Genomic DNA, 57,671 nt, shown 5'->3' with positions numbered 1-57,671 from the left:
GGGTTACGCAACCAGTTTTCTGGCAATTCAATTTGGTAGCCGTCGATGAATTTCTGCTTGAAGAGCCCATAACGGTAGCGAATACCGCAACCATTGCCCGGCACGCCAGTGGCTGCCATGGAATCCATGAAGCAAGAAGCCAAACGGCCCAAGCCCCCGTTCCCTAAGGCTGGATCGACTTCCGCCGCCGCTACGGCTTCAAAGTCCAAGCCCAATTCTTCTAGGGCAGTCCGCGCCGTGTCTAACAAGTCTAAGTTAAGCAAATAACGCTTGAGCTGGCGACCTGGCAAGAACTCCATGGAGAAGTAGAAGACTTGCTTCTGCTTGCTGTCTAGTTTTCCTTGGTTGTAGTGGACCCATTTGTCAGTATAGATAGAGCGTAATAATTGGCCTAAGGCTTGGAATTGTTCGGTGGTGCTACCAGAGGTATAAGGCACGGCGAACATGTCTTCAAACTTCTTCTTATAGGCGTCTTTGAATGCATCGACCTTCATTGATTTCCTCCTAAATAATTGTGGCATAAGCCCAAGAAAGAGACGCAAGCAAGCGCTTGGTCTCTTCTGAGCTAACTATCCTTGAAGTAGCGAATGGTAGAGGGCTAAGTATTCTTTGGTTGGCCCGGTCCAAGAGAAGTCTCGGGTCATGGCCTGTTCTACCAATTGCTTGTGAGCGCCAGGTCGGTTATAGTAGACATCTAGCGCATAGTAGATGGTTTGGAGCATGGTCCAACCGTCGAAACGATTAAAGGAATAACCTGTCCCCTCCCCGGTATATTGGTTGTAAGGTTGAACGGTGTCACGCAAGCCCCCTGTCTCATGGACAATTGGCAAGGTCCCATAGCGCATGGCCATGAGTTGTGACAGACCGCAAGGCTCGAAGGCACTTGGCATCAAGAAGAAGTCACAGCTAGCATAGATTTGTTGGGCTAGGCCCAAGTCAAAGGTAATGAGACTCTTCATCTTGTCAGGATAACGTGACTCGAAGTAACGGAAGGAGTGCTCGAATTGCGGCTCCCCAGTCCCTAAGAGGACTACCTGAACTTCTGCTTGCAGTAATTCTTCCATGCGTTCTTCCACTAACTGGAAGCCCTTCTGGTCGGTCAAGCGAGAGACCATACCAATAATGGCCACATCTGGATTGACTGGCAAGCCTAAGCGTTCTTGCAAGGCCGCCTTGTTAGCTGCCTTACCACTTAAGTCCGAGACATTAAAGTGATGAGGAATGAGTGGATCTGTCTCAGGATTATTGAGGTCATAGTCAATACCGTTAATAATCCCGCTTAGTTTCCATTCATTGTACTTGAGGACCCCTTCTAGGTTCTCACCAAAGGCTTGGGTAGTAATCTCATGGGCATAGGTTGGACTCACCGTCGTAATACGGTCAGAGAAGTTAATGCCGCCCTTGAGATAGTTGACCCGGTCATAGTACTTGACCCCATCTTCGGTATAGACATTATAGCCAGTCCCGAAGACTTGACCTAGGATGGCTGGATCATAGACCCCTTGGAAACGTAGGTTGTGAATGGTCAAGACCTTGCGGATATGACGCAAGCGGTCTTTCCAGTGATAACGGTCCACCAAGAGCACGGGCACCATAGCGGTGTGCCAGTCATTACAGTGAATAATGTCTGGAATCCAGTCAATGACTTCCAGCATCTCAATAATAGCCGTTGAGAAGTAGCCGAAGCGTTCGCCATCATCCCATTGGCCATAGAGGGCCGGACGGTCAAAGTATGCCAAGTTATCGATGAAGTAGTACTTGACCCCGTCCATTTCCAAATACTTAATACCGCAGTAGACATTCCGGCCTCCTAATTGGAAACGGAAATGGGCAATTTCTTGGATTTGGTCCTTGTATTGCTGAGGCGTTTGGGTGTAGTAAGGCAGGACCACGCGAATGTCTACACCCTGCTTAGCTAATTCCTTAGGCAAGGCATAGGCAACGTCACCTAGCCCGCCCGTCTTGAAAAAGGGTGCCGCTTCTGCGGAAGCAAATAAAACTTTCATGGCGACTCCTTTATTCTGCTGGAATGACGGTGTTCTTGCTAATCACGACCACATTGTCAGGTGTCCCAATGACGTGAGCGCCTGGTTCAACGACACAGCCCTTGTCCAGGATGGCGTATTCAACACGTGCCCCATCGCCAATCTTAGTTCCTTGTAGGATGATGGAATCCTTGACATGAGCCCCTTCCGATACATGTACCTTACGGGAAATGAGTGAGCGTTCCACCTTACCTGCTAGGTAAGAACCAGAGGCCACGACAGATGAACGCACATCAGAACTTGGCGCATAGTAGGACGGTACCCCGTTCTTGGTCTTAGTCAAGATTGGTTGGCTTGAGTAGAACAAGGAAGTGAAGTTTTGACGGTCTAACATGTCCATATTAGCCTTGTAGTAACGTTGAATGGAGTCAATGTTGGCCATATAGCCTGTATACTTGTATGGGTTGACAGTGTAGTCTAAGAGATAGTGTTGAATCAATTCATCCACTTCCATGTAGACTTCTTCGTCCACCGCCCGGTCAATGATATCGTTAAGGGTCTTAACGCTGAGGAAGTACATGCTGAGGGAAGCATCTACCTTCTCTTCCTCCCCTAAATCACCGTACTCAACCAATCCCATGACTTGGCGGTTGGCATCGAATTTAAGGGCACGAGATTTAGGGTTTTGATCGCCTAATTTTTCTTTGTCTAATTGTTTGTAGATAAGGGTAATATCCTTACCTTCAGCCACATGGTGGCGGAAGACGCCGCGGATATCCACGTTGGCAATAATCTTAGAACCGGCTACAAAGACGTACTCAGCCTTAGCCCGAGACATGAAGACCCGATGGTTGTAGTAGTAATCTTCGTAGAGGTTTTCTTGGTGGTGGCGGAGCTTCCAGTTCTGTTGAGAGAAGGTGAAAATCCCACCTGATACTTGAGAATCCAAGTCCCAAGCTGCCCCGGAACGGATGTGGTCATAGATTGAACGACCTGATTCAGCGATGAAGAGGGCTACCGAATCAATTTCCGCATGGCAAATGCTGGATAAGGCGAAGTCAATCACCCGATAGCGGTCAGCAAATGGTAAGGCGGCAATGGGCCGGTTTTGGGTCAATGGTTTTAATAATTGATCATCTTCGGTCAAATTGAGAATCGCACATAACTTATTCTTCACCATCATTTTTTGGTCCTCCTACTACTTCAGCATATCCTACAGTGGCAATTTGGTCTGGGGTCCCGATGACACTTGCCCCGTCCGCAATCACGGCTTGTTCACCGATAATAGCATATTCAACGCGACAGCCTTTACCGATGGTGGCACTGGACATGACCACAGAATGGTCAACCTGGCTATTAGGCCCTACCTTGACATCACGCGACAGGAGTGAGTTGTCCACTTGGCCGGCAATGTAACAGCCATCCACAACTAGCGAGTGCTTAATTTGCGCGTCCTCTGTTAAGAATTGTGGTGGGGTCACAGGGTTGGAGGTATAAATCCGCCAAGTATCCTCACTAATGTTGAGTGGATGTTCTGGGTCCAAGAATTCCATGTTAGCTTCCCAGAGAGATTCGATAGTACCCACGTCTTTCCAGTAGCCTTCAAATGAGTAGGCAAAGCAGTTTTCAGCATTGCTTAGGTAGGCTGGAATCACGTTCTTACCGAAGTCTTCCATCTCGCGGTTCTTAGCTTGGTCTTCCACTAAGTAGCGACGCAAGGTTTCCCAATTGAAGATATAGATCCCCATGGATGCTAGGTTGCTCTTAGGTTGCGCTGGTTTTTCTTCGAACTCGATGATACGACTATTTTGGTCCGTGTTCATAATCCCGAACCGTGAAGCTTCCTTCATCGGCACTGGGATAACCCCAACGGTCAAGCTAGCTTTGTTCTTGATGTGGTCTTCTAACATGGCTGCATAGTCCATCTTGTAGATGTGGTCACCTGATAGAATGAGGACATACTTAGGATCCAAGGAATCAATATAGCTGATGTTTTGGTAGATGGCATTGGCAGTCCCCTTGAACCATTTCTCGCCATCTGAGCTAGAGTAAGGTTGGAGGATGGTAGCCCCACCTGAACGGCTGGTTAAGCCCCAGGCTGCCCCTTTGCCAATGTGTTCGTTAAGCTCTAGAGGTTGATACTGGGTTACTACCCCAATATTCTTAATCCCAGAGTTGGCGCAGTTACTTAAAGCAAAGTCAATAATGCGGTATTTCCCTCCAAAGGGAACGGCTGGCTTAGCCGTTTGTTTGGTTAAGACACCCAGACGGGTCCCTTGACCACCGGCTAAAATCATCGCGATCATATCTTGTTTCATATACACACATGCGAAACTAGCTGACTAACTCGGCGTAAGAAGTCAGTTAATTTCATCTCCTTTCTTAGCTTTTATTTAGCGCCGTAAATACGTTTGGGTTTGATATAGAGCACACCCAGACTAGGAACTGTTGTGACAATGGAGTAAGGTTGTCCATCATGAGGCACTTCTTCTGTCTTCATGACCGGCAGATTCTCGGTCCACCGTCCGCCAAACTCTTGCATTTGCGAGTTGAGCAGGACTTCGTACTCTCCTTTATAAGGCACCCCAATTCGGTATTCCTGACGTTCAACTGGGATAAAGTTCAAGGCAATGATTAAGAAATCACGCTTGGCCTTACCCTGCCGCATCATGGTCAGGACAGCCTGTTCCACATTGTCAGCATCTAAGACGGTCAGACCTGCTGGCTCAGTATCATAATAATGCAGGGCCTTGTAGTCCTTACCGATATGATTGAGGGTCTTCATATAGTGTTGGTACTCGCGGTTGAACTCGAAACTCAAGTCCTTCCATTCCAACTCGGAGTAGTAACGCCATTCCAGGTATTGGCCTAGCTCGTTACCCATAAAGTGCAACTTCTTACCAGGCTGGGCCATCATGTAACCATGCAAGAGACGTAAGGTCTCAAACTGGGTTTCGCGGCTGCCAGGAATCTTATCTAAGAGCGACTTCTTACCGTGGACCACTTCGTCATGAGAAAATGGCAAGACATAACGTTCATTGTATTGGTACATAAAGACGAAGGTTATTAAGCGGAAATTCTGTGGTCGGTAGTAAGGATCGGTCTCGAAGAAACGCAGGGTATCATTCATCCAGCCCATATTCCATTTGTAGTCAAAGCCCAAACCCCCTTCTGAAACAGCATGCGTGATGCCCTTCCAGTCGGTACTTTCTTCCGCAATCATGAGGACATGCGGCAGGTGATCTTTGATTGTGGTATTGAGTTTTTGGAGGAAGGCCACCCCTTGGCGGTTGTGGTTGCTGCCGTCTTCGTTAGGCGTCCAAGGCCCTTGGTCAAAGTCCAAGTAAAGCATGTTGGACACGGCATCCACCCGCAAACCATCCAAGTGACATTCCTTAAGCCAGAACATGGCGTTAGAAATGAGGAAGCTTTGGACTTGGTTCTTACCTAAGTCGAAGTTGAGCGTCCCCCACCCCACATTGTTAGCGCGGTTGACATCTTGATATTCAAAGGTTGGGGTCCCGTCATAGTAAGCCAAGGCATTGGCATTACGGCAGAAGTGACCAGGCACCCAGTCCATGATGACCCCGATGCCTGCTTGGTGGGCTTGGTTAACGAAGTCCTTGAACTCTTCCAAGGTCCCGTAGCGGCCACAAACCGCATAGTAACCGGTAATCTGATAACCCCAAGAAGCATCCAGCGGATGATCCATAAGCGGCATCATTTCAATATGGGTGTAGCCCATTTCCTTAACATAAGGAATCAGGCTGTCTGCCAGTTCCGCAAAGGTATAGGTGCGGCCGTCAGGGTGGCGGCGCCAAGAACTGGCGTGCACTTCATAAATGTTGAGAGGCGAATGAACGCTATTCTTACGCCATTGCTGGTTCATCCAAACCTGGTCAGACCATTCAAAGTCCTCCAAGCCCCAAACCACCGTAGCATCCTTAGGGGCAATCTCAAAGTTAAAACCAAAGGGATCAATCTTATATTCGATATGACCATTGCCATGGTCAATCCCAACCTTGTAACACTGACTTCGCTCAACTCCTTGGATGATGCCAGCCCATACCCCACCTTCAATATGGCTGAGTGGCTCATTCTGCCAGTGATTAAAATCACCTTGAATGTAGACATTGGCGGCATGAGGGGCCCAAATGGCGAAGCGATAACCCGTCACTCCATCTTGGTCCACCTTGTGACAGCCTAAAAATTGGTAGGCTGCTTCATGGTTGCCATGGTTGAAATGATAGATGTGTTCAGAAAGTTGCTCTTGTAATGCTGCGAAAGTCATTCTATCCCTCCCTTTGTTTGTTTATACATTTATTATAGCACTGAAAGCGTTTCATGTAAACGCATACGACTAGACAATTTGCTATTTTATTTACCTGAAAATATCGTACAAAATATTCCCGTCCACATATTGATGGAAATTAAGTTTGAGCGCCGATAAAATGGTTGGCGCATGATCAATCAATCTGCCCGTCTCTACGGCATGCCCCACTTTAACATCTGGCCCGTGGTAAAAGGCCGTTGTCGCATAGTGATTACGCGCTGGATGATAGCCATGGGTGGCATGTAAGAGCTTGGCATCCGAAGTTGGATTATCCACTGATTCTTGGAAATCACCCGCCAAATCATCTAAGAAATAGTAGCCTTTCTTGGCTTCAATCATGAAGAGGCAGTTAGGGTCCGCCCCAAAGTCAGCCGCTTCTTGAGCTGTGTAAACTGTCTCAATCATAGGCATCATAGGCCGTAAAGTGTCCAAAATTTCTTTGACCGTAATCTTAGCGCCCGGCTTGCGATAGATATAGGCACAGCCATCCGCGCCTTTGCAGTAAACCTGCCAAGACTTGATGGTACCGTCACGTCCCAGCGTTTGCCAACCAGGTTGGCGGCTGAGCAGGTGGTTAGGCCGCACCACGGTATGAGTGTTGAGTTGGTAGTGGTCCCCCACCAAGACGAAGAGGCAATCTTCCCATTGGCCCATGTCTTCTAAGAGTCGAATAATACGCCCTAAGCGACCATCGAAGTCGATAATGGCTTGCTTGGCTTGCTCCGAGTTGACCCCGTAGTAGTGGCGCATGCTATCCAGCTGCAGGAAGTGCGCCGTCACGAAATCGGGATTGTAATCACGAATGGTATCCAGCAAGACTCCTTCTAGGAAATAATCTAGAGCCGGTTGCTGAATGCCGTCCCGTTTGTGACCATGGCGGGCTTCCATTTTGAGCAAGAAAGGAATGCTGGAAGCAGCTAGTGAGACCATTGCCTGATTCTGCCAAGGTCGGTTGGGAATAATTTCCGCTAAATTATAGTCGATGGACTTGTTACGCCCCATGACCGGCCAGAGCAAGGAAGCCGTCTTATAGCCGGCCCGCTTGAAAACATCGTAGAGGGTTTCCCCTTGGACTTCCTTAGCATACCAGTGCCAGTCAGGGCTATGACGCTCTGGCTGAATCTTGGTATTATTGACAATTTGGTGATGCAGAGGCAACAAACCTGTCATAATACTGGTGTGGGCCACATAGGTCAGTGAAGGATAGGTCGATTGGACCTTCTTAACCCAAGTCCCCTTATCTAAGAGACGCTTAAAGTTAGGTAATTTACTCGCAAAGGCAACATCCTCATAGCCAAATGCGTCAAAAGAGATTAAATATACTTTTCGTTTTGCCATATAACCAGCTCCAGTTCCTAGTCTTTCGATTATCCTGTGCCTAGTCTAAATTTACTCAATTTTATCAGACTTCCCTAGCTTTTTCCACAAAAAGTCATAAGTTCCACCATCATTTTTGTGTAATCATTCGCCTTTTTTATGAAAAAGCTAAGCTGCACTCATTCTTATTATACACCCAAACAAGAAAAAATACCCTAGAGTATCTGACTTTAAAGAAGAAAATTTAGAACTCTTTAACAAGCAAAATACCCTGACTTTTCAGGCAGAAGTCAGGGTATATCTTACTTAAAATCTGGGCCTACAAGTCATAATGAATGGCCTCTCGGTAGCTCTCATAAATCTGACGGTTCTTGTCATCTCCGCCATCCAAATTAGCTGAGTAAAAGACAGGGACAGGACTCAATCCTGATTGGGCTAAGTTCCGACTCACTTCTACTACTAGATGGTTAAGAATGCAGGCGCCAATCACCGTTGAACTAGGTCCTACCGGCTGCTCGATACCCGGAACCTGACAAGCCCCATCACCTATATGGCCGTGATTATCTAGCACTAAGTCTGCTACCTCACATAAGCGATGGCCACTGGGATGGCGACTCTTAGTTGCTCGAGAATAGGTGAGATTGGTCAATGCCATGACATAAACGCCCTTTTCTTTGGCAGCTAGGGCTAAGTCCACCGCAACCGGATTTCGTCCCGAGACTGAATGGACGATTAGAACATCACCAGCCTTAAAAGGGGTTTTCTCGGCCAATAGCTGGCCATAGCCCACTAGGCGTTCCATCTGGCTAGTGGCGCTAATGGGCCGCGTATCTAGCATTAGTTCCCTCCCAAAGATAGGGTTGATAGATACTAAGCCACCTGCTCGGTAGAACATTTCCTCAGCCAAGATCCCGGCATGGCTGGCACCAAAGATGAAGATTGCTTGCTTCTTCTTAATTGCATCCGACAGAATCTCTACCGCCTGGGCCAGACTAGTAGCCTCCAGCTCCTCAACCTGGCTTAGAATCTCCCTAATTCTTTGGAAATAGGCAAACACTTTCTAAGCACCTCCAAAGAGCATCCCCAGTAACTTACCAATCATAGACATAACGGATAGGTCGTTCCCACCAAAGACGAAGAGCCAGTTTTGAATGGTGGTAGACATCATGGTCCCAGAAATGGCTACCAAGATAACCATGACCGCGGCAGCGACTGCGGTCCCTATGATGGCCCCACGCAGACCACCCTGCCCTTCAGCAATGACGGCCGCCCCACCACATTCAAAGAAGCTGGTGATGACTAGCGGTACTAACAAGACCCCGAAGACATTGGTCGCGTTCACAATCAGAATCATAGCAGTAGAACTAATCATGGCGATAATAAAACCGATTAAAACGGCATTTGGCCGATAGTTGAATAAAATTGGCACATCAAAAGCCATTTTGGCACCAGGTACCACTTTTTCAGCAATCCCTTGGAAGGCTGGCATGATTTGGTTAATCAATAAGCGAACCCCATAGAGTAAGACCAAAAGCCCACCAGCAAATTCTAAGGAAGATTGAATGGAGTAGCTAATGAGGTTGTTCTTAGCTGGTACTAGACTTGGAATGAAGCAACCTACAATCAGGTTCATGACTAACATGACCAAGCCACCGGTGATGGAAATTTCGCGGAAGAAGGATAGCCCAGCAGGGAGATCAAGATCTTCGGTTGATTTTTTCTTGTCCCCTACCACACGGGCTACACTCCCTGCTATGATACAGAGAATACCAGTTGGGTGACCAATTAAGAAGGAATCATCCCCTGTGGCATCCCAGACAAAGCGACGTGTAATCCATGGGCCCAATGACCAGTAGAGAGCAGATAAGACGGCCCCCACAATAATTAATATAGTACCCGATACCTTGGCTTCCACCAGACCAGCCACAATCACGAATGGGAACCACCAGAGCATGTTACCTGTTAAGAAAATGGTCTTAATCGGTGTGAATCTGGCAATCGCAAGGTGCAGCGCAAGCGCTACGAACATAGTGACACCCACGGTCCCACCATACTCAGCCGTAAATGAAGCATCAGACAAGCCTTCTGACACACTGACTCCTAGGCTGGTTTGAACAGCCGTATTGATTGGCGCAATAGAACCCAACAACATGTTGACCCCTGTCGACAAGATAACCATCCCGAAGGCAGCTGTCAAACTCCCCTTGATAACATCAGAGATAGGCTTGTGTTGAACCAAAAGCCCGAACATGGCGATTAAGCCAAGTAATACAGGGGGATTTCGTAATATGTTATCCGTAATAATATCCATGGTTATTCTCCTTTAGATGCTAGGTAGCGTTTAAATTGTTCCCTTACTTCATTGACATCCATGTATTTCTTAATTGGATAGATAGGAGCTTTAATGGTTTTTTCTAATTCTTGTTGTAATTCAAAACTGGTGAAGTAGACATCCGCTGGCGTCGCTTTGGCTGTTGATAAGTCAGTATTTTCGACCTCCGCATCAATTCCCAGTTCCTTGACTACTTTTTCGACGGTCATTCTTAAGACCAAGGAGCTCCCGACACCAAATCCACATACTGCTAGAATTTTCATTTGACTTCCTCCTTTAAGCTGTCTTTGATTTGTGCTAATTGCCCTGACTTAATTAATTGGAATTTGTCCTCATCCATGAACACGGTCATGAGTTCCTGCAAGAGAGCCAGATGACTGGTGTTATCGACGGCTGCTAGAACTAAGAAGACCTTAGCTGGCTTGCCACAGACATCGACTGCTTGCTTAACGATTAATAAGGACACTCCGATTTGCTTCACCCCTTCCCCTGGTCTTGCATGCATTAAGGCAAATTCATCTCCGATCACCATATAAGGACCGTTTTGAATGACTGAATCCATCATGGCGGTCACATAGTCCTTGCTAATATTGCCCTTTAGCAGGAGTGGCTGTGCCGCCAACCTAAGGGCTGACTGCCAATCCTCTACCCGCTCTACCACTTGGGCATTCTCTAGTAGTTCATTCACACATTCCATAGTCGTTCTCCAATTGTTTTAGTAACCAAGGTTTATTGCGGACACCTTCCACAATAAAGTACATGACATCCCCTACCTTTGAGGTTTCTTCTTTTGCTACCAAAAGCAAGACAATCACATCCACCTTGTCGTAACCCCAGGCAATGGCCTTATCTAAGAGTAAGACCGAAATATTGCTAGTCTCGACTAATTGGGGATTAGCGTGAGGGATCGCGATGCCCTTATCCAGATAGGTGGATTGTTGAGCTTCTCTTTCTAGTATGGAGGCTAGCACTTGCGTCTTCTTGGCCTCCTTCAAGTCCTTCTGCTGATCTAACAAGAAGCTGAGCGCCTCTTCTTGCGTCTTGAAATTCCCCTTATAGATGCCATTAATCAGTCCCCTACCATGATTCATCATTTGGTACTGGTTAAGCGTGGACTGCCGGGCCACTACTTCGGCATAGGCCGTCATAATTTGCCGCATGTCTTCTTCCGTACATAAGGGGCTAATGGTAATCACTGGGCGCTTAAGGCCTTCAATAGGAACCGTCGAGATAATGAAGGAAATATCTTCTACCTCTAATTTCTCCAGTTGCTTCAAGGACACAATTTGTATGTCGTGCAAGTTTGGCAAGAACCTTTGTATCTTGGCATTAATATAGGTGCTAACACCAATTCCATTAGGAGAGACAATCACCACCTTTTTCTGGATAAATTTGCGCTCAATGGCCGCCTGGATATGCAAGACTAGAAAGCCAATCTCGTCATCCGATATAAGTGGGCATGTAGCTGGCAAGCCATAGCGACTGCCCTCGTTGGTTAGGAGGTACTTGACATCTTGAAAGAGAGCATGATAGTTACTTTTAATATCGGCTAGAAGTGGATTGACCAGGCTAATCTTAGCTTGAAGACGAGTGAAGAGCTGATTCATATGGATCGCGATGTCTTCCATTAACTTGTGGTCATCCTGCAAATCCAGATTGATAATGAGTGACACATCTTGAATAAGCACACGAATCTGATCTTTTAAGTTTTCTTGAACCTGACCCGCTTCTTGAGAAAAGCCACTTCCTAACAAAATGGTCACTAGATAAACTAATTCGCTGGCACTAAAAACCAGGTCGCAGACTGCTTCTAGCCGGCTAATCAAATCCCACAAACGAGGGTAATAACGTGTAGGCTCCAAGTAATTAGTATCCAACAATTGAATGTGATGGCCTGCCTTAGCCCGACCGATTAGGAGGCAAATGGTCGTGCTGATTTGGACCATATTGTCGCCTGGAATGGGCTGCTGTAAAGAGTCGCTGTATTCCTGTAGTAACAAGATAATCCGATTATATAAAGCGCTGTCAAAACCTTCCAAATAAAATGGCGGATGCTGACTAATCATGAGCCGCTTCAAAATCTGCTGGGCTTGAATCTCGCTACCACTAAAGAAGGTACCTGAGTTATTAAAGGACAAACTGGCGCCATCCTTTTGGAAAAAATGTTTAATGAGGTTGAAGTCATTGGACAAGCTGCTACGCGAGACAAAATATTGATCCGAAAGTTTTTGGTAGCTTAAGGTCTCATAATCTAGTAAACGTAACATAATCTCCTGGCGCCGCAACCTATTATCATTAGCTATCATGTTCATTTATCTCACCCTCACACTTATAGCGTATCAGAAATTCTATCGACTAGGTATACCAAAAAAGCGAAGTCATTTGTAAGTAAAAAGCTGAACACCTCTAAATATAATATAACATAGTAAGAGACCAAACCCAAGCTAGCCATAGGCTTTGAAAAACTCCTATTATCTTGTCTAAAAACGTTTCCTTTTCTGTCCTTTTAGTGTAAAATAGAAAGACACAAGAAAAGTAGGTGACTTTACATGGCAACATATAGCAAAGAAAGCTTGATTGAACGGGCTCGCCAACTCCTGCCCAAGGCTTATGCGCCCTATTCTCATTTTCCGGTGGGGGCGGTCCTTTTAATGGATGATGGCCAAATTATTGAAGGGGTCAATGTCGAGAATGTTTCCTTCGGCGCCACTAACTGCGCGGAGCGGACTGCCATCTTCACGGCTGTCACCCAAGGTTATGGTCCTAAATCCATCCAGGCTATCGCCGTTGCCGGAGATACAGAGGATTTCTTACCGCCTTGCTGCATTTGCCGCCAGGTCCTAGTGGAATTCTGCCGGCCTGATGTGCCCGTCTATCTGACTCGTCGCGATGGCCAGATTTACGAGACCACGGTCAGCCAAATCGTTCCACTCGCTTTCGAGTCCTTAAAAATGTAAACTATAAGTATCAATACTTAGGAGGTATCCCATGGCACAAACTTTACTCCATGCTTGCATCCGCGTCCAAGACTTGGAAGCAACCCTTAAATTCTATACTCAACTCTTCGACTTCACCGTGAGCCGCGAAAGCCGCTATCCTGATCACGGCTTCGACTTGGTTTACTTAACGGTTCCAGGCAGCGACTTCGAATTGGAATTGACCTATAACTACGATCACGGTCCATATACAGTCGGCGATGGCTTCAGCCACTTGGCCTTGGGCGTTGATGACTTGGAAGCTGTTCATGAACGTTGCTTGGCTTCAGGCTATGCCACAACTGAAATGAAGGGCTTGCCTGGCAAACCACCACGCTACTTCTTCGTGACAGACCCAGATGGCTACCGTTTGGAAGTTATGCGTAACAACTAATAGAGTGAGTGAGGCTAGGACTTGTCCCGGCCTTTTTCTTTGGATCCAGGCCTTGCGCTAGCCCCTCCCCTATGTTATACTTAGAGCTCGATGAGCCGATGTGCAACCTGGTAGGTTGCCATCGTCAGCCTATCATAGGTCTCCTTAAGAGGCCGCACCCGGATGGTGGATAGGAAGGTCCCTGCTGTGAACAGTGGCCTTGGCTAGCTAAGCTAGTTCTGACACCCAAAAGACCGCAGTCTAGGCCTAGCCTAAACTGCGGTCTTTTTTTATTTTAGCTCATAGTGAAGGAACTCATACAGCAACACATAGTCTCCTTGACAGGAGTCAAAGGTCTCCTGTCGTTCATAATCATCACCCACACGATTGAGGTAGGTCTTGCCGTCTGGCCCAAGCTCAATTTGACCATCCGCAAACTGCCACTCTTGGCCTCCCATCTCCTGCGGCGCCCAGTGGCCCTGCCTACTTTGGTAGTCTGCCTTGATAAAATTGTCCTGACTTAAGCTTGGGTCTGCCTGAGCCGCCACTTCTTTTAAGGCTGCTAGGTCACTTTGCCAGTCTCTCTCCATTGGACCTGGCTCATAGACCGCCAAGGCTTGCCAGGCTTTTTTATCTAAGCCGGCCGCTAACTGGGGTGATAGATCCAGCCGTACCCGGACCAAGATTCTTTCCCCTTTGTGGGGGCCTTGTGTCAAATCAACCAGGTAATGCGCTCCATCAATTTGCCGCATTGCACCTGGCTCACTTAGACCCAAGACCTGTCCCAGGAGGAAGGGCACCTGGTCTTGGATTTGCACCAGCAAGCCCTTGGCTTGCTCTTCTCTGTCACGTCTAAGTTGGGATTTGACCATAGACCATTGAATATTGGCCTGATAGTAACGACTAACTTCATGTAAATGGGCCGTGTGGCCAGCCAAAAGCCACAGGACACCCATTAAGGTCAGCTGACTAATCAGCATGAAGGCTAGCACCAAGGGAAAGGTAAAGCCCCTAGGGCCCACTTTCATCTTGCCTTGGTCTGAGCCAAAAGTAAGTTTGGTAGACTTGTCCATTGGTGAAGCTCACCTCCACTCGCAAACTCTCTCCAAATTGTGCCAGCCGCCACTCCGCTACTTGATAGAGATAGGGCTGGTAGCCAGCTTGCTTATAGAGGCGTTGCTTGTTCAAGACAATGCGATAAGTCTTCTTGTCATCTTGCCTGTCTACTAGGTCCAGATAGTCCAGCCCTACTTGCTGGACTTGAAAATGATTGAGCTCGGCCTCGAAGACCATGACGAAGTTTTGCCACTCTAAGCCATGGTCGGTCTCGGCTGCCTTAATCCAACGCTGGTAAGACTGCAGGGTCAGGACGGCCGCCTCAAAAAGCAAGGCCAAAATTAAGAGGCTAAAGAGACATTCCACTAAGGTAAAGCCTTGCTTAGTCCGTCGCTTGAACATGGTAATGACTCCCCCGCTCAAACTCAATCCAACAGTTCTTGTCCTGACAAGCAAAATCAAGAATTTGGGGATGGGCTTGTCTGGCCTGGCTTAGCCAGTCTTGGTCTTGTCGCATCCAACCTTCCACCATCAAGGCAAAGAGCCGCCACTCCTGACTAGCCACTTGACTGTCCTCAAGTCGCTGGTAAGCCTGATGCAGGGTTGGAAGGTAGAGGGCCATCATGGCCCCCAAGAGGAGGAAGCCCACCAAAGCTTCCAGGGCAACATGTCCCCTGCTCCCCTTAGGATGGCGGTGACCACTAATCCATTTCAAAGCGTCCACTCCCCAACTGAAAACGAATATGGTGCCTTTGGCCTGTTACCCGATTGACCAAGGTCACGGTCTTGAATTTCTCGGTGCGTCCATCACCAAAATAATGAAATTGCAAGAAAGTAACCAACTGCCAATCTTGGGGCAAGGCATAGACTTGTCGCGCCTGGGCCTGGCCCAAGGGCTCAATTAGCACTTGATTGCCACCCGTCTCGAAGACCACCCGATAGGTCTGGTGGCGACTAATGGCCTGAGTCTGGCTGACCAGTAAGGCCTGGGCTAATTGGTCGCAGAATAGACGGCAGCGCCATTCTGCCAGAAAATTGCCCATGGGCAGACTGGAAAAGCACCACAAGACTAGGCTGAGAATGACCATGACCAAGAGCGACTCCCAGAGGCTAAAGCCAGCCTGGCGAGCTGGTCGACTTGCCATCATGGTTGAGGAATATTAATTGGCAGGGTAATGGTCGTGTTCTCATCCAACTGCAAGAGCTTCTTGGCTTCCTCTACCTGCTTATCAGTCAAGTAGCCAGCAGTCTTCAGTTCTTTGACTGTTACCTCGCTATCATTTTCTGCCAATTTATAGGTATTGACTTGGGTTTCAATGATTTGCGCCATATTCTGACGCGCTTGCTTTTCAATTCTTTCCTTCTGACCGGCCACGTTTGGAATAATAATGGCCATGAGAAGGGCTACGATAATAAGGACGATCAACATTTCGATCAACGTGAAGGCATTCTTCCGCCGACCCTTCAGCACCCTTGCTTTCATGTTATGACCTCCTTTTGTCCTTGCGCAAAACTACAAGCCCTGAATGGTCAACATAGGCAGCATCATGACCAAGTACATAGCCACCACCAGCAAGCCGATAAAGATAAAGAGAATAGGCTGGATAAAGTGGATTTTCTTGGTCATGTCTTCCTGCAAATCCCGACCTAACTTGGCCGCATAGACCAGGCATTTGGCTGATAGCTGGCTAGTCAATTCACCCTGCTCAATAATGAGAGGGAATTGGCGGGTGAAGAGACCTAGCTGGCTCATCTGCTGGGTTAGGGGCCTGCCCTCCAGACAGCCGGCCATCAGATAATGGGCTAGTTCAGCCAGGAAAGGATCGACTGGATAGTCCATCCAGACCTGCAACATTTGTTGGAGGGATAGACCACCTGCCAGAAAGTAGCCCAACTCGTAAGCTACCTGCTGGGTCAGCTGCCAGGACAGCCACTTGCCTAGAAGCGGCATGGGCCTCAGCCAGGCATAGCGCTTGAGGTAAGTGGCTTTTTGCAGAAGCAGTCCCCCTACCCCCAGACCTAGTAAGCCCACTGCCAGTAAGACCAAGGACAGTTGGGGCAAATAGGTGAAAAAGCCAATTAAGAAGCGGACTAGCCATTCCCGCTCATATACCTCCTGGCTAATAAAGCTGGTGACCTGGGGCAAGATAAAGGTCCGCATGCCGAAAAGCATGCCCACTAGACAGAGTCCCATCATGCCCGGATAGGCTAATTGCTTGGCCATTTCCTTACGGAAGAGCCGGGCCTGATGCAGGCGCTGAGCTGCTTGAACTAAGGCTTGCTGCAAGCGATTCTGGCGACTGGCATAGAAGAGTTGAGCCACGATTTTAGTCCCAAAGCCTAATTGGGCCAGGGATTTTTCTAGGCTCTGCCCTTCTACTAATGCCGCATCAACCTTCAGAAGCAAGGCCTGATACTTAGGCATTAAGAGGGCCAGAAATTGCAGGGCCGTACTTAAGGCAAAGCCCTGGCCCAACAAATCCGCCAGGACCGACAAGACATAGGCTTGTTGGACCAGAGGCAGCTTCTTGGGTTGGTTGAGCCGCTCAAACCACTTCAAATTGCAGGTAGGCCTTCCCATCGATGAAGCCATAGGACCACGCCTTTCTCAGCTTGTCGTTTAGGGTCTGATAGGCAGGCTCTGCTAGCTCCTGGGTCAGATGTTGGCGCAAGGCCTGTCCTGACAGAATCTCTAGCAAGGCCAAGCGCTTAGCCCCAACCGGGTGATGTTGACAGGCTAGCTGGCAACTGGTCTGGCAGAGGCTACAGTAGCGCGGAATCAGCCGTTGACTGACAATGCCAATCAAGGTCTGGGTCAGCTGAGCCTGACTAATACTAAGCTCAGCCAAACGCGCCATGACGCCCAAGCTATCCTTGGCATGGACGGTCGCGATCATCAAGTGCCCGGTCAAGGCACCCCGGATGACCATGCGGGCCGTCTCTTCGTCCCGGATTTCGCCAATCATTAAGACATCCGGATGATGACGCAGACTAGCCTTAATCATGACATCATAAGAGATACCAGCCGCTTCATTTATCTGGGTCTGTAGGAAACGGGGCTCGAAGATTTCCACCGGATCTTCCATGGTAATCACCTGAATGAACTCCTCTTGCAGTCGCTCTCTAAGCAGGTGATAGATGGTGGTGGTCTTGCCCGAACCGACTGGCCCCGAGAAGAGGATGAGGCCCGACTTGCGTCGGATTAAGCGCCGCAGAATGTCCAGGTCCTTGGGAAAATAAGTCAGCAAGGGCCCGCCTTGACGCGCTTGCGACTGTATGACCCGAATGACCAGAGACTCTCGCAGGTGGACATCCCCAATGGTCGAAAAACGCAATTCCACAGCCTGTCCATCTAGTTCTAGATGGCTTGCGCCCGACTGGGGCTTGCGCTTCTCTCCTACGTCCATATCCGCCCGATACTTGAAGTAATTGATGAGCCGCTTGCCCCAGTCCAGGTCCTGACGGCCCTCTTCATGCAAGAGGCCATTGAGACGAAAGTAAAGGACATAGTGGTCAGGCTTGGGCATCAGGTGGATGTCGGATACACCTTGGGAGACAGCTTTAACAATGAGATCATGGGCTTGTTCTTCAATTGCTAAGGACATAGAATTTCCCCCTCACTTATAAATACCCAAAAAGGGGCCCTTTTATCCGAAAAAATTCAGGGGATTCGGGATATTGTTTGGCAATATGAGGATGGAACAGCTGATTTTTAGCGGAATTCCTTGAATCCAAAATCAGAGAATACTTAATTTTTCCTATTTAACTAATATACAAATATTATATAAGCAACAAAAAAGGACGGGACCTAAGTCCCATCCTGCTAAAACCAGGTCTCCTTCTGGCTGACCTGCTGGTAGTATTGTAAGGTGTGGTTGTTTTCCAAGAGATAGTAGCCCAAGACCCCGACCGCTAGCCCGGCCAGGCAGCCCCCTAGGCTGAGCCAGGGCAGATAGTTGAAGAGGGTCCAAGAGCGGGCGAACCAGGCGGCTACTGACAACTGGCCCACATTGAAGAGCATGCCTCCCAGTATGGAGAGTCCAACGACCGAAACCCTCTTAGGCCCCAGCTGCTTGACTAAGAGCATGGCCCCGAAGGACAGGTAGGAACCCACCAAGGAATAGAAGAACATGGAGAAGGTCCCCCCTACCAGGAGAGTGACCAGTAAACGCAGGCTAACCACCTGAAAACTCTGGCGCGGCGTCAAGGTGAAAAGTGCCAAGAGCGTCACAATATTAGCCAAACCTAGTTTGGCCCCCGGCGCAAAGACAAAAGGCGACGGCAACATACGTTCAAATATGCTAATGACCACCCCTTGGGCGACCAGAAGCGAGAGATAAACCAACATTCGATGGCCATGGCGCTGCATGGGCACCCTCCTTTCTGAGCCGAGATTAAAATAGAAAAATTGCGCCCTAGTCAGCCTAAGGCGCAAAAGTCAATTAAAGCCAATTAGTTGCTTGAAGACTCGCTGGAAGATTCGCTTGAAGCTTCTGAACTGCTTGATGATACATCATCTGGTTTGTTAGCTAAGTCTACTAACTCTTTGACTGCATCCTTCAAGTCAGCATCGTCAATTTGAACCTTAGCCGCTTCGATTAATTTACCAATAATCTTGTAAGAGAATTTTTGGTCTTTAATCTTGCTGTCTAAGTATTCTTTTTTCACATCGTCTTTGATATCTGCCAATGGCTTCTTCTCACCATTGTTGATGGTCTTGATGATGTGGTAACCGAACTTACTTTTAACAGGTGTCTTGGTGTATTCGCCATTAGCTTGACCCTTAACCCCATCTTCAAATTCCTTGACCATTTGACCTGAAGTAAAGGGTGATAAGAGACCCCCTTGTTGGGCAGACCCGTCTTTAGAGTAGGTCTTAGCTAATTCATCGAAGTTTTCGCCAGCATCTAATTTAGAGATGATGTCTTTTGCTTCTTCTTCAGTGTCAACCAAGATGTGTTGAGCTTCCATCTTAGGTTGGTAAGTGTTGTTGTAGTAGTCTTCGATGGCTGCATCGGATTGGTCGATTTGCTTAGAAACCACTTCGTTGAAGAGGTTACGGATGTAGATTTGGTTCTTGAAGTCTTCAACTGAACCTAATTTTTGGTAGGTTAAGAGTTCTTGGAACTTCTCTTCGCCACCTACTTTTTCGATTTGCTTAGCGACTTCTTCTTCTGCTTGCTTCTTGATGTCTGCAGCGTTAGGCGCGTTCATTTCCAATACCTTTTGCAAGATCATAGAACGCAAGGTTACTAAACCAGCGTCTTTTTTCATTTGGTTGTAGAGATCTTCCTTGGTGATGGTTTGGTCACCTACAGTGGCAACGTTGTCTTGCGCGTAAACCACGCTGGCAGTATTGGCAACTGCACCTGATAAAACTAAGACAGAGGCAAAAGCCATCATACGGTTAAGTGTTGTTCTTTTCATTCAATCAATCCCTTATATAACATTAATTTTTTGATTACTGTACTACTATAACACATTTGCTGTGAAATGAGTATGAAGAAGTCGAAAATCCACGAAAAGGTTACGATTTATTCACATTTTCCTGGGCCAATTCTAAATCTGAGTTGAGTTTTTCAACTTTCTCCTGGGTGCGACGGATGCGGGGCCCATTGGCTTCCTGAAAACGACGGAAGAGCGTCTGCACTTCCCCTACCGTTGACTGTAAAAGCGGCAAGCCCTTGTCAGTTACGTCGTGCAAGGCCCGGCGAATACGGCAAGTATCTTGCCCCAATTGTTGGCTATCCTGACAGAAATCATTGACATAAGACTTAAGCTGGCGACGAGTAGTCGCCCCATCTTGTTTGACATTAAATAGCGTCCAAGCCCCAGCCGCCAAGGCGCCTAAGACGAACCCGCGTGTAAATTTACCCATTATGCTTCCTCCTCTTGTGCTAAGGCGCTGGCAATAGCAGCCGCCCGAGCGCTAAATTCTTCTGATGTGTAAGACTTGCTGTTGTCGGCGAAGGACCAACCAAAGCCATCGCCATCCCCTTGATAGCGGGGAATTAAGTGAATATGGGAGTGGAAAACCGTCTGGCCGGCCGCCTGACCATTGTTATTGAGGATATTAAGCCCCAGCATATCAGGAAAGGCACGGCGCACTGCCCGGCTAATCTTAGGCAACTTAGTCATGACCTTAGCAACCAGGTCCTCATCATATTCAAAAATATTAGCCACATGGGTCTTAGGAATCACCAGGGTATGGCCCGGCGTCACCTGGGTAATATCTAAAAAGGCGTAGACATCCTCATCTTCATAGACCTTGGCACTGGGAATCTGGCCTTCAATTATCTTGCAAAAAATACAATCTGTCATGGCAGTCGCCTCCTCACATTCTATGATGCTAGTCTACCATAAATGTAGGTGAAAGTGTATGGAAAAGGATTGGCATTGACTGTTAAAGCAGTGTGTGGACTTTCTATCCTGAATATTAAAAACCGCCCTAATAAGGGCGGTTTACTCTATCTTAGTTTACTTAACTTATTTCTTTCAGCTAACAACTTTTGATATTCTTCTTCTAACTCTGTATTTGGATTGACTGATAACTGACTCAATAGCGAACTAATTCTGAATTCTAGTATTGTCAGCTCATCTTTACGACCACTTTTCTTATTTCTTGCATCGTGTTCACAACTATCGATCCGACTACTTGATAATACCTGATGATCTAAACTTAGCTCAGAAGTCGCAAGGGATGAGACAAAAGTAGTATCATGACTTACAAAGAGTAGGATACCTGGAAACTTCTTAAGTATGTGTTCTAATGCTTCAAGCGCCTTTATATCTAAAAAGTTTGTTGCTTCATCGACAAGTAGAACATCTAAATCTTGAATCAGTAAGCAGAGTAAGTGACACTTAGCTCTCTCTCCACTACTAAGCTGATTCACCCTAGTCTCAATATTATATGTTTTAAAATTTAACACTGCCATCATAGTTCGCAATTCATGCTGGCTTAATGAAGACACATCACGAACCATTTGGTAGAGGGTAAGATCATCATCTTGACTATCTGAGTTCTGCTGTTGAAAGTAGCCCTTTCGATAGTGGCTAGGGATAATTGAATTAACATAATTAAGATAGCTAGTCTTCCCAGTTCCGTTATTCCCTGTAATAGCAAGTTTTTGCCCACTCATCAAGGTAAGCGCAGGTAAATCCCAAAGTACTTTTCCTTGAACGGTACATCTTTTTGGCGGGATATAAAGCGTTCGATTGATATTCTTTTGCGAATAAGTTAAGAAAGAGACATCATACTGCTCGGTAACAGGCTCTGGCTTATCCATTGCTTGCAATCTATCTACTAATTGTAAACGTGCCTTATGACTTTTCTTATTTTTTACTGCTAGTTTTGTTTTCATACCTGTGATTCGATATTCTGATGGGCTAAGCTTTCTAGGCTTCTTACTTTTACGTTCTTGTTCCTCTTTAAGTTCTCTGTTTTGCTTTTTGAGAATAAAAAAGGAGGACTTCTACACTTTGGCGTAAAAAGTCCTCTTTTAGAAATGTATTCTTTTTCTATTATATTATTTAATAACGCATAAAAATTTTCCTAAACAAAATATCTTACTTTCACACGATAAAAGAAATTCACATACACTTATATTTTCTATTATCATATCATGATATTTCATATTTTTATCTCCTTACATCTTTAAATCTCCTTTATTTTGATTTTTCAAATATGAGTATCTCTATGGATATTTACAAATATATAACATTGTCAGCTATCGAATTTAAAAATTCTTGGTCATGCGAAACAATGAATATTATTTTCTTATCGCTTTTACATTCGTTGACCAGATTGGATATGTTCATCATATTGCAATAATCCATTCCACTGGTAGGCTCATCAAAAAACATAAGTTTAGATTTTTTACATAGTACAGATGCAATTGCTACCCTTTGCTTTTGTCCACCTGACAAGCTCATTGGATGACGATCTTTTGATTCATATAAATCAAGTTTTTTCAGAATATTTTCAACATAACTACTTTCAATATTTTTTATTCCAAGACTTACTTCACTTGCAATAGAATCGGTAAAAAGCTGATGATTAACATCCTGCATTACAAGGGATGATATTTTTAGCCTATCTGATTTTGAAAGTCTTTTGCCGTCCAAATAGATTTCATCCTTCGATTTTCTTTCTAAGCCTATAAGGCATCTGAGCAAAGTGGATTTACCAAGTCCGTTTGTTCCTACTATGCCGTAAATTTTTCCCATTTCAAAAGAGAGGTCTTTTAAATGCAATTTTTTATCTATGCCATTAAACTTAAATTCAATGTTTTTTACTTCTAAATTTCCCTTATTTTGATTTTCGGGTACTGTAAGTTTTACTCTATTCTTATTTCTTAAACCTAACTTCTTTAGCTTTTCAGACGGTATTTTCATAAAATCTATTTGAGTATATTCCTTTTGTATTTCCCCATCTTTAATCAAAAAAACTCTATCTACAATATCCATTAGATAAAATATTCTATGTTCTGAGATTATAAGAGTTTTCCCCTTATCTTTAAGTTTTATAAGCATTTCTTTTATGATTAAAATGTTTTCTTCATCAAGATTTGATGAAGGCTCATCTAAAACAATGATTTCCGTTCCAGATATATAACTTGCAGCAATACATAAAATCTGCTTTTCTCCACCCGAAAGCTTAAAAATATCTCTATTTAAAAGATGTTCTATCGGAAACAAATCCAACATATCATTTAGTCTTTCATCCATTTGTTTTTTTGAAAGTCCTATATTCTCCAAATAGAAAAGTAATTCAAGAGTAGTATTTATATTGAAAAAATGTGTCTTTGGATTTTGAAATACATTTGATACTAAGAGCGATATTTCGTATAATTCGAGGTTTTTAATATCTTTATTATCAATCCTGATGGTTCCACCCATAGAAGCTCCATCATATCGTACAGCTAACCCATTGATAGAATTTATAATTGAAGATTTTCCGCTACCACTTTTCCCGGTAAATAATACACATTCGCCTTTTTTTACATCTAAAGAAATGTTTTTTAACACTTTAGGAGAATTTCCATAAGATAGAGATAAATTTTCAATTTCTACCATAAAGCTCCTCCTATAACCATAATCAGTATTGAAAGCACATAAACAAAATCAACTATTTTCGTTTTGACGGATATGTACCTTGTTTTTTTAACAGGATTTTCAATACATTTTGTTTCTGCTGCCTTTGCAATATCATCAGAAACATTAGAAGATATAACAAGTAAAGGCACAATTACATACTCGATGTATGAAATTGGATTTTTAAATGTAATACCTCTTATCCTCATCGCAAGTTTTATATTCCGGCTTTCTTCTCTAAATGACGGAAAAAATCGAAACATTACAGCAATTGGTATAGAAACAGTACGAGGCAAATTCATTTTATCCATTGAGGATATTACACTTCCTACATCGGAAGTTTTTACAAAAAAACTACCTGCACTGAATGGAAGATAAAACATCTTACATACAGCAAATAGCATAAAAAACATCATTAAAATCGCATTCATATTTCTAATTACATCAAGATTAGGTATCAAAGAAAGAACCCCAAAAAATGATATGTTTTTTAAGGCTTCTTTCTTAAATCCATTCATTAAAAAAAGAAATGAAATAAGAAGCACAATTCCCCATTCAAAATAGGTATTTACTTTAAAAAATACAACAAACCCAAGTAAAAAACTTACTAAAATTTTACTAATTGGATTGGGATTATATGGATTGTCTAAAGAAACGAGCATTATACAATACCCGCTTTTTCGAAATGCTTTTTCAAAAAGACTTTACCGATATATGCGCCGAGTATCCCGCCGACAACAGCACCGATATATACTAATACCATACTGCGATAATTCAAAAGTGCTATGAGCTTCATTATATAATCGTGACCCATACCGCCTGTTTCAGCCAGTTTAATAACCTTGTCTTTAGCCAACAAAACTTGCGTAAGGAAACCACAAATCCAAGTGTTGAATACGGCAAATGAGAGCATATTAAATTTAAATGATTTATATTCTCCTTTTTTTCTTAAAAGTTCCGCAATTGCCATACTGATTACAGCATGTATCAATATTACATATGTATTTCCCATTGCAATTGCTACAAGACTACAAATCAACCCAAGTATAAATAATCCCCATGATTTTTGAACTTTTGCCATAAAGAGCATTATAACTATACCTGTTATAATGCCTGCCAGTGTAGGGTATGCCAAGTATAAAATCGGTACAATACCAATCATTCCCGAAGCAAACATAAGTACAAAATATATTACTGTAAATACACCTATCGTAACTAAATCTTTAATTCTTAATTTTTCCGTTTTCATATTTTCCTCCTAAATAAGTCTTCACTGAATATTTGATTTTCTAAGCATTGCTTTATAAAATTCCGAGCTTTTACAAAGTTCTTCATCTGTCCCTATCGCTTCTATTTTTCCGGCATTTAATAAAACGATTTTGTTTGCATTTCTTATTGTTCTTAATCTATGAGCAATAACAATTGCCGTTTTTTCTTTTATAAGTTCAGATAAAGCCTCTTGAATTAAACTTTCATTTTCAACATCCAGAGATGCTGTAGCCTCATCAAGCAATATGATTGGTGCGTCTTTTAGTATTGCCCTTGCTATTGAGATTCTTTGTCTTTCTCCGCCTGAAAGTCTTTGTCCGTTTTCACCTATTACTGTATCTATTCCGTCCGGCATTTTGTCTATAAATTCATAACATCTTGCTATTTTAGCCGCTCTTATAATCTCTTCATCTGTAGCATCTTTTTTACCGATTTTTATATTATCTTTTATGCTTGAATTAAAAAGAGTAACATCTTGGAAAACGATAGAGAAGTTTTTAAGGAGTGTTTCCGGATCAATTTTACCGATGTCCTCTCCCCCTATCAAAATCTTTCCTTTATCTATATCCCAAAATCTTGCAGCAAGCTTGGTGAGAGTTGTTTTTCCGCTTCCGCTTGAACCGATTAGCGCAGTGATTTCACCCTGTTTTGCAGTAAAGCTCACAGAATTTATTACAGAATAATCATCATATCCAAAATAAACATCCTTGAACTCAATATCGTAATTTTTAATTTCAATATCTTTTTTGCCTTCTTGAACAGGCATGGTCTTTATTTCCTTTATTCTCCCTACAACCGCATCAAGAATAACTATCATTGACATAAAGGTGATTATTCCTTCTATAGTAAGATAAATACTTGCTGTAAGCATTAAAAATGCGATATAAACCAGCACACTTACCTCCCCTGCCATAAGCATGTTGACGCCGATAACGGCAACACTTATAATTCCAAGCTTTAAAATTGCAGCAGCTATTCCTGTAAGTGTTCCGGCAACAACTTCACCTTTCGTTTTCTGTTTTGTGGATGCATTTAATTTTTCAAAAAAATCATTTAACACCCTATCTTCTAAGTTGTAAGATTTTATTTGCTCTATCTGCTCTATATTTTCCTGTAGATTATCGAAAACCTTACGATTATCATCTATCCAGCCCTGTACTATTTTTTTCTGACTTTTCTTTGATAAAAATATAATCAAAATAGAAATGGGAATTACCCAAAGGGCTGCAAGTGCAAGTTTCCAATTATAGAAGATAAGCATTAAAGCAATAATACTTGTGGATATAGCCGTTGAATATATCTGAGGTACAGCATGAGAGAAAATTGTTTCATATAAGTTCATGTCATTCATCATGGTTTCCGCAAGGTCTGCCAAATCTCTTTTACCAAAATAAGAAAGAGGTAATTTCTTTAACCTTTCCGCTAACTCAATTCTTGAATTTGCACTCTCGTTGTACACATTGGTGTAAAGTCTTACATAATCCCACCTCGCTACTAAGAACATCACAATCATCATTACTACAATTAGTGCAATATAATGAACAGAAGTAAAATTGTAGCTCTCAATGCCTGTTAAAATGCCTATATACTGGAATAGAAACACAAAAGCAATGAATGGTGCAAATAATTTTGTTAAATTAACAAGAGTGTGAGAAAGGATGGCTTTTTTTAAGTTAATCGCTCCTTTTTCCGACATAGCATAGCGTTTCATAAAATAAGAAACCATATTTTAACCTCCTATCTTCCAATTTACGGATTTCTGATATTCATCCCAAAGCTTTTTATAATGCCCATTTATATCTATTAAATCTGCATGCTTGCCTTCTTCTACAATTTTCCCTTTATCAATAACGAGAATCTTGTCCGCATCTATTACTGTAGATAATCTATGAGCAATCATCAATGTTGTCTTGCTTTTTGATAGCTTCTTAAAAGACTCTTGAATCAAATGTTCATTTTCAGGATCTGCAAAGGCTGTAGCTTCATCTAAAATGATAATATCTGCATCTTTCAAAAAAGCTCTCGCTATAGAAATCCTTTGAGCTTCTCCTCCTGAAAAATATGTGCCTTTAGTTCCGTAAACAGTATCAAGTCCTTTATCTAAATTTTCAATAATATCTTTAGACCCTGAATTGATTAAGGCATTGTCAATTTCTTCATTAGTTGCATCAGGCTTTCCGATTAAAAGATTATCTCTTAAACTCATTTTAAATAGTTTAGAGTTTTGAAAAACAAAAGCAATTTTTCTCATTAAAGCCTCTTTTTCAAAATCTTTTATATTAATTCCTCCAATATAAATTTCACCTGTTTTAATATCGTAAAATCGTGCAGCAAGCCTTGCTATAGTAGTTTTACCACTGCCTGACGATCCGACTAAAGCAACTCGTTCTCCTTTATTCACCTTAAATGAAATATCGTCTAATACATTTTCATCTTCATAAGAAAAGCTTACATTTTTAAACTCTATCCCAACATCAGAACTTGTTTTATTTCCATAAGCAAAATCATCAAACTCAAGTATATTTTCAATTTTATCTAAAGCAAGTTCCGCAAAATAACTGGATTGTGTAATCGTCGCAGTTCTCATAATAAAAGTAGCAAATGCCGGTCCTATTAGGAAGTAAATAACAGAATCTGCAACTACATTAGATAAGTTTCCATTAAATTTTATTAAGAGTAATGCCACAGGTACCAAGAAAAATGCCGTCGATGTAGAAACAGTTTCAAACCACGACATTTTATTCGTATAACTCATAGTAAGCTTAAGTACATTGTCTTTTACTTTTATGATTAACGAATATAACTTATCAAAGCTCTCAACACTTTGTGCAAATGTTTTAACAACAGGAATTCCTCGAACATATTCAACTGTCTGAGAAGATAAATTGGAAAGTCCTGCATAATACTCATCTTTCATTTTTTTTGTTTCGGCTGTCATCATAGATGACATCAATGTCATACCGATAATCATCGGTATCATACTGGCAAGTCCTAACTTCCAGTTAAACACGAAGAAAAATACAAGCAGGACGATTGGCGATATAATGGTCATCGCCATATCAGGAAGTTGATGTGCTAAAAAAGAATGGGTTTCAGACGCTCCGGACACAATTACATTTCTTATCCTTCCGCTTTCTTTGTCATCGAAATACCCAAGCGGTTTGTTTATTAGTTTTGTTACGGAAGTCTTAATAATGTTATCTTCCACTTCAAATGCAAAAATATGGGATAAAATTAAACCTATTAGGTATATGAATAGCCCCAGACCGGCAAAGACTGCTGCATAAATTGAATTTTCCTTTACATAATCAAAATTCACCATCCCATTTAAAATTAAGTTATTTACAATTCTATGAATATATACCATAGGCATCAAAACCATGACACCTGATACAGCAGACATAACCATAGCAATATAGAGTAAAAAACTCTTTTTACCACCGTAAGGCATTAGTCTTTTCAGTATTGATTTCTTCTTATTCTTCACTGAACAACTCCTCCTTTTTCTTAAAATTAGCAAACCCTATAAATAGCCTTTTCAGACTGATTTTAGAGGCTTGTTTTCAAACTCTTTTGCAATACGCATAGTTTTTTTCTTGTTTTTATCTGTTATTTATTATATAATAAATGAGGATTTAAATCAATTAGATATGGCTAACTAAGTCTATTCGGGATAATGTCTATTCGGGATAAAATATAAAGCACGGAGGTATAATATGAGTGGTTTTTATAACTTTGTTAAAAACTTTTTTTCTACAGATGAATCTATCGATAATACAAAATACTCCACTGTAGGACATGAATTCCGTTTTAGCACGGATAATGCAGAAGGCATATATTGGTTTTACGAGGGCGATAATTTCACTATTGATATTCATGATGCTTTCATAAAAAAAGAAATTATCCATACAGGTTTTTCTGGTTTGGATAATTTCTATTCCCTTTATTCATCTTATTTAGTTACAGCAAACGGTGAATGTTTTAATCCTTATCAAAATCTTTCTTCAAATTCACTTTATATTATAAATACAAAAAATTCTAAAGACTATAGGTTTATACTTCACAAAAACTCTCCTTATTTAGGAATCGGTATAAATTTTAATCAGTCCATGATAGAGGAATGCCTGTCCTCTTATAAGAATAAAGTCTGTAACTATGAAGATTTATTTTTTAATACCAGCACTATAATAAACAAGCCTTTAGAAAGAATCGCAAAAGATATCCTTAATTGCAAGATGGCATCTCCTGCTGCTGAAATCTTTTTTGAGTCAAAGGCAAAGGAATGGTTAAGTATTACAATAGACTCTTTTTTAAATAAGTACAGCAATCCACTATCTATTGCCGATGATGAGGCTTTGAAAAATGTCGCCAATTATATAGACGATCATTATGCAACATCTATCTCACAGGATACTTTAGAAAAAATATCCACTATGAGCGGCACAAAACTAAAAAAATTATTCAAGCAAAAATATCAATGTACAATTACAGAATATACTCAAAGACGGCGAATGAATATGGCGGAATTACTCCTACTGAACTCTACCCTTAAAATTCAAGATATAGCAGAGGCTGTAGGATATTCCTCTCACAGTAAATTTAGTACATGCTTCAAAAAATATAAGGGATTTTATCCCAAAGACATAAAAAAATATGCGAAAAATAATCTTTCTGATTAAATACATAAAGAAGCCTAATTGAGGGCTTCTTTTGTATTTAACTCTTTATACTCACTTAAAGGTATCCCAACCCTTTTCAAAACCTTTATTTTCTCCCTTTTCTTCTGCTCTCTCCTTGCCTTATATTTATCCTCATACTCTTTCTGTTTTCCGCTTTGATATAGCCATAAGGTGGAGAACTTGCCGTATGCTTTCCACTTTCTCCTTTTGATTTGAACGTCGATTGTATTTTTCTTGATGTATCTCTTGCATACCATTCATTCATAATATTTCTAAAAGGGGTAAAATCATCTTCTCTGTAAAAACTGTCTACATTGTCGTTGATAGCAATTAGTCTTACGCCCTTTTGTCTTAATATCTCCATACATTGACCGACTTTTAGATAATCTCTGCCGAGTCTACTCATATCTTTTACAATGATACAACCGATATTGCCTTGATTGACTCCGTTCATCATTGCCATAAATCCCGGTCTGTCAAACTGTGTTCCGCTGATTCCGTCATCTGTAAAGTGAATGATGTTTGACAAATTATTTTTGCTTGCGTATTCTTCCAATATTTTTTTCTGATTGACAATCGAATTGCTCTCGCCTTGTAGTTCATCATCTCGGCTTAACCTTTCATACAAGGCGGTTATTTTCTCGTAGTTTCTCACGATACCCTCCTTTCGCCGGGATTCTTAATACCAAGTATAGGAATAGGTATAGTGATACCATTCTCCATTTTTCAGCCTTGCGCAAACAACTCCTTTTTCCAACCATACCTCTACAATGCTGATCCCATCTTTGTAATCATTACCGACTGCATTTTTATGTGGTTCATTGGTTTTGAATAGGATTTCTTTTTGTCTGTCATTTAGTTTTTCCAAGCCTTTTATCATAAAACACTCCTTTCAAACAATAAACAAAGAATTAAGCAAAACATCTTTCACTCAAATTGTGATGAAGTGTTCTTCTTAATTCTATAACTCCGGGCGCCAGTTAGTACTTCTTGAGCGATAGCGTCTATTGATTTACCACCTACTGAAAGCGGAGCAGGGCTCGCATCGTCCCATTTAGGGCGATCGTATCCTTTGATTTGCCACATATTCCAAGTGTAGGATTGCCGGCGGACAGCACTAGGACTACCGGAGTTACCTTCTATTGTGTAGACTGTATCGCCCGATACGCTTTCTACATATCCGATATGGTCAGCCCAGTAGTTAGCGTCCCAGTCGAAGATGATGATATCGCCTGCTTGTGGGCGTACCTTACCCAACCAGATTCCTTTCTTTTGGAATACATCCCGAACAAAACGCTCGACGCCACATTCACCGCCGGTCAGAGCGTAGTTTCCAGATAAGATAGACATTGCAGTCACGAATGCCGCGCACCAGTCATCGTCAATCTTGAGCTTGTAGCCAACCGGTAACGGATTCTGGCCGTTGTAAGTGTCTACGATACGGCGATGTCCAGAACCATACATTTGCTCATTTAGATATTGTCGAGCAATGCTAAATAATGATTGTAGTCCAGCCATATTACTAGATTCCCCCTTGTCGATTCTATCCAATGAGCCATCTGCATTTAGCGCGTCATGGATAGTTTTCATGCTAGTGTAATAAGAATTGAAGACCTTTTCGGAGTTGCTTCCGTCACCTGCGTAGTCGTACTGTGCGCCACCTAAACGGAACAGCCTACGAGCGTAGTCCCATAGCGTCTTAGCTCCAGATGTCTTGTAGAAGCCACCGTTGCGGAGTAGATAACCGTAGTCCTTAAGGAAATCCTCGACAGTGGCATAATGGATATAATACCCACCTTCTACGGCTGGACGTTTGCGACCTGGTGTAACCTGTACACCGCTCTTGCGAGTCTTAGGGTCAAGATCATCATACCCCCAGGTCATGCCACCCCAGTTATTGTCCTCTCGTGCTGAGATAGAGTTAGGATGTTGGCCCCACGCTGTCTCGTGGCATAATTGACAGATAACGAAGCTAGGCACTAAATCATAGTGCCTAGCTACCGCGGTGATTTTCGTAATGAAATCATCGCTTAACGTATAATCACCATATCGTAACATCTTTACTCGTCCCCTTTTTTACCCAACAGTTGGTTTACAATGGTTTGCAATGGACCGGTCTCGAAGCCGAATTTCTTGTAATTCTCGAATACAGAACGGACTTCCATCCCTAGATACCCAAGGTATAGTGTATAAAGTGTTGCCGCCCCAATTTCAGCCGGAATTAAGGCCGATACAGGGATAAAGAACACCAACAGGACAATGCTCGCAATCTTGCGAATAATGCCGTTAATGCCCATTTTTGATTTGAATTCGATATCTGGATTGACCCATGCGGCCAATGTGCCACTGGCAAAGTCCAGGATCATGGCTCCGATTGATGGTGATTGATAGTACATTACATCGATTGTACGCTCAACCCATTCAGATTGACGCCCACGGCTATCGACAGCGGCCACCTGAATAGTTACCTGTTGGCTTCCTCGGTCCGGGAAGTTGAAAATCGGGAAATAAGGTTTCCATCGGTACTCGTCACAGATATTTCTGGCTTTTCCTTAACTCTAGCAACGAAACTAACGACACCGGCCCCTGGAGCCAACATGATTCCGAGTGGAAACGCTCGGATAATCGACAATCCCTTTAAAAATAATTTGTTATTTAACAAGGCTTTGACTTTCTCATTCGTGTCAATAACCGAAATACCTTGAACAACCGGTTTGTAAGTTTCACCATCACCTTAAGGCTTGCTTTGACTATGCCTTTAGAAATGGGGTCATTCAGAAAGACCCTACCTATTCTGCTAAAGTAGTTGGCAAACAGTCTGAGAAGAAGGTTAAATACCTGTCTGAGGCTGATATGATTAAGTTGATGCACCAGGTATTGGAGACTACCACGATCGATAATACGGTCAACTACATCTTGATACTGGCCAATGCGACCGGTATGCGGATTGGTGAGATTCTGGGTCTTACCTTTGACGATATCGACATTGCCAATCAGGTCATATCGATTAGGCAATCCTATGACTATGTCCTCACCCATAAGGCCAAGGCCACTAAGACGGAGTCCAGTGTTCGCCAAGTCAAAGTCGATAAAGTAACCTGCTCATACCTAGCTGAGATTGTGGATGACCGGCCAAGCTTGTGCAGGACATCTAACAAGAATGAGGATGGATTTATATTCGTCAACAGGAACTCCTTTAAGCCTATCAGTTGGTCTATGGTTAATAAGGTGCTAACTCGTCACTGTGAACGTGCCGGGGTACCACGCATCACCACTCACGCATTCAGGCACACGCATATTAGCTACCTGCTTAACAATGACGTCTATGAGCAGTACGTCTCAGAGCGTGTAGGTCATGCTGATACAACTATGATACGGCGTGTCTATGGACACGTCTTGGATGAACTTAAAGCCAAGTCTGATGACAAAGTCATCCACCTTCTGGAAATACAAAAAAGCTCCGCCAGCCATTAAGGTTAGCGGAGCTTTTGTGTACACTCAGTGTGCACAAAGTGTGCACAGAATTTTAATTACCTATAAGCACCTATAATCAAGAATATCGATTTATCGGTGTTTTTAATTACCTATAAGCGCCTATAATCAAGAAAATACATCGCCGGAGGGAATCGAACCCCCATTACAAGAACCGGAATCTTGTGTGATATCCTTTACACTACGGCGACAGTACTTGATTATCTTACCACAGAAGGTGTTTTTTGGCAAGGTCTTTCCCATGAATTTTGGCATAAGAAGAGCCCGGACGAGGCATGACCTCATCCGGACTGAATCATCTTATTACTTGGTCGTACTGAAGAAAACAGGCTTATCCAAGTCATAGGAAATTGAATAGTCGCCACCTTTAGGAACAGCTACTACCACATACCCTTCATGGTCACTACCTGGATAGAGTTCAATATCGGAGAACTTCTTCTCGTTTGGAACATCGGCATAGAAATCCACCTTAACTTCCTTACCCTTGGCATCAAATACTTTTGGTCGGTAAGGCGTTTTTAAAGGCTCATCTTCGTCGCCCTTTTCATAAACAAATTTGAGTTTAATCAAGTTTAACTCATAATTACTGTCCAATTTTTTGATGGCTTCTTTGTTATAGCTTTCAAACTCTAATAGTTTAGCTTCCGCTTCTTTGCCCTTGAGAACTTCTAAGACGGAAAGCTTAGCCTTTACATCAACCTTTTTACCTCCAATATAGTCTTTATATTGAACTTCCTTTTCTTGGCCTAAAGGGACTGGTGTGCTGCGTTTACCCCAGTTAGCCTTGTCTGCTTCTGAATGAGATTTTTTCTTGCTGGAAGATTCTTCTGAGCTAGAGGAAGCAGCCTCGCTAGAAGCGCTGGAGGAACTTGATGAACTTTCTGCTGTTACCAAGACGGTTGGAGCTAGGGCGCCAACTAAGCTTAAGGCAAAAGCTGCAGATAGAAGAACTTTTTTCATTCAATGACCACCTTTACATATTGATAATTTAATTATATCTTATTGAGAATCATAATACAAGATGAGATTCATACAAAAGGCTAGGGCCCCCGCCCTAGCCTTGTTTTGCTTATTTTTGTCCGTAGTAGGCATTGGCTCCGTGTTTACGGAAATAATGTTTGTCTAGCACATATTGTGGTAGAGGTTGAATGTCTGGGTTAATGTCTTCTGTTTCCAGGGCCATATGGCAGACTTCATCCAATACCAAGCTGTTCTCGATGGCCTTTTGAATACTTGGCCCCCAAGTGAAAGGTCCATGTCCTTGAACCAAGACGCCTGGAACTGCCAATGGATCCAAGTTGCGTTCCTTGAAGGTGTCCGCGATGACTACCCCAGTATTGACTTCGTAGGCTTCCGCCACTTCTGTCTCAGTCAAATGCCGGGTTAATGGCACTGGCCCATAGAAGGTATCCGCATGTGTCGTCCCGTAGCAAGGCAAATCACGCCCTGCTTGAGCCCAACAAACCGCATACTTACTGTGGGTGTGGACCACGGCATTGACGCCAGGAAAGGCCTTATACAGCACCACATGGGTTGGCAGGTCAGATGATGGGCGATAGCCATCAGCCTCCAGTGGCTTACCGTCTAAGTCGGTCACCACCATTTGGTCAGGCGTCATCTGCTTGTAGTCAACACCACTTGGCTTGATGACAATAACGCCTAAGTCGCGGTTAACTTCAGAGGCATTACCCCAAGTTAATTGGACCAAACCCCATTCAGGCAATTGTAAGTTGGCATTGAAGACGCGTTCTTTCATTTTGGCAATGATTTCTTCACGATTCATTAATATCCTGCCTCCTCAAAGATTGGTTTTAGGAAGGCCTGTGCTTCCTTGATACGTTCTGCTGGCTGGTCGTCGGTCTCACTCCACATTTCGAAGAGGAAGGTCCCTTCATAACCTAAGCGCTTAAGGGTCTTAAGGCAGCCTAAGAAGTCGACATCACCCTCACCCCATGGCACACACTTGAATTGGCCTGGGAAGTCTGGCGTCACATTCTTGGTGTCCTTAACATGGACAGCCACAATGTGGTCAATCCCCTTCTCTAGTTCGTAACCTGGATTGTTTTCTGGCCAAGCAGACAAGTTACCCAAGTCAGGATAGGCTTGCAGCCATGGTGACTTGATTTGTTGCTTGATTTCCATGAATTTAGACAGAGAGTTAATGAAGGGATCATCCATAATCTCAATGGACAGCATGACTTGTTTAGCAGCCGCCATCTTAACCGCCTTGTCTAGGTTCTGGATAAAGAGCTCACGCGAGAGCACGGTCTTGTCTTCATAGTAGACATCATAGCCGGCCAATTGGATGTTGCGGACGCCTAACTTAACCGCTAAGTCCACACATTCCTGCATCATTTCCAAGGCCTTTTGGCGCTTAGCGGGATCAGCCGACCCAAATGGATAGCGGCGATGACCGGATAAGCAGATGGAATAGATGCGAACACCTGTTGAGCGTTGAGCTTGGTTGACGGCTTCAATCTCTTGATCGGTCCATTGCAGGCGGGCCAGACGCTCGTCGGTCTCGTCAATGGACATTTCAACGAAGTCGAAGCCCAAGGAGGCCGCTAACTCTAGCCGCTCCTGCCAGGAAATTCCCTTAGGTAGGGCCTTCTCATAAATACCAAATGTTGTCATAGCCTAACCCCAGATCTCGCGGATCTTGTCCTTGAACTCGCGGGCTGCAGCAGCAGGATCTGCTGCTTCCGTAATGCCACGACCGGCAATGAAGGTGTAGACATCGACGCCACGGAAGAGTTCCAAGGTGTCCACGTTGAGGCCACCCGTTACAGAGACACGGAAGCCCATTTCGATTAATTTCTTAACCTTGCTTAGGTCGCGCTCACCCCAGGTTTCACCTGCTAGGAGGGCGTCACGGCTTTGGTGGTAGATGGCTTGGCTGATACCAGCGTCTAACCACTGTTGAGCCTGCTCATAAGTCCAGTCACCATATAGTTCGACTTGGATTTCCTTAACTTCTTTGGCTGCGGCCTTCATGGTTGGAATGGTGGCGCTACAGATACAGGTCATCCAGTCAGCTCCGTACTTAGCCACGTTCTTAGCCACAGTCCCACCCGCATCGGCACACTTGGTGTCAGCGACGATGATTTTGTCAGGGAAGATGTTGCGCAGGGTTTGAACCACTTCGCCCCCTACTTCCAGTAAGAGCACGGTCCCTGCTTCGATAATGTCGACTTCATGGCCAACCGATACGGCAGCCGCTACGGCATCAGGACGATTAGAATGGTCTAAGGCAACTTGTAAATTAGGAATTCCCATGCTTAACCTCCTTAGGCACCAATGCCGTTTTCAGCTAATTTCTCAGTGATTTCTTTTTCAGATAAGAGGTTTTGTAAGCCAATGACTTTAGTGTTTGGTAAGTCTAAGCCATCGAAGACATCGATTAAGGCTTTGGAGCAGATAACCACATCATAGCCCTTAGCCAAGGATTTAGCTTCGGCGATCGCACAGTGGTGGATTTCCAAAGGCACTCCGATTTTGCGGAAGACATTGGTAATCTTCATTTTAATAATTTGGCTTGAACCCATCCCTGAACCACATGCTGCTAATACTTTCATTTTTTATTCGCTCCTTTTTCATTCTTAAATTGGTATGGCTTGACCGGTGTAAGCGCAGTCAAGCCATCCACGTTTTTATTATACTACGATTAAGCTTCTTTTGCTTCTAAATAGGCTTCGTAATCTTCTGCAATAGTGAAGTAGTGTTCCTTGTTCTTGAGGTATTGCAATTGAGGAATTGCCAAGAGGATCACCAATACGACGCCCAAACCTACATAGTGTAAGTTTTGCATTAAGAAACCGAACCCAACCCAGACAGTGTCCCAGTCGAAGTTACCGTGCCAACCGCCGTATTTAGCTAAGCCGAAGGCACCTGCTGCCAAGGCCCCACCCAATACTTGGATGACCCCAGAAGCGAAGGTTAAGATAGAAGCGGCACGCAAGCCACCCTTGTGGTTAGCATAGACAGCGAAGGTCGCGTTGTCGAAGAAGACAGGTACGAACCCAGTGATGATGAAGACAGGGCTCTTGAAGACAATCAAACCGATGATGGCCACTAATTGACCTAATACCCCGAAGAGGAAACCGATGGTCACGGCGTTTGGTGAACCAAAACCGTAGACAGCCGCACAGTCAACCGCTGGCATAGAACCTGGCAAGAGTTTGTTAGAGATCCCTTGGAAGGCTTCAGACAATTCAGCCACGAACATGCGCACCCCAAGTTGCAATACTTGGATGTAAACGGTGAAGGTCAAGGCAACCTTCATGATGTAGAAGAAGAAGTCGTCTGTTTCCTTGAGAGTGGTCATCTTGAGCTTGAGAATTTCTTGCCCATTGACGCTGACTAAGTAGTCTTTACCTAAGATTAAGAGGATGGCACCGAAGAAGACAATCATCAAGATAGAAGTTGCCACGATAGATTCCTTGAAGATAGATAAGAAACCAGGCAATTCCAAATCTTCAATCTTACGGTCATTCTTACCAGAGAGTTTTGGCGCTAACTTGTCAGTTAACCAAATACCAAACATTTGTTGGTGACCGATAGCGAAGCCGCCACCTTCAGTGAGTTCTTGAGTTGCTTCAACCGTAAGGTTAGAAGCCACTGCCCAGTAAACCCCAAGGACAATCCCTAAAACCACCACAAATTGTAATTGGTTGACGTCATTGCCCAAAGCCAAAGCTAAGAGCCAGGTAGCCGTTGCAGATTGTTGGACCATGATGTGACCGGTAATGAAGACGGTACGCACCTTGGTAAAACGACGGAAGATGACCAAGGCTAAGTTAGCCAAGAAGGCTACTAAGAGCACTTGCACGGTCAAACCAGTGGCGTGACCTGCTTCTTTCAAGGCTGCTTCAGCCGCAGCTTGCCCGAAGTAAGGGTCGATAACGGCTGCTTGTAATTGGAAACGGTCAGCCAAAGCGACCAAGATTGGACGGAAGTTTGAAACCAAACCGCCGGCTGCCACGTTCAAGATCATATAACCGACCACGGCTTTGATGAAACCAGCTAGGGCATCATACCATTTGCGGCCCAAGAGTAAATAACCAACTAAGACAATCAGCCCGACAAAGTATTCAGGCTTGGTAAAGATGTTGGCATAGAAAAATTGCCAGAAACCGAATAAAAATTCCATATTATTCACCTAATCCCTCTAAAATAGATTGTAAGTCTTCCTTGCTGCGGGCCTTAACAAAGGCCTCCACCACTTCTTCTGAATCGAGCAAGGTCACGAGTTCAGAGAGGTTTTCCAAGTGCTTGTCATTGTCTGTAGATGCCAAGACGAAGAAAAGGCGAGGTTGGAAATCAGCGCCAGGACCGAAGTCAACTGGCTTGTCTGTGTTCATAAAGGCAACGGCGGTTTCATTCACCCCTCTTCCCTCTTGAGCATGGGGAATGCAGATGTCCGGCGCAATCACGATGTAAGGTCCAAATTCGTGGACATTAGCAATGATGTAACCTGGATATTCTGGCTCAATCACGCCCTGAGCCACTAAGGGCTCACAGGCAGCGCGAATGGCATCTTCCCAAGAATCGTATCCAGCTTGGAAGCTGAAACGATTGCCGTCAATAATTTCTCTTAACATTAGTCAGTCTCCTCTAGCTCAGTCTTATAAGAAGGATGGGAATGGCACGTCGTTTTCCTTGCTGAAGGCATCGTCGAAGCCACGGTAGAAGTTAAATTCTAACTTGTTCAAGTCTTGTGGGTAGTTGTATTGCCCCCCTACTTGCCAGATAAATGGTTGGAAGTCATATTGCAAGCGATCTTTCTTCATGTTCCAGAGGGCTAAGATTTCATCGGTGTCCGCCATGAAGTTAGTCCAGATATCGTGGTGAACTGGGATGACTACGCGGGCATTCAAGCACTCAGCCATACGCAAGATATCAACAGAGGTCATCTTGTCAGTAATCCCACGAGGGTTTTCACCGAAGGCCCCTAAGCAGACATCAATCTTGTGTTCGTTACCGTGTTTAGCGAACATGTTAGAGAAGTGAGAGTCGCCGGCATGGTAGATGTTACCACCTGAAGTTTTGAAGAGGTAGTTGACGGCGATTTGGTCCATGTCTTGTGGCATTTTACCCTTGAGTTCATATTCAGGGTCACCATCCCAAGTCACTAAGGCGGTCCGGTCGAAGGCTTCTAAAGCCACGACTTCGATGTCCTTAATCTTAACGGATTCGTTAGGACGCACTACCACGGTACGTTCTGCTGGGACACCCCATTTGAGCCAAGTATCGACCACGGCTTTAGGCCCCACGAATTTAGCCTCTGGGCAGTTCTTAGCCACAGCCGCTGCCGTATTAATGTCTAAGTGATCTGAGTGGATGTGAGTGACCACTAAAGCGTCCACGCCTTCGATTTCGAATGGATCCAGGACGAATGGTTGGTTACGTAAGTTTGGTTGGAGTTTTTCTACCCCAGACATACGCATCATTTGGTGGCCCTTCTTCATGTTGCCGGCCCCGTGACTGCGTTTACCTGTACCGGTCCAGAGATCGCAAAGGATGTTAGTGCCTTGATCGGATTTGATCCAAATCCCGGTACAGCCTAACCACCACATAGCGAAAGAATTTGGCTCTACTTGTTTGTCACGAATTTCTTCGTTGAGCCAAGTTCCCCACTCTGGGAAGGTCTCGCGCAACCAGGTATCCTTTGTTACATCTTGGATTGTTCTCATCATTATTACCTCCATTAACTTGTGTCTATCGATGTTTACATATCTATGATAACGCAACCAGACACCGCTTACAAGCTAATTTTATGTTCGATTTAACATTTAATGTGCTTTTAGTATGTTTGATGTTTGTTTTATGCTTGTTTTGTGGTAAAATGTCTTTATAGATTACCAGAAAGAAGTGTCCACCATGAAACGTTCCGTCCAAGATGTTCGTCAACGGCGTGATTTGATGATTCAGGCCCTCAACCAATCACCCAGCAAGAGTCTAACCGTCGAAATCCTAGCCCAACTGGCCAAGGTGTCTACTATGACGGTGCGGCGCGATTTGAACCTGCTGGCTAAGATGGGCATTATCGAACGCCACCATGGTTATGCCATCCTCAATGAGGTGCCCTTTTTCGAAGGCGACACCCAAAACCCCCATATCGAACAAATCAAACAGGCTATCGCCGAAAAAGCCGCTACTTATATAGAAGAAAAGATGACCATTTATATGAACACTTCCACCACCGCCATGCATGTCATGGACTATGTCAAGGAGACGCCTGTCACGGTTGTCACCAACAACCTGCGCATGAGCGAACAGGAAATGCACCCAAGTTCGACCATTATCCTGTCAGGGGGGGAGATTCATTTTCCTAAAGCGGCCCTGGTTGGCGAACTGGCGGCTGACTCCCTGCGCCATATCAATGCCAATATCTGCATTATGGGCTGCTCCGGCATTAACGCCCAGGTTGGCATTACCACTGGCGACTTCCGCGAGTCCAAGGTCAACCAACTCATGGTTCAGAACTCCCACGGCCTGGTCATCGTGGTAGCTGACTACCGCAAGATTGGTGTTACCTCCAATTTCCAGGTAGCCGGCATTCAAAAGATTGACATCCTCATTACCGACACCTATGGCGACCCTACCCTCCTCAAGGAAATCGAAGAGGCCGGCGTGACCGTCATCCAAATTGACGAAGCCATCTAAAGCCCAAGCCCCACTTGCCAGTCTTAAGCAAGTGGGGCTTGATTTTTTCTATAACAAAAGGGAGCTAGCTCACAGGCTGGCTCCCTTTTCTTGTCTTATTTCTTGTCTAATGATGGTTTCTAGGCAAGCTGAGAAACGCTCCCGGTCCTGGCGACTAAAGGGCTTAGGCCCCTTGCCTCCGTAGCGTCCCGTCTTGCGCCGGCTGACCTGACCCATATAGCGTTGGGTCAGGAGCTGGTCCATGGCTTCTGGCCGGTAGCGCCAGCCCATGTGATGTAAGACAATGGCCTTGTTAAGGAGAATGGTCGCCAGACCATAATCCTGGGTGACCACAATATCACCTGCTTGGACCAAGGCCACAATCTTATAGTCGGCCTGGTCGGCGCCCCGCTCCACATAAACCGTCTGGACATGGGCCGGATAGTCGGTCTTGCTGACATGGTTATAGGAGGCCACGATAATGACAGGCAAACCCCATTTGGCGGCTAGGCTAATAGCCTCGGCCTTAACAGGACAGGCGTCCCCATCCAGCAGAATCCGCATCTACTTATCCTCCTGGGCCGCCAATTTGGCTTCTACATAGGCATCTTGGAAATGCGTCGTCCAGTAAACCCACATAATCATGGCCATAAAGGCAATGCCCAATCCAGTGAGGACATGGGCCGGGTTGCCCGTCACAAAGCCTACCAGGACGGCCACCAAGGTTGGCCAACCGAAGCAGTTGAGGCAGACCCGGAAGGCCTGGCCATAAGACTTAATGGAGAAGATATCCGTGAATTTCATAAAGGACAGGAAGCCCGCCACACCAAAGAGCATGATTAGGAAGCTGACCGCTAGCAAAAGCCAGGAATTAATGAAGATGGTCAGAATAATGGCTAGGCGATTATTTTGGAACCACTGGCCAGATAGGAGCCGGTTGAGACTGTCGGCGCTAGTAGCCGGTCTAAAGTCAGCTTCTGGGTCATAAGGCTGGGACAAGAAGCGATTGCCTGCCGCCGTGACCACGAAACGTTCAGGTGTGAAGGCTACCCCCGCCTTGCCTGCCAGGCTAGCTTCTAGCTGCTGGCTATCATCTTGAGCCAGGAGTAGGACACGGCCTTGGTCATCGTCACGCAGACTGATGTCTTGGCTAGGCATGACCAGCTGACCTTGGGGACCTGTCGCATAATGAGACAGTTGCTCCGCTACTTGGTCGTCTAGCAGGGCCATAGACTGAGAAGCAAATTGATCTAGGCTGACAATCTTGAGCTGGCCAATTTTAACCGCAATGGGCAGAATCATGACGCTAATAATCAAGAGAATCACAGCTAGGGTCTGTCTGAGTTTGAGGGGTTGCCGCTCCTTGAAGGCCGACACTGGCCCTGCCATGGCGGCAAAGTAATTAAGGGGAAATGCTTTTGTGGACATCCGGGTTCCTACTTTCATTGAATTCTACCTCTCTAGTATACCATAAAGGCACCCGCTGGAAAACCAGGCCGAGAGGTCATGAGGGAAGAATTCCCCCTCTAAACAAAAAGGACAGGAAAAGCTTCCTGCCCCGTAAAGTGCTAATGTTAGCCCTTGGTCCCCCCGTTGACCAAACCGGTCACGAAGTTCTTCTGTAACATGAAGAAGAGGGCTGAGATTGGCACGGCGATTAAGATAGCACCGGCTGCGAAGAGCGCAACCCGTTGGTTACGTTGGTCCGCAATCAGAGTTTGCAGACCGGCTGCGACAGTATAAGACTCTTCCTTACGCAGCAAGAACTTAGCCAAGAGGTAGTCCCCGAATGGTCCCATGAAGGCCCAGAGGGCTTGCACGGCGATCATTGGGCGAACCAATGGCAAGACGATTTGCCAGAAGATCCGGAAGTGACCTGCCCCGTCAAGGTTAGCAGATTCATCCAAGTCGTAAGGTACGGTATCGAAGTAACCCTTCATCAACCAGGTATTCATTGGAATCCCACCCCCGATATAGATCAGAGAGAGGAACCAGAATTGGTTGAGGGCGTTGAGCAAGACGGCCATAACGTAGAAGGCAGTCAAGGCAGCCATGGTTGGCACCATTTGCACGATTAAGAAGAAGAGCAAGGATTTCTTACGGCCCATGAAGTTGTAACGGCTGTAAGCATAACCTGCCAAGGTGACAACGAAGACTTGTACCACCATGGTAGTCGTCGCGACGAACAAGGTGTTACGGTACCAAGATAGGTACTTGGTCTCGTTGAAGAGACGGGTGAAGTTGTCCAAGGACCATTGCATCCCCAAGTCTAGGGAGAAGGCGGTCACGTTCCCTGCCTTAAAGGCCGAACTCACGGTGATTAAGAGCGGGTAAATGATGATGATAGAGAGGACAACCATGTAGAAGTAGGTCAGAAATTGGCCTACATAACGGGAAAATTTCGCTGATTTAGTCAAATTTTTCATGATTAGGCCTCCTCAATGTTAAAGGCGTTGGTCTTCTTGAAGACGAATAAGGATACCGAGATGATGATCAAGGAGATGATCAAGGTCAAGGCCGCGGCAATGGAGAATTGTGGTGATTGGCCGGTGGTAATCTTATAGATCCAAGAAATCAAGATGTCGGTTGACCCGGCACCGCCCCCAACAGAACCCGGACCCCCATCGTTGAAGAGGTAGATCATGGTGAAGTTGTTGAAGTTGAAGGTGTATTGGGTCATGAAGATTGGTGCTGCCACCGACAAGATAACCGGTAAGGTAATGGCGGTGAAGCGTTTGACAGCCCCTGCCCCATCAATTTTCGCTGCCTCATAGAGGGTTTCAGGAATAGATTGTAGGATAGAAGTGGTCATGACATAGACATATGGGAAACCTAACCAAGCTTGAATCATGATGATGGCTACCTTAGTCCAGTTTGGATCGGTCTTCCAAGCCAAGGTTGGCAGATCCACAAATGGAATCAAGTGGTTCAAGAATGGAATAACCTGCGTGTTAATGGCCCCGATGGAGTCATTGAACATGTTAGAGAAGGTCATGATCGTGATGAAGGCTGGTACCGCCCAAGGCAAGAGGAAGATAACCCCGAAGATACGTTTACCCTTGATAAAGGGTTGGTGAGCCACAATGGCAGTGAATACCCCAATCACGATTTGTAAGGTGGTCGCACAGATGGTCCAAATCAGGGTCCAGTTGAAGACCGCCATGAAGGCATCACGGAAGGTTGAGAGGTTGAAGATGTTCCAGAAGTTCTCAATCCCTACCCAGTCTAAGAGTTTAGCAGGCGGCGTGTGTTTGAAGTCATAGTTAATAAAGGCTGTACATACCGTCACCAATACTGGGAAGACAATGGCAAAGGCCATAAAGATATAAGATGGAATAATTAAGAGATAAGGGAAACCATCCGCATAGATGTTGTGAATCATTTCCTTCAAGGTCTTAGAGATTTTCTCGCCCTTGTTGATTTTACGAGCGATGGAACGTGCGTCTAAGATGTTAGCCCCATAGAAGGCCAAGAAGATAATGGTAATGATGATTTGCAAGCTCCCACGAATTAAGAGGAAGAGGGAGTGGTCTTGCTTAGGAACGGAACCCAAGGTCACAAAGCCTACGAGGGCGTCATAACCGAAGGTAAACATTTCAAAGATAAAGAGTGCAGTCAAAGCCAGGAAAATAATCCCTTTGAGGGTTTGGCCATTATAGAATTGTCCCAGACCTGGAATCAGAGACAGGCTCATGGCTTTACGCTCATCTTGACGCGGTGCAACCGTGTCTGCCATAATAATACCTCCATTTCAATATACTAATAGTTGCTCTCCTCTTGCAAAAAGACCTGGTAGCCGAAGGCTACCAGATCATTCAGCTTGAGTGGTTAGTTATCAGCTTATTCGCCGTGTTTTTGTTCGATCGCTTGTTTGATCAATTCTACCGCTGCGTCAGCTGCTTCTTTAGCAGACTTGTTACCTGAAGCTGCGTCGAAGATTAAGTTTTCAGCACCCGGCCATACTTCAGCCATTTGTGGGATGTTTGGCATTGGAACTGCGTTAGCGAAGGTATCGATTACCGCTTTGGTAATTTCGTTACTGTCTTTAGCTGCTGCTTCACGTGCAACGTGGTTAGCAGGAACTTCGCCGAAGCCTTTGTACAATTTGTTTTGTTGTTCTTCAGAAGATGCCCAGTCTAAGAATTTTTGAGCCAATTCTTTGTTTTCTGAGTATTCTGAGATAACCCATGCTTTACCGCCGGCAAATGGTTTGTACTCGTTACCGCCAGGTAATGAAGGTAATTTAGCAGCACCTAAGTTAACTTTAGCATCTTTCAAAGCTTTAGCTTCCCAAGGACCAGTGATGATAGCAGCAGTCTTACCTTCGATGAAGGATTGTTTCATGAAGTCGTAAGAAGACTTAACGTCTAACATCCCTTTTGGCCATACATTCTTGTACCAGTCGCTGATGTAGTTGATGGCTTCAACAGACTTGTCGTTGTTCAAACCGATGTCTTTAGGATCTGTACCGTTTTGGCCAAATACATAACCGCCGTAACCAGCTAAGATACCGTAGCTGAAGTAGAAGTTAGTCAATTGACCGAGGAAGGCAACGTTCTTACCTTCTTCACCTGCGAACTTGTACTTGTCGTCTTTAGATAAAGCCATTAAGTCATCGAAAGATTTTGGAGCTTCTTTCAATAAGTCTTTGTTGTAGTACATGATGATGGTTTCGATAACAGCTGGCGCACCGTATACTTTACCGTCGATGGATACACCTTGTTTGTCTTTGTCATCGTACTTAGCGTCGTCTAATAATTTCACTTCTGATAAGTGACCAGCTTTTGCTAAAGCACCTACACGGTCGTTAGGTGCGACATAAACGTCTGCACCGTTCCCAGCAGGGCCGTCTAAAGCTAAAGCATCTAACATACCGAACATGTCAGTGTTGTCAGAGATTTCAACCTTCACGTTGTTTTTCTCTTCGAAGTCTTTGATGTTTGCTTTGAGGTAGTCAGTTAAGCCCCCACCAGAGATCACCAATTTAGCTTCTTGGGCAGTCGCAACTTTCACTGCGCCGAATGGGAATGCTGCTAAAGCCATAGCTGCAGACATGGTCCCGATTGCAAGTTTTTTCCAGTTAAATTTCATTACGAAATCCTCCTTAAAGATAGTATGTTGACGCTTTCGTCAAACGTTACAAGTTTATTATGCAATAAAACGAAACGGCTTTCAAGTTAAATTTCGGTGTTACCGATAACAACTTATATCATGAAAATATGACCAGTCTTAGCTTGTAAAGGCTCCTAGTTTATGGCTAATTTGATGCCTTAATTCTAGTAAATAAAGAGCCAAGCAAGTCCAACCTCGCTAGGCTCTTTCCTATTATAAGATAATCACAATTGGATCCTGATCCACCGTCAGCTTACCCTCCTTGACGGTCACAGGACTTGAAGTCAAGGCATTGACATAGTCCCCGTCTGGCAGGGCCACGGCTAGCTTGCCTGACTTGCCCTTGAGCGATACCGCCGCTAACAAGGCTAGGTCTTGGGATCCCGGACGCTTGTAGGCGATTTGCACTAAGTCTAAGTCACTGTCTCCTGATAAGTCATAAGCCCCTTGGACTGGCAGGGCCGACTTCTTGATTTCAATCAGGCGACTTAGGCAGTCGCTTAAGTCTTCCTGCCCTCCTTGCCAGTCAATGGGATCCCGATCAAAGAGATTAGGCAGATGGCTGGCGCCAATTTCCTGACCGTTATAGATCAGGCTAGTCCCCCGCTGCATCAAGCTAAAGGTCAACCAGTGGCGCAGCGAAGCGCCCTCTGGCATGACGCTAGCAAAGCGTGGCTGGTCATGATTCTCCAGGTTACGCAACTTAACATAGTTGTCAGGATAAATCATGTCCTGTAGGGACAGACGCTCCAGATACCAGTCCAGCGGAATTTCCCCGCGGACATATCGCTCATAGGCCGTCCAAATATCATAATCATAAGTCAGGTCAAAGACCTCATAGAGTTGGCTGTCGCTAGCCGCCTCTACCCCTTCCTGGCGCAGGGCCTTAACAAATTCTGCATGGACGGACTCTGCCAACCAAAGGAAGTCCTCCTTGACTTGAGCCACCGCCTGGCGGGCTTCCCGCCAAAAGTCAACGGGTACCATGGAGGCCACATCACACCGGTAGCCGTCCACGTAATGGGCCCAGTATTTCAGGCTTTCAATTTGGTAGTCCCAGAGACCCCGGTCCTGGTAGTCCAAGTCCACAATGTCGGTCCACTCTCCTACCCGGTTGCCCCGCTTGCCATCAGGCTTATAGTAAAACCATTCGGGATGAGTCTTGACCAAGACAGAGTCAGGTGATGTGTGGTTATAGACCACGTCAATCATGACCTTCATGCCCCGCTCATGGATGGCTTGGCAGAGGGCCTCGAAGTCAGTCAGAGTCCCATACTCAGGGTTGACTGCTCGATAGTCTTGAATGGCATAAGGCGAGCCTAGCTTGCCCTTGCGCTTATCCACCCCCAGCGGATGAATAGGTAGCAGCCAAATATAGTCCACACCTAGGGCCTTAAGCCGGTCAAGTTGGGGAATCACCCCTGCAAAGGTCCCTTCCTGGCTGAAGTTGCGAACATAGACGCAGTAAATAACGCTGCGACGTAAATCATAAGCTGTATCAAGTGCCATTATACTTCCTCCTCATAGATGATGAGACCATCAGGTCCCAGACAGTTGTCATAGTAACCATTAGCCAGACAGAGCTTAGCCGGCTGGTCGAATTTTACATTTCCCTCATGGTTGAAATAGGCCACCAAACGTGAGCCCTGGTGGGTCAGGCTAATCTTGATCCCATTGTCCAAGGCCTCATAGTCAATTTGTCCTTGAATAATCCAGTCATTGTAGCGGTGACGTAAGGCAATCAGGGCCTTAACAAAGGCATGCATGTCTTGGTCCTGCTGAGCCGGATCCCATGGCATGACCTTGCGGCAGCCTGGATCGTGGTCGCCATCTAAGCCATACTCGGTGCCGTAGTAGAGGCAGGGACTGCCCAACTGCAAGAAGTTGAAGGCCAGGGCCGCCTTGACCCGGTCCTTATTACCCTTGGCTAGGCTGAGAATCCGCCAGGTGTCATGGGAATCCAAGAGATTGAACATGACCTCATTGTGCTGACGACGGTAGAGCATTTGCTGGCTCAAGACCGCGTCCACTAATTTCTGGGAAGACCCACGATGCTCTAGGAAATATCGGGTAGTCTGGGTGGTGCCCAAGTAGTTCATAACCGCATCAAATTGGTCGCCCGCCAACCAAGGTTGGGAGTTATGCCAGATTTCACCCAGGATATAGAGGTCCGGCTTGATGCTTCGAACTTGCTGGGCGAAGGCCCGCCAGAAGTCATGGTCAATTTCATTGGCCACATCCAGACGCCAACCGTCAATGTCGAATTCGCGAATCCAGTAGCTGGCAATATCTAAGAGGTAACGCTGGACTTCTGGATTCTGGGTGTTGAGCTTAGGCATACGTCCTTCAAAGGCAAACATCTCATAGCTCAAGCCCTGGGCCCGGTGAACCTCCTTAGGCGTCAGGGGATCCACCACTGGATACTTGTGGATGTGGAACCAGTCTGTGTAAGGAGAATCCGCCCCTAGCTCCCTGACATCCTGCCATTGCTTGGAGTGGGCCCCGATATGGTTGAAGACAGCGTCTAACATGACCCGAATGCCACGGGCATGGCAGCCTTGGACCAGGCGTTTGAAGGTTTCCTTATCGCCAAAATGCGGGTCCACGCTGAGATAGTCGATGGTGTCATACTTGTGGTTGGTCGGCGCCTCAAAGATAGGACAGAGATAGAGCCCCCTAATGCCCAAGTCTGCCAGATAATCTAGCTCCTGAATAATGCCCTCTAAGTCACCGCCGAAGAAATCCTCAGAGGTCGGCCTAATCTTAGCATCCCAAGGCTGGGTCTGCTCAGGACTGAGTTCAGGTCGGCCATTCTTGAAGCGTTCCGGGAAAATTTGATACCAGACAGTAGACTTGACCCATTCCGGCACCTTAGCCCGCTCGCTCTCATGCAGATAAGCCAAGCGGAAGAAAGAATCAAAGTTAATATCCTGATCAGACTCCGATTCATGGAAGCCATCATCGCCGTAGACCATGGTCTGACCCTGACTGTCCTCCAAGACAAAGTAATACATAAGACGACGGTAAGGCACCGTCACTTGGACCTGCCAGAAATCAATGATCGAAGTCTGAGCCACTCGAGTCATTTGGGCCTCTTCCTGATCGGTTAGGAAGGGATCCTGAAAGACCACTCGCACCTTGCTTAGGTCGCCTCTTTTGCTGCGCAAACGCAGGTGAATCTGTTCCTGGTCGTAGAGATAGGCAAACTCCGACTCAGGACGATGATAAATACTGCTTAATTCCATAAAGTCACTCCTTGTCACTCTCATGCTAGCAGAATTGAGGTTCGATTACAAGAACAAGGAAAGCGGTTACCGGTATCAAGTCGAGCTAGTCCTAAGGGGGGATTTTAGACTGTAGGATTGACTACTGAGGCATACTTAATTTCCTATTCACTATTATTAAACATACAAAGACCCGCCTCTCCTTGGAGGCGGGTTAATTAACTAGTCTATTTATAGCAAATGCTTGATATCTCGTTTAAGATATTGTATGCGATAAGTCTTATTTTCCATCGATCCGCTTTCTTATGTCCGAAAAGACTTGATCATGTTCTAGTCGGGTATCCGTTTGGGCAGCCATTTGATCAGCCATATCAAGAGCTGATTCTACTGACTCAGTTAAACTAGCATAGTGTTCGATACTCATGACGACCATAGAACCATACCCATTCTTAGTCAAGTAGACTGGAGCCTGAGATTCTTGTACGATCGCTTCGATTTCAGGATACTTATTACGTAAATCAGATACTGGTCGAATATTAATCATATCTATCACTCCTTTATCCTAATTTTATCATAATAAACACTTTATCGCAATCTCTTTCTCCCGCTGATTTAAACTAAAATCCAGGCATATCCCTACTTCCTCATGACTTCATCAGAAAACCCTCTCTGCTGCAATGAGCAGAGAGGGTTGATTAGTTTTGATTTTGTCCATCAACTATTTGTAAATTGAAGAGCTAAAATCATCTGTCGCTTTGAGGTAAGCCTTATAGATGGCTTTTTTCAGCTTTTGAACAGGGCTTTCGATAAAGTCATATTTTAGCGCCTTGGTGTGGCCTGCCTTTATCTGCTCTAGTTCTTGCAGAACAGCCTTCTTCATAAAGTCACTGACTTTCTGACTAGTCAAGGCTATCTCCTGACCCTCATATTGGATGGTCACAGGTTTCAATTGGCCAAGTTTAGCGACTCTTTCCTTAATCTGATCCTTTTTGAAATCAGCATAGGTCTTGCCCTTTAAAATCTTATTGAAGATATAAGTATCAGATAAAGGTCTACCCTCAGCTTCAGCTGCCTGCTTGTATTGATTGGATACATAAGGGACAAAACCTTCATAGTAGCCTAAGGCAGCCATCAATTCAAAGGCCTGTTTTCTGAAGCTAATATCACCGCTCATACCCGAATCATTCTGGCTAACGCCATAAATGGTGTCAAACATATCAATCGTATAGTAGCCATTGGCCTCGATCAGGCCTCTATCTCTAAATCCAGCAATAATGTAACGATTGACTAGGATATGGTGGTCAATCAAGCTATCGATATTGGATAGTTGATTAGCCTCTTCCAAGCTAAGCGCTTGAATCTCTTCACTCATATGACTTGGTTTTACTGACGCATTGCGGTAGTCTACCCAGGTTCTAGAACCCTTTGTACCGACCGGAATAATCTTTTTGAAGTATTTGATCTTATCTTGTGGAGACATATCTTTACTTGCCTCCGCCTCTAGGTAATCGAGCGTGTAGAGGACATCAAAACTTCTTTGCATGTAGGTCTTCAAGTCTTCTGGTGATTGGAATCTGTCAGGCTTCTTATTATAAAAGCCGTCTTTGTCACTCTGATCATAGACAAAATTCAAGTTCAAGTAGGTGTCTGATTCTGGTGTATAGGAATTTTCAAACATCCCACGGGCATAGAATTCTGCCCCTGTCCCATCACGACGCCCCTGATTATTGAATAAGACGGTCCAATCCAATAAGTGGGTCATTTCATGAGAGTATGTGGCAGAGCCCCGATCGTCTAATACTCGATCAATGAAATAACGTACGCCTAAACCATTAGCCTCAGCCCCCACTTTACTTACCGGAGAATAGTAATTCATAGGCGTCATAAATTGGGCAACACCCCTATCAGCACTGCTACCAAAAGCTGGCGACCAAGTGGTCTCAATCTGAGCATCTTGCCTACTTGAATATTGCTTCATCGTATCAATAATCAAGCGATTGCTTACTAACTTATCACGATTTTCTGGCTTGGTGATCCGATAGAGAGTATCTACATAGTTAGCCTGCTGTTGGGCGGCCTTGTCAATTAAGGCCTTGACCCTAGCAACTTCTGCCTTGTATTGGCTTGGGTTAGACTGGGCAAGTGAGGCATCCAGATAGGTGCCTACATTCCCATAGCTAATGGTGGCCATGTTGCTTATCACATAGACACTTGGCTCGGTCAGATTCAAGAGCCCCAAAATGGCCGCCATATTGGCATCTTGTTTGCGAGGATCTGGCTCCCCTTCTGTTAACTTACGATAAAGTCCAACAGGGGCAGCAGGATTTTCCTTGGATGGTGTGGCCACAATCATGGCTTTACTTGCTTTCTTAAGCCAAGTCTCGGCATCATCGGATGTAAAGAGCTGGCGGTTGCTATCGAAAAATTCTTTTAGACTGGCCTTACCTGTAAGATCCGCTAGGTACTTCTTATAGGTCTGAGGACTATTGGTCAACTTCATCTCTTCATAAGACATGGAGCCTAATTTCTTCAAGCTATCTAAAGCTGTCACTTTTTTATTAGTGAATGAACTTGGATTAAAGGCCAGAATATCTCGAATATTGGTTTCGCCAAATTGAATATTATAAAAACGTTGAATGTAGGCAAGCCCTAATAGAATCTGCTCTTTATTGGCTTCCAAGTCCTGCTTAACCTTGCGTCTATTCTCGCTTGTATCGCCTAGAATACCTAAGGTATGAGCGGCAATCTTCTTGAAGCTAGCCTCTGCCTGGGCCTTAGTCTGATCAAAAGCCTCTTGAAGCGACAGTTTTTGCAGATACTCTGGACGGAGCAAGTCTTTGACTTCTTGGTCGCTAATATTAGGCCGTGTTTTCTTGAGTAAAATTTTACGCAAGGCAATATCGCGCGGATCATAGTGCGGCTCTAACTGTGCTTGGATCACAGGGCTATTTAAGAAATCCAGTGATTTGAGACTTTCAGCTAGGGCTGACACGTCTACCGCATTTTCTAAGCTAGGATTTGCTGGAAGCAAATGAGGTCTATCCTCCTGGGTGCCCACTAAAATAACTCTTGGTTGCATTTGCTTAGTGATTTGACGGCTTTCTTGAGGATTGAGCAAGTCACCTGTTGCTTCATTGACAGCATAGCTTCTGATTACTGTCTCTTCCCCAGCTTGACCGGCAAATTCTACTTTCTCCGTATTTTTAGCTAGTGATGGATCGTTTCTTCTTTCTTCAGCAATCGGAATGGCTTGGACTACTTTTTCAATGTTACCAACTTTCATCACCTTGTTAAGGGCTGGACTTACTTGTCTACTTGGACTATCTGCCGTCACCTGACCAGTCGTCCCATCTACTTGATAACTTGTAGTAGTGACTAGTTCCCCATCATGGCCAGCTTGCGCTAATACCTTTTGCCCAAAGGCCAAACTCGAATCGGCTTGATAGATTGTTTTGGCTGGGAGTGGAGTGCGTTCAACAGTCGGCTTAGTCCCTACTTCAACTAGCTGATCAACTTTATTGACTAGGACATTGACGGTCCTAGTCTCACTCATACTACCAGTGGCTTGATCAAGACTGTAAGTAGTCGTCACTTGCTCTTGCCCTTCTTGGCCTTGAACTTTTACCCTGCTGATACCCCGTTCCAAGCTGTCATTGGCTTGATAAATGGTCTCATAAGCAAGCCTTCTAGTTTCGACTCTAGGCTGCGGAATTGGCGTGGCTACTTGATAGACAGGAAGTTCCTCTTGAATCTCGGGCTCACCCGCTACCCCGCCTTCAAAGGCTGGAGGCTCTGGTTGAACTACTGCTTGGCCTACTTGCCCTTCATTGCTTGGAGGACTTGCTTGCGCCCCTGTGTCTCCAGTTGGAGTGGATTGATTGGTCGGTGGCGTTGCTGGAACTCCTGTGTCTCCGGCCGGAGCTTCTTGAACCGGCGGTTGGCTTGGCTGAACTCCTGTGTCTCCAGATGGGATTTCTTGAACCGGCGGTTGACTTGGCTGAACTCCTGTATCTGTGGCTGGAGTTTCTTGAACCGGCGGTTGGCTTGGCTGAGCTCCTGTGTCTCCAGATGGGACTTCTTGAACCGGCGGTTGACTTGGCTGAACTCCTGTATCTGCGGCTGGAGTTTCTTGAACCGACGGTTGGCTTGGCTGGGCTCCTGTATCTGCGGCAGGAGTTTCTTGAGCCGTTGGTTGGCTTGCCTGGGCTCCTGTGTCTCCAGTTGGGACTTCTTGAACTGTCGGTGGAACTAGTGGAAGCTCTAAGTCAGGCTTGCTATCTCTAGACGGAACTTCCGCATTTTGAACATCCTGGGCAAAAACTGGAGAGACTAAGGTATTACTAGAATAGGCCTTTGCAGCCTCTCTCTCAAAATAATAGCCGGTAAATTCATAGCCTTGAATTTTTTCCGGACTAGGTAAAAAATCACCCTCTACCCTTTTAATCTGAGCTGCTTGCAATTCAATAATATGCTCTAAAGCCTGGATACTTGCTCCCCCAGCCCCCAAAGCGAAAACCGTCACAAGGAAGTAGGCTGTTTTCTTTTTCTTCTTGATTAAAGTTAAAGACACTAGCAAGAAACTGGCACCCAAAAAGAGCATGCTATCATTGGACAGAGACCCTGTTTCTGGCAATTTGTTAGCAAGCTTTCGATAGACAAAGTAGTATTCTTTTCCCTCTTTTATCTGAACCTTGTTTTCTTCGAACCACTGTAATTCTGTCTTAAGCATATGGCTTAAATCCTGCTCATCGACATAGTGGTTACTTATTTCTTTAATGTTAGCTTCTGCAGCTGCTACTGGCTGAGAACCTAGTCCTACAAAAAATAAACTCGCTCCTATTAATACGGAACAAGTCCCTATGGCATATTTTCGCAAAGAAAAACGTTGCCTTTTTTCGTATTGAATTTGCTTCATTACTTCACCTATCGTTCTATTTTAATGTAGTTTCAGTATATCAGAAACTACTCACATTCACAAAGGTTTTTTGGCGCTTATTATGAGAGTTTTAGCATATCCACATAACTTTATCATAATAATCAAGAAGATGTATATACATATATTCTTTTCCTTTCATGATGTCAACATAAAAAAGAATTTACCCCTCTCACTCACAACAAAAAAGCAGGGACTTAGTCCCTGCTACTTCCGGATGACAGCGTCTAATCATCCAAACGATCATCATCGATACCTACCACTTGACCAGACTGAGCATCTACTTTGACTTCAACATCGATGTCACCTTTCTTGTAAGTCAGGCTCCATACAGTCGCAGCCCCTTCACGGTCTAACTCCCAATGATCTAGCTTCAAGTCCTTAACATCGGCCCCCGCTTCGGCAGCTGCCTTAATGTCCTTGAAGTCCTTCATCTTCTCTAAGTTAAGGCCTTCTTCGCGACGCTCAACGCCCCCTTGTTTAGCCTTAACTAAGCTTTGTTCAGACTTAGCTACTTCGGCATTAGTTGCAGCATTAATCTTAAGTTCGTATTCATTATTATCATCAACTGCATCATATTCTACCACATAGAATCTCAAATCATCGTCAAACTTCAATTCAACATTGGTTAAATCTTGCTTAGGATGAGCATCGCGATAGAATTTGATGAATTCTTCTGCAGTCTTGGTTACTTGATCATAAGTCGTTGCATTTGGCTTATTAGCCTCATTGCTGTTAGCAGTTGCCGCTGTTGAGCTGGCACTTGAGTCTGAGGATTGAGCCAATACGGTCGGTGCTAAGCTAGCAGTTAGGGAGAGGGCCACCAAGGCTATTGTCAATTTTTTCTTCAGTATCATAGTAAAGACCTCCTATACTTTTAACTTGTCTATATGATAGCACGACAATTGTAGAATGTCAACCTATAAACCTATTATTCTTCCGAAACTAACTTCTCAACCCACTCGGCATTGACCATGAGTTGTAGGTTGGACTCATGCTGGGTCATGCGGTCACCCCAGCGCTCTAAGATCAAATCGTAGTGGTCCCGATCAAAGGCAATAAAGGCTACAATGTCATCCTCATGCATGAGAATGAATTGCTTCTGCCCTGTCTCCCCATCCACATAGAACTGGACCCGCTCCACTTGGGCAGTCGGATACTGCTCCAGGAAGGTGGCCTGAAGGTAGTATTTCAAGAGCTCGATTACCCGGTCATCCAGGCCCGCCTCGAAAATAAAAATCTTCTCCCACAAATCACGCAATTCCGGCACAATGCGGAAACGATAGCCCGCCTTACGTTGGACATAACCTTCCTCGCGGAAATAAATGGTCCGTAAGTCATGGGCAATCTGGACATGCTTTTCAGGTTGAGGTTCATAGTAGACCATGAAGACACGCTTAGGGTCATGGTAGAGATAGCCATAGTTGACGAAGGTGTCATAGCCACAATTCTCGCAGTGGAAACTCAAGAGATCAGTCGACATGACTAGGGGCTTGAGTTCAGGGTTGGCACTAATATTAATGCTGTCATAGGCCAGGAAATCTTGTGTATGGTTACAGTTAGGACAAATCATGGGATAGGTATGGTGTCGGGTCATAAGGTCACTCCTTTAATTTTTACTTCCTATATATACCAAAAGATTCAGTTGCGAGCAACTGAATCTTGAAGTTGACTTAACGGGTATTGGCGACATTGCCGTAGGTTTCAGTCAGAACAAACTCAGGGTTGCCTGCCTGATCTTCGACTGCAATGAGGCCTGCTTTTGGTGCGTAGTAGAGGTAGATCGTGCCACTTGGCAATTCACGCGATACCTTGACGGTGTTCTCGTAGCGCTTGCCATTGATGACATAGGTCATAGGATTAGCCACCACTGTGTTCTTAACCGACTTATCATAGCCGGTATAGTAGACCTTACCCACCGTCAAATCCGCTGGCAGAATCAAAGCCTGCTTGTCGTCCTTGGCCGCGTCTGTGGTCCGCTTGTCTTCCACATCACTATAGGTGTCAAAGTGCGCGAGTTCGTAGAGACCGTCCTGTCTAATCTGGTAGATATAACAGTTAGAGCTAGTCCCTTCCAGGACAGAGATTTGGAAAATCCCGTTAGCATCTGGCGAATATTCCATAATGACATCCCGGGCGCCACCCTCTACCCCATTGCCCACATAGTGGTAATTGACGAAATGGATATAGGGAGCACTCTCGGACCAGTCTGGTTTGGCATAGACTGGCTGCCCCATTCCCAATAGGAATACGGCTAGCAGGCCTAAGATGGCCCAGCCACGACGCGCTATTGATTGCTTCTTCCGCATCGTACTTCCCCCTTTTCGACAATGCTACTACTTTACTCTCTTATTCTATCATAAAATCCGCCAAACGGAAGGAGTTTAGCAAGAATAAACTATGAATTTTTAATGAATGACAAAAACAAGAGCTTGGGATTAAATCCCAAGCTCTTGTTAGGCTGTCACCAGGACAGTTTTTAGGTTTCTTAGCCTTGATGAGATTAGCTCACTTGCTCTTCTTCATCCTTGCGTTTGCCAGCTGCGACTAGACCTAGACCTGCTAATACAGCAAGTGCTGCTGCAGAGAAGAAGGTCTGGTTGCTGGTTTCCCCGGTCGCTGGTAAGAGACCTTGTTTCTTAGCATCGCAATCTGGACATGGCGCTTGAGTTTGGCAATCTGGACATGGCACTTGACTTGGCGCTGGGTTAAGCGCAGCAATGTCTGCTAGTGCTTGGTCTAAGATGGCTTTGACTTGGTCTTGACTGCTTGCTTGGTCAATCGCGTCCTTAGCTTTTTGAGCTAGGTCTTGGACTTGAGCAATAGCCTTAGCCTTGTCCGCGTCATTCAGATCCTTACGAGCCTTGAGGGCGTCAATCTTAGCTTGGCCTGCCTGATCGATTGCTAGCTTACTATCCGACTTACTGTCAGAACTTGGGCTGAAATCTTTGAGGCTAGCTTGGGCCTGCTTAACAACTGCAGCCACATCAGCGTTGGTGGTCGCAGCATCGATTGCTGCCTTAGCCTTGTTAGCTGCGTCTGCCAACTTAGCCTTAGCTGCGTCCTTCTCTTCTTGCGTCAAGTCGGTACGGGCGTCGATTTCCTTGGCCTTGTCTACCACTGCTTGATCGATGGCTGCCTTAGCTGCTGTCTTAGCATCAGCGCTTGGGCTTTGGTCCGCAATGGACTTAGTACCTGCTGCTAGAGCTGCGTCTACTTCTGCATTGGTGCTTGCTGCATCGATCGCTGCCTTAGCCTTGTTAGCTACGTCTGCCAACTTAGCCTTAGCTGCGTCCTTCTCTTCTTGCGTCAAGTCGGTACGGGCATCGATTTCCTTAGCCTTGTCTGCTACTGCTTGGTCGATGGCTGCTTTGGCTGCATTCTTAGCATCGGCTGTTGGGCTTTGATTCGCAATAGACTTAGTACCTGCTGCTAGAGCTGCGTCTACTTCTGCGTTGGTGGTTGCTGCATCAATCGCTGCTTTAGCTTGCTTAGCTGCGTCTGCCAACTTAGCCTTAGCTGCGTCCTTCTCTTCTTGCGTTAAGTCAGTACGTGCGTCGATTTCCTTGGCCTTATCAGCGACTGCTTGGTCGATAGCTGCCTTAGCTGCTGTCTTAGCGTCAGCTGTTGGGCTTTGGTCCTTGATGGACTTAGTGCCTGCTGCTACCGCTGCGTCTACTTCTGCATTGGTGGTTGCCGCATCGATGGCTGCTTTTGCCTTGTTAGCTGTATCAGCTAACTTAGCCTTAGCTGCATCCTTCTCTTCTTGCGTTAAGTCGGTGCGTGCGTCGATTTCCTTAGCCTTATCAGCTACCGCTTGATCAATGGCTGCCTTAGCTGCTGTCTTAGCATCA

Annotated in this window: 57 protein-coding genes, 1 tRNA gene and 1 pseudogene (1 of these 59 running past the window's edge); 5 read left to right on the top strand and 54 right to left on the bottom strand. The window is 44.9% G+C overall.

Translation table 11 applies throughout. The annotated features are described in order from the left end of the window. The 11 genes from HMPREF3093_RS06110 to HMPREF3093_RS06060 all read right to left on the bottom strand — a co-directional run. A protein-coding gene (locus tag HMPREF3093_RS06110; RefSeq protein ID WP_070756157.1) for a glycogen/starch/alpha-glucan phosphorylase crosses the window boundary here: on the bottom strand, positions 1-494 show its start. The gene continues 1,930 nt to the left of window position 1, outside the view; the window shows 494 of its 2,424 coding nt (coding positions 1-494); the start codon lies at positions 492-494; its stop codon lies beyond the left edge, outside the window. 75 nt (positions 495-569) lie between these two features. Continuing rightward, on the bottom strand, positions 570-2,006 hold the full coding sequence (gene glgA, locus HMPREF3093_RS06105; protein WP_070756156.1) for a glycogen synthase GlgA: 1,437 nt from the start codon (positions 2,004-2,006) through the stop codon (positions 570-572). Between the two features lie 10 nt (positions 2,007-2,016). Then, entirely contained in the window at positions 2,017-3,168 is a 1,152-nt protein-coding gene (glgD, locus tag HMPREF3093_RS06100) for a glucose-1-phosphate adenylyltransferase subunit GlgD (RefSeq protein WP_257244543.1), read from the bottom strand. Continuing rightward, positions 3,152-4,303 carry a glucose-1-phosphate adenylyltransferase gene (locus HMPREF3093_RS06095; protein ID WP_023391882.1) on the bottom strand — a complete coding sequence of 384 codons (1,152 nt, stop codon included), beginning with the start codon at positions 4,301-4,303 and terminating at the stop codon, positions 3,152-3,154. Before HMPREF3093_RS06095 ends, glgD begins: the two co-directional genes overlap by 17 nt. 71 nt (positions 4,304-4,374) lie before the next feature. Beyond that, complete coding sequence (glgB, locus tag HMPREF3093_RS06090) at positions 4,375-6,276, bottom strand: 1,4-alpha-glucan branching protein GlgB (protein ID WP_070756155.1); 1,902 nt, start codon at positions 6,274-6,276, stop codon at positions 4,375-4,377. Between the two features lie 90 nt (positions 6,277-6,366). Then, positions 6,367-7,656, bottom strand: a complete 1,290-nt coding sequence (locus tag HMPREF3093_RS06085; protein ID WP_070756154.1) for an alkaline phosphatase family protein — start codon at positions 7,654-7,656, stop codon at positions 6,367-6,369. Between the two features lie 298 nt (positions 7,657-7,954). Next, positions 7,955-8,692 carry an SIS domain-containing protein gene (locus HMPREF3093_RS06080; RefSeq protein WP_070756153.1) on the bottom strand — a complete coding sequence of 246 codons (738 nt, stop codon included), beginning with the start codon at positions 8,690-8,692 and terminating at the stop codon, positions 7,955-7,957. 3 nt (positions 8,693-8,695) lie between these two features. Beyond that, entirely contained in the window at positions 8,696-9,946 is a 1,251-nt protein-coding gene (locus HMPREF3093_RS06075) for a PTS ascorbate transporter subunit IIC (protein WP_070756152.1), read from the bottom strand. Between the two features lie 2 nt (positions 9,947-9,948). Next, the gene (locus HMPREF3093_RS06070; RefSeq protein WP_070756151.1) at positions 9,949-10,230 is read right to left on the bottom strand and encodes a PTS sugar transporter subunit IIB; all 282 of its coding nucleotides are present in this window, start codon (positions 10,228-10,230) and stop codon (positions 9,949-9,951) included. Beyond that, positions 10,227-10,664, bottom strand: coding sequence for a PTS sugar transporter subunit IIA (locus tag HMPREF3093_RS06065; RefSeq protein WP_070756150.1), 438 nt, complete (start codon positions 10,662-10,664; stop codon positions 10,227-10,229). The genes HMPREF3093_RS06070 and HMPREF3093_RS06065 overlap by 4 nt, the downstream gene beginning before the upstream one ends. Next, positions 10,648-12,234 carry a BglG family transcription antiterminator gene (locus HMPREF3093_RS06060; protein WP_180363281.1) on the bottom strand — a complete coding sequence of 529 codons (1,587 nt, stop codon included), beginning with the start codon at positions 12,232-12,234 and terminating at the stop codon, positions 10,648-10,650. Before HMPREF3093_RS06060 ends, HMPREF3093_RS06065 begins: the two co-directional genes overlap by 17 nt. A 282-nt stretch (positions 12,235-12,516) precedes the next feature. On the opposite strand from HMPREF3093_RS06060, the gene HMPREF3093_RS06055 reads away from it, so the two are divergent. Both HMPREF3093_RS06055 and HMPREF3093_RS06050 read left to right on the top strand, forming a co-directional pair. Further along, positions 12,517-12,924, top strand: coding sequence for a cytidine deaminase (locus HMPREF3093_RS06055; protein ID WP_023391879.1), 408 nt, complete (start codon positions 12,517-12,519; stop codon positions 12,922-12,924). Between the two features lie 31 nt (positions 12,925-12,955). Next, positions 12,956-13,336, top strand: coding sequence for a lactoylglutathione lyase (locus HMPREF3093_RS06050; protein ID WP_070756148.1), 381 nt, complete (start codon positions 12,956-12,958; stop codon positions 13,334-13,336). A gap of 269 nt (positions 13,337-13,605) precedes the next feature. Here HMPREF3093_RS06050 and HMPREF3093_RS06045 read toward each other — a convergent pair whose 3' ends face one another. From HMPREF3093_RS06045 to HMPREF3093_RS05965, 17 genes are all read right to left on the bottom strand, one after another. Beyond that, positions 13,606-14,343 (bottom strand): hypothetical protein, encoded by a 738-nt coding sequence (locus HMPREF3093_RS06045; protein WP_180363280.1) that lies wholly within the window; start codon positions 14,341-14,343, stop codon positions 13,606-13,608. Next, on the bottom strand, positions 14,327-14,773 hold the full coding sequence (gene comGF, locus HMPREF3093_RS06040; RefSeq protein ID WP_070756146.1) for a competence type IV pilus minor pilin ComGF: 447 nt from the start codon (positions 14,771-14,773) through the stop codon (positions 14,327-14,329). Before comGF ends, HMPREF3093_RS06045 begins: the two co-directional genes overlap by 17 nt. Further along, positions 14,754-15,086: a hypothetical protein gene (locus tag HMPREF3093_RS06035; protein ID WP_070756145.1), complete on the bottom strand. Its 333-nt coding sequence runs from the start codon at positions 15,084-15,086 to the stop codon at positions 14,754-14,756. The genes comGF and HMPREF3093_RS06035 overlap by 20 nt, the downstream gene beginning before the upstream one ends. Then, complete coding sequence (gene comGD / locus HMPREF3093_RS06030; RefSeq protein WP_070756144.1) at positions 15,073-15,519, bottom strand: competence type IV pilus minor pilin ComGD; 447 nt, start codon at positions 15,517-15,519, stop codon at positions 15,073-15,075. The genes HMPREF3093_RS06035 and comGD overlap by 14 nt, the downstream gene beginning before the upstream one ends. After that, positions 15,516-15,854, bottom strand: coding sequence for a competence type IV pilus major pilin ComGC (gene comGC / locus HMPREF3093_RS06025; protein WP_023391873.1), 339 nt, complete (start codon positions 15,852-15,854; stop codon positions 15,516-15,518). Before comGC ends, comGD begins: the two co-directional genes overlap by 4 nt. Positions 15,855-15,884: 30 nt before the next feature. Beyond that, positions 15,885-16,931 carry a competence type IV pilus assembly protein ComGB gene (gene comGB, locus HMPREF3093_RS06020; protein WP_180363279.1) on the bottom strand — a complete coding sequence of 349 codons (1,047 nt, stop codon included), beginning with the start codon at positions 16,929-16,931 and terminating at the stop codon, positions 15,885-15,887. Further along, a complete protein-coding gene (gene comGA, locus HMPREF3093_RS06015) occupies positions 16,918-17,976 on the bottom strand; it encodes a competence type IV pilus ATPase ComGA (protein ID WP_070756142.1) in 1,059 nt (352 codons plus the stop codon). Before comGA ends, comGB begins: the two co-directional genes overlap by 14 nt. Before the next feature lie 218 nt (positions 17,977-18,194). Beyond that, positions 18,195-18,740 (bottom strand): Gx transporter family protein, encoded by a 546-nt coding sequence (locus tag HMPREF3093_RS06010; protein ID WP_070756141.1) that lies wholly within the window; start codon positions 18,738-18,740, stop codon positions 18,195-18,197. Between the two features lie 83 nt (positions 18,741-18,823). Beyond that, positions 18,824-19,798, bottom strand: coding sequence for a peptidylprolyl isomerase (locus HMPREF3093_RS06005; protein ID WP_070756140.1), 975 nt, complete (start codon positions 19,796-19,798; stop codon positions 18,824-18,826). A 100-nt stretch (positions 19,799-19,898) separates the two neighbouring features. After that, complete coding sequence (locus tag HMPREF3093_RS06000; RefSeq protein ID WP_070756139.1) at positions 19,899-20,249, bottom strand: YtxH domain-containing protein; 351 nt, start codon at positions 20,247-20,249, stop codon at positions 19,899-19,901. After that, positions 20,249-20,692, bottom strand: a complete 444-nt coding sequence (locus tag HMPREF3093_RS05995; RefSeq protein WP_070756138.1) for an HIT family protein — start codon at positions 20,690-20,692, stop codon at positions 20,249-20,251. Before HMPREF3093_RS05995 ends, HMPREF3093_RS06000 begins: the two co-directional genes overlap by 1 nt. 146 nt (positions 20,693-20,838) lie before the next feature. Beyond that, positions 20,839-21,732, bottom strand: coding sequence for an ATP-binding cassette domain-containing protein (locus HMPREF3093_RS05990; RefSeq protein ID WP_070756137.1), 894 nt, complete (start codon positions 21,730-21,732; stop codon positions 20,839-20,841). A gap of 343 nt (positions 21,733-22,075) precedes the next feature. Further along, complete coding sequence (locus HMPREF3093_RS05985) at positions 22,076-23,446, bottom strand: ABC transporter ATP-binding protein (protein WP_070756136.1); 1,371 nt, start codon at positions 23,444-23,446, stop codon at positions 22,076-22,078. Continuing rightward, the gene (locus HMPREF3093_RS05980; protein WP_218970167.1) at positions 23,440-24,129 is read right to left on the bottom strand and encodes an energy-coupling factor transporter transmembrane component T; all 690 of its coding nucleotides are present in this window, start codon (positions 24,127-24,129) and stop codon (positions 23,440-23,442) included. The genes HMPREF3093_RS05985 and HMPREF3093_RS05980 overlap by 7 nt, the downstream gene beginning before the upstream one ends. Next, complete coding sequence (locus HMPREF3093_RS05975) at positions 24,126-24,713, bottom strand: MptD family putative ECF transporter S component (protein WP_070756134.1); 588 nt, start codon at positions 24,711-24,713, stop codon at positions 24,126-24,128. Before HMPREF3093_RS05975 ends, HMPREF3093_RS05980 begins: the two co-directional genes overlap by 4 nt. Before the next feature lie 21 nt (positions 24,714-24,734). Further along, the gene (locus tag HMPREF3093_RS05970; RefSeq protein WP_257244542.1) at positions 24,735-26,444 is read right to left on the bottom strand and encodes an ABC transporter ATP-binding protein; all 1,710 of its coding nucleotides are present in this window, start codon (positions 26,442-26,444) and stop codon (positions 24,735-24,737) included. A gap of 18 nt (positions 26,445-26,462) precedes the next feature. Further along, positions 26,463-28,220 carry an ABC transporter ATP-binding protein gene (locus tag HMPREF3093_RS05965; protein ID WP_070756132.1) on the bottom strand — a complete coding sequence of 586 codons (1,758 nt, stop codon included), beginning with the start codon at positions 28,218-28,220 and terminating at the stop codon, positions 26,463-26,465. Positions 28,221-28,449: 229 nt separating this feature from the next. Here HMPREF3093_RS05965 and HMPREF3093_RS05960 point away from each other — a divergent pair, with 229 nt between their 5' ends. Then, a complete protein-coding gene (locus HMPREF3093_RS05960; protein ID WP_070756131.1) occupies positions 28,450-29,412 on the top strand; it encodes a helix-turn-helix domain-containing protein in 963 nt (320 codons plus the stop codon). A 136-nt stretch (positions 29,413-29,548) separates the two neighbouring features. Here the strand turns inward: HMPREF3093_RS05960 and HMPREF3093_RS05955 are convergent. The 4 genes and pseudogenes from HMPREF3093_RS05955 to HMPREF3093_RS05940 form a co-directional block, all read right to left on the bottom strand. Next, positions 29,549-30,067 (bottom strand): annotated as a pseudogene (locus tag HMPREF3093_RS05955) (recombinase family protein); the annotation flags it as partial. A gap of 24 nt (positions 30,068-30,091) precedes the next feature. After that, positions 30,092-30,292, bottom strand: coding sequence for a hypothetical protein (locus HMPREF3093_RS05950; RefSeq protein WP_070756129.1), 201 nt, complete (start codon positions 30,290-30,292; stop codon positions 30,092-30,094). Between the two features lie 47 nt (positions 30,293-30,339). Continuing rightward, positions 30,340-31,470 (bottom strand): CHAP domain-containing protein, encoded by a 1,131-nt coding sequence (locus HMPREF3093_RS09820; RefSeq protein ID WP_070756128.1) that lies wholly within the window; start codon positions 31,468-31,470, stop codon positions 30,340-30,342. Positions 31,471-31,472: 2 nt separating this feature from the next. Then, positions 31,473-31,868 (bottom strand): phage holin family protein, encoded by a 396-nt coding sequence (locus HMPREF3093_RS05940; RefSeq protein ID WP_373880579.1) that lies wholly within the window; start codon positions 31,866-31,868, stop codon positions 31,473-31,475. A 316-nt stretch (positions 31,869-32,184) separates the two neighbouring features. Here HMPREF3093_RS05940 and HMPREF3093_RS05935 point away from each other — a divergent pair, with 316 nt between their 5' ends. Beyond that, positions 32,185-32,886 carry a site-specific integrase gene (locus tag HMPREF3093_RS05935; protein WP_306806863.1) on the top strand — a complete coding sequence of 234 codons (702 nt, stop codon included), beginning with the start codon at positions 32,185-32,187 and terminating at the stop codon, positions 32,884-32,886. A gap of 137 nt (positions 32,887-33,023) precedes the next feature. Here the strand turns inward: HMPREF3093_RS05935 and HMPREF3093_RS05930 are convergent. From HMPREF3093_RS05930 to ulaG, 9 genes are all read right to left on the bottom strand, one after another. Next, positions 33,024-33,095, bottom strand: a tRNA-Arg gene (locus tag HMPREF3093_RS05930). 112 nt (positions 33,096-33,207) lie between these two features. After that, positions 33,208-33,864: a hypothetical protein gene (locus HMPREF3093_RS05925; protein ID WP_070756125.1), complete on the bottom strand. Its 657-nt coding sequence runs from the start codon at positions 33,862-33,864 to the stop codon at positions 33,208-33,210. Between the two features lie 109 nt (positions 33,865-33,973). Beyond that, the gene (locus tag HMPREF3093_RS05920) at positions 33,974-34,687 is read right to left on the bottom strand and encodes an L-ribulose-5-phosphate 4-epimerase (RefSeq protein ID WP_070756124.1); all 714 of its coding nucleotides are present in this window, start codon (positions 34,685-34,687) and stop codon (positions 33,974-33,976) included. Continuing rightward, entirely contained in the window at positions 34,687-35,538 is an 852-nt protein-coding gene (locus HMPREF3093_RS05915; protein ID WP_070756123.1) for an L-ribulose-5-phosphate 3-epimerase, read from the bottom strand. The genes HMPREF3093_RS05920 and HMPREF3093_RS05915 overlap by 1 nt, the downstream gene beginning before the upstream one ends. A gap of 3 nt (positions 35,539-35,541) precedes the next feature. Beyond that, on the bottom strand, positions 35,542-36,180 hold the full coding sequence (locus HMPREF3093_RS05910; protein WP_070756122.1) for a 3-keto-L-gulonate-6-phosphate decarboxylase UlaD: 639 nt from the start codon (positions 36,178-36,180) through the stop codon (positions 35,542-35,544). A gap of 11 nt (positions 36,181-36,191) precedes the next feature. Next, positions 36,192-36,479, bottom strand: a complete 288-nt coding sequence (locus HMPREF3093_RS05905) for a PTS sugar transporter subunit IIB (protein ID WP_023391861.1) — start codon at positions 36,477-36,479, stop codon at positions 36,192-36,194. An 89-nt stretch (positions 36,480-36,568) separates the two neighbouring features. Continuing rightward, positions 36,569-38,053 carry a PTS ascorbate transporter subunit IIC gene (locus HMPREF3093_RS05900; RefSeq protein WP_070756121.1) on the bottom strand — a complete coding sequence of 495 codons (1,485 nt, stop codon included), beginning with the start codon at positions 38,051-38,053 and terminating at the stop codon, positions 36,569-36,571. A 1-nt stretch (position 38,054) separates the two neighbouring features. Next, positions 38,055-38,504 carry a PTS sugar transporter subunit IIA gene (locus HMPREF3093_RS05895; protein ID WP_023391859.1) on the bottom strand — a complete coding sequence of 150 codons (450 nt, stop codon included), beginning with the start codon at positions 38,502-38,504 and terminating at the stop codon, positions 38,055-38,057. Between the two features lie 24 nt (positions 38,505-38,528). Then, positions 38,529-39,596: an L-ascorbate 6-phosphate lactonase gene (gene ulaG / locus HMPREF3093_RS05890; protein ID WP_373880578.1), complete on the bottom strand. Its 1,068-nt coding sequence runs from the start codon at positions 39,594-39,596 to the stop codon at positions 38,529-38,531. 187 nt (positions 39,597-39,783) lie between these two features. Here ulaG and HMPREF3093_RS05885 point away from each other — a divergent pair, with 187 nt between their 5' ends. Continuing rightward, entirely contained in the window at positions 39,784-40,569 is a 786-nt protein-coding gene (locus HMPREF3093_RS05885; RefSeq protein WP_070756119.1) for a DeoR/GlpR family DNA-binding transcription regulator, read from the top strand. 69 nt (positions 40,570-40,638) lie between these two features. Here the strand turns inward: HMPREF3093_RS05885 and HMPREF3093_RS05880 are convergent, their stop codons facing one another. From HMPREF3093_RS05880 to HMPREF3093_RS05820, 13 genes are all read right to left on the bottom strand, one after another. Beyond that, positions 40,639-41,112 (bottom strand): YaiI/YqxD family protein, encoded by a 474-nt coding sequence (locus HMPREF3093_RS05880; protein WP_070756118.1) that lies wholly within the window; start codon positions 41,110-41,112, stop codon positions 40,639-40,641. Next, positions 41,113-41,976, bottom strand: a complete 864-nt coding sequence (locus HMPREF3093_RS05875; RefSeq protein WP_070756117.1) for a hypothetical protein — start codon at positions 41,974-41,976, stop codon at positions 41,113-41,115. It lies immediately after the preceding gene. Between the two features lie 146 nt (positions 41,977-42,122). Beyond that, a complete protein-coding gene (locus HMPREF3093_RS05870) occupies positions 42,123-42,974 on the bottom strand; it encodes a sugar ABC transporter permease (RefSeq protein WP_023391854.1) in 852 nt (283 codons plus the stop codon). Positions 42,975-42,976: 2 nt separating this feature from the next. Next, entirely contained in the window at positions 42,977-44,284 is a 1,308-nt protein-coding gene (locus HMPREF3093_RS05865; RefSeq protein ID WP_070756116.1) for a sugar ABC transporter permease, read from the bottom strand. A gap of 104 nt (positions 44,285-44,388) precedes the next feature. Continuing rightward, on the bottom strand, positions 44,389-45,639 hold the full coding sequence (locus HMPREF3093_RS05860; RefSeq protein ID WP_070756115.1) for an extracellular solute-binding protein: 1,251 nt from the start codon (positions 45,637-45,639) through the stop codon (positions 44,389-44,391). A gap of 234 nt (positions 45,640-45,873) precedes the next feature. Continuing rightward, the gene (locus HMPREF3093_RS05855; protein WP_070756114.1) at positions 45,874-47,169 is read right to left on the bottom strand and encodes an alpha-amylase family glycosyl hydrolase; all 1,296 of its coding nucleotides are present in this window, start codon (positions 47,167-47,169) and stop codon (positions 45,874-45,876) included. Continuing rightward, positions 47,169-48,905: a glycoside hydrolase family 13 protein gene (locus HMPREF3093_RS05850; protein WP_070756113.1), complete on the bottom strand. Its 1,737-nt coding sequence runs from the start codon at positions 48,903-48,905 to the stop codon at positions 47,169-47,171. The genes HMPREF3093_RS05855 and HMPREF3093_RS05850 overlap by 1 nt, the downstream gene beginning before the upstream one ends. A gap of 259 nt (positions 48,906-49,164) precedes the next feature. Beyond that, positions 49,165-49,428, bottom strand: coding sequence for a type II toxin-antitoxin system Phd/YefM family antitoxin (locus HMPREF3093_RS05845; protein ID WP_070756112.1), 264 nt, complete (start codon positions 49,426-49,428; stop codon positions 49,165-49,167). 174 nt (positions 49,429-49,602) lie between these two features. Continuing rightward, a complete protein-coding gene (locus tag HMPREF3093_RS05840; RefSeq protein ID WP_070756111.1) occupies positions 49,603-53,799 on the bottom strand; it encodes a ZmpA/ZmpB/ZmpC family metallo-endopeptidase in 4,197 nt (1,398 codons plus the stop codon). Between the two features lie 245 nt (positions 53,800-54,044). Beyond that, positions 54,045-54,674: a PepSY domain-containing protein gene (locus tag HMPREF3093_RS05835; RefSeq protein WP_070756110.1), complete on the bottom strand. Its 630-nt coding sequence runs from the start codon at positions 54,672-54,674 to the stop codon at positions 54,045-54,047. A gap of 74 nt (positions 54,675-54,748) precedes the next feature. Further along, complete coding sequence (locus HMPREF3093_RS05830) at positions 54,749-55,414, bottom strand: CpXC domain-containing protein (protein WP_070756109.1); 666 nt, start codon at positions 55,412-55,414, stop codon at positions 54,749-54,751. A 76-nt stretch (positions 55,415-55,490) separates the two neighbouring features. After that, the gene (locus tag HMPREF3093_RS05825) at positions 55,491-56,126 is read right to left on the bottom strand and encodes a hypothetical protein (RefSeq protein ID WP_070756108.1); all 636 of its coding nucleotides are present in this window, start codon (positions 56,124-56,126) and stop codon (positions 55,491-55,493) included. Positions 56,127-56,320: 194 nt separating this feature from the next. After that, on the bottom strand, positions 56,321-57,671 hold a 1,351-nt coding region (locus tag HMPREF3093_RS05820), incomplete at its 5' end, for a DUF1542 domain-containing protein (RefSeq protein WP_143227669.1).

Origin of the sequence: Abiotrophia sp. HMSC24B09, from assembly GCF_001815865.1 — a bacterium.
In the GTDB taxonomy this organism is placed as follows: Bacteria; Bacillota; Bacilli; order Lactobacillales; family Aerococcaceae; genus Abiotrophia.
The sequence above is the reverse complement of the archived record's forward strand: the minus strand, read 5'-3'. Positions and strand labels throughout refer to the sequence as shown.

Coding starts and splice junctions, on each gene's coding strand:
- glgA (WP_070756156.1), bottom strand. CDS start 2,006: ATGAAAGTTTTATTTGCTTCCGCAGAAGCGGCACCCTTTTTCAAGACG.
- glgD (WP_257244543.1), bottom strand. CDS start 3,168: ATGATGGTGAAGAATAAGTTATGTGCGATTCTCAATTTGACCGAAGAT.
- HMPREF3093_RS06095 (WP_023391882.1), bottom strand. CDS start 4,303: ATGAAACAAGATATGATCGCGATGATTTTAGCCGGTGGTCAAGGGACC.
- glgB (WP_070756155.1), bottom strand. CDS start 6,276: ATGACTTTCGCAGCATTACAAGAGCAACTTTCTGAACACATCTATCAT.
- HMPREF3093_RS06085 (WP_070756154.1), bottom strand. CDS start 7,656: ATGGCAAAACGAAAAGTATATTTAATCTCTTTTGACGCATTTGGCTAT.
- HMPREF3093_RS06075 (WP_070756152.1), bottom strand. CDS start 9,946: ATGGATATTATTACGGATAACATATTACGAAATCCCCCTGTATTACTT.
- HMPREF3093_RS06070 (WP_070756151.1), bottom strand. CDS start 10,230: ATGAAAATTCTAGCAGTATGTGGATTTGGTGTCGGGAGCTCCTTGGTC.
- HMPREF3093_RS06065 (WP_070756150.1), bottom strand. CDS start 10,664: ATGGAATGTGTGAATGAACTACTAGAGAATGCCCAAGTGGTAGAGCGG.
- HMPREF3093_RS06060 (WP_180363281.1), bottom strand. CDS start 12,234: ATGTTACGTTTACTAGATTATGAGACCTTAAGCTACCAAAAACTTTCG.
- HMPREF3093_RS06055 (WP_023391879.1), top strand. CDS start 12,517: ATGGCAACATATAGCAAAGAAAGCTTGATTGAACGGGCTCGCCAACTC.
- HMPREF3093_RS06050 (WP_070756148.1), top strand. CDS start 12,956: ATGGCACAAACTTTACTCCATGCTTGCATCCGCGTCCAAGACTTGGAA.
- HMPREF3093_RS06045 (WP_180363280.1), bottom strand. CDS start 14,343: ATGAAAGTGGGCCCTAGGGGCTTTACCTTTCCCTTGGTGCTAGCCTTC.
- comGF (WP_070756146.1), bottom strand. CDS start 14,773: ATGTTCAAGCGACGGACTAAGCAAGGCTTTACCTTAGTGGAATGTCTC.
- comGD (WP_070756144.1), bottom strand. CDS start 15,519: ATGATGGCAAGTCGACCAGCTCGCCAGGCTGGCTTTAGCCTCTGGGAG.
- comGC (WP_023391873.1), bottom strand. CDS start 15,854: ATGAAAGCAAGGGTGCTGAAGGGTCGGCGGAAGAATGCCTTCACGTTG.
- comGA (WP_070756142.1), bottom strand. CDS start 17,976: ATGTCCTTAGCAATTGAAGAACAAGCCCATGATCTCATTGTTAAAGCT.
- HMPREF3093_RS06010 (WP_070756141.1), bottom strand. CDS start 18,740: ATGCAGCGCCATGGCCATCGAATGTTGGTTTATCTCTCGCTTCTGGTC.
- HMPREF3093_RS06005 (WP_070756140.1), bottom strand. CDS start 19,798: ATGAAAAGAACAACACTTAACCGTATGATGGCTTTTGCCTCTGTCTTA.
- HMPREF3093_RS06000 (WP_070756139.1), bottom strand. CDS start 20,249: ATGGGTAAATTTACACGCGGGTTCGTCTTAGGCGCCTTGGCGGCTGGG.
- HMPREF3093_RS05995 (WP_070756138.1), bottom strand. CDS start 20,692: ATGACAGATTGTATTTTTTGCAAGATAATTGAAGGCCAGATTCCCAGT.
- HMPREF3093_RS05990 (WP_070756137.1), bottom strand. CDS start 21,732: ATGAAAACAAAACTAGCAGTAAAAAATAAGAAAAGTCATAAGGCACGT.
- HMPREF3093_RS05985 (WP_070756136.1), bottom strand. CDS start 23,446: ATGGTAGAAATTGAAAATTTATCTCTATCTTATGGAAATTCTCCTAAA.
- HMPREF3093_RS05975 (WP_070756134.1), bottom strand. CDS start 24,713: ATGAAAACGGAAAAATTAAGAATTAAAGATTTAGTTACGATAGGTGTA.
- HMPREF3093_RS05970 (WP_257244542.1), bottom strand. CDS start 26,444: ATGAAACGCTATGCTATGTCGGAAAAAGGAGCGATTAACTTAAAAAAA.
- HMPREF3093_RS05960 (WP_070756131.1), top strand. CDS start 28,450: ATGAGTGGTTTTTATAACTTTGTTAAAAACTTTTTTTCTACAGATGAA.
- HMPREF3093_RS05950 (WP_070756129.1), bottom strand. CDS start 30,292: ATGATAAAAGGCTTGGAAAAACTAAATGACAGACAAAAAGAAATCCTA.
- HMPREF3093_RS09820 (WP_070756128.1), bottom strand. CDS start 31,470: ATGTTACGATATGGTGATTATACGTTAAGCGATGATTTCATTACGAAA.
- HMPREF3093_RS05925 (WP_070756125.1), bottom strand. CDS start 33,864: ATGAAAAAAGTTCTTCTATCTGCAGCTTTTGCCTTAAGCTTAGTTGGC.
- HMPREF3093_RS05920 (WP_070756124.1), bottom strand. CDS start 34,687: ATGAATCGTGAAGAAATCATTGCCAAAATGAAAGAACGCGTCTTCAAT.
- HMPREF3093_RS05915 (WP_070756123.1), bottom strand. CDS start 35,538: ATGACAACATTTGGTATTTATGAGAAGGCCCTACCTAAGGGAATTTCC.
- HMPREF3093_RS05910 (WP_070756122.1), bottom strand. CDS start 36,180: ATGGGAATTCCTAATTTACAAGTTGCCTTAGACCATTCTAATCGTCCT.
- HMPREF3093_RS05905 (WP_023391861.1), bottom strand. CDS start 36,479: ATGAAAGTATTAGCAGCATGTGGTTCAGGGATGGGTTCAAGCCAAATT.
- HMPREF3093_RS05900 (WP_070756121.1), bottom strand. CDS start 38,053: ATGGAATTTTTATTCGGTTTCTGGCAATTTTTCTATGCCAACATCTTT.
- HMPREF3093_RS05895 (WP_023391859.1), bottom strand. CDS start 38,504: ATGTTAAGAGAAATTATTGACGGCAATCGTTTCAGCTTCCAAGCTGGA.
- ulaG (WP_373880578.1), bottom strand. CDS start 39,596: ATGAGAACAATCCAAGATGTAACAAAGGATACCTGGTTGCGCGAGACC.
- HMPREF3093_RS05885 (WP_070756119.1), top strand. CDS start 39,784: ATGAAACGTTCCGTCCAAGATGTTCGTCAACGGCGTGATTTGATGATT.
- HMPREF3093_RS05880 (WP_070756118.1), bottom strand. CDS start 41,112: ATGCGGATTCTGCTGGATGGGGACGCCTGTCCTGTTAAGGCCGAGGCT.
- HMPREF3093_RS05875 (WP_070756117.1), bottom strand. CDS start 41,976: ATGTCCACAAAAGCATTTCCCCTTAATTACTTTGCCGCCATGGCAGGG.
- HMPREF3093_RS05870 (WP_023391854.1), bottom strand. CDS start 42,974: ATGAAAAATTTGACTAAATCAGCGAAATTTTCCCGTTATGTAGGCCAA.
- HMPREF3093_RS05865 (WP_070756116.1), bottom strand. CDS start 44,284: ATGGCAGACACGGTTGCACCGCGTCAAGATGAGCGTAAAGCCATGAGC.
- HMPREF3093_RS05860 (WP_070756115.1), bottom strand. CDS start 45,639: ATGAAATTTAACTGGAAAAAACTTGCAATCGGGACCATGTCTGCAGCT.
- HMPREF3093_RS05855 (WP_070756114.1), bottom strand. CDS start 47,169: ATGGCACTTGATACAGCTTATGATTTACGTCGCAGCGTTATTTACTGC.
- HMPREF3093_RS05850 (WP_070756113.1), bottom strand. CDS start 48,905: ATGGAATTAAGCAGTATTTATCATCGTCCTGAGTCGGAGTTTGCCTAT.
- HMPREF3093_RS05845 (WP_070756112.1), bottom strand. CDS start 49,428: ATGATTAATATTCGACCAGTATCTGATTTACGTAATAAGTATCCTGAA.
- HMPREF3093_RS05840 (WP_070756111.1), bottom strand. CDS start 53,799: ATGAAGCAAATTCAATACGAAAAAAGGCAACGTTTTTCTTTGCGAAAA.
- HMPREF3093_RS05835 (WP_070756110.1), bottom strand. CDS start 54,674: ATGATACTGAAGAAAAAATTGACAATAGCCTTGGTGGCCCTCTCCCTA.
- HMPREF3093_RS05830 (WP_070756109.1), bottom strand. CDS start 55,414: ATGACCCGACACCATACCTATCCCATGATTTGTCCTAACTGTAACCAT.
- HMPREF3093_RS05825 (WP_070756108.1), bottom strand. CDS start 56,126: ATGCGGAAGAAGCAATCAATAGCGCGTCGTGGCTGGGCCATCTTAGGC.